Origin of the sequence: Paenibacillus glycinis (genome assembly GCF_009909185.1) — a bacterium.
GTDB lineage: Bacteria > Bacillota > Bacilli > Paenibacillales > Paenibacillaceae > Paenibacillus_Z > Paenibacillus_Z glycinis.
In genome coordinates this window covers 1-57,671 of sequence record NZ_JAAAMV010000036.1, presented here as the reverse complement: position 1 = coordinate 57,671, position 57,671 = coordinate 1, and the positions used below count along the sequence as shown (strand labels likewise).

At 59.2% G+C, this 57,671-nt stretch carries 45 protein-coding genes and 1 pseudogene; 41 read left to right on the top strand and 5 right to left on the bottom strand.

Annotated elements, in window-relative coordinates; all coding sequences use genetic code 11:
• Positions 1 to 19 precede the first annotated feature (19 nt).
• The 12 genes from GT019_RS30240 to GT019_RS30185 all read left to right on the top strand — a co-directional run bounded on the left by GT019_RS30240 (position 20) and on the right by GT019_RS30185 (position 14,719).
• Positions 20 to 1,336 carry a 6-phospho-beta-glucosidase gene (locus tag GT019_RS30240; RefSeq protein WP_161747181.1) on the top strand — a complete coding sequence of 439 codons (1,317 nt, stop codon included), beginning with the start codon at positions 20 to 22 and terminating at the stop codon, positions 1,334 to 1,336.
• Positions 1,337 to 1,769: 433 nt separating this feature from the next.
• A complete protein-coding gene (locus GT019_RS30235) occupies positions 1,770 to 2,645 on the top strand; it encodes a carbohydrate ABC transporter permease (protein ID WP_235949603.1) in 876 nt (291 codons plus the stop codon).
• A 2-nt stretch (positions 2,646 to 2,647) separates the two neighbouring features.
• The gene (locus GT019_RS30230) at positions 2,648 to 3,511 is read left to right on the top strand and encodes a carbohydrate ABC transporter permease (RefSeq protein WP_161747179.1); all 864 of its coding nucleotides are present in this window, start codon (positions 2,648 to 2,650) and stop codon (positions 3,509 to 3,511) included.
• Between the two features lie 94 nt (positions 3,512 to 3,605).
• Positions 3,606 to 5,012, top strand: coding sequence for an ABC transporter substrate-binding protein (locus tag GT019_RS30225; protein WP_161747178.1), 1,407 nt, complete (start codon positions 3,606 to 3,608; stop codon positions 5,010 to 5,012).
• Between the two features lie 119 nt (positions 5,013 to 5,131).
• Positions 5,132 to 5,932: a sugar phosphate isomerase/epimerase family protein gene (locus GT019_RS30220; RefSeq protein ID WP_161747177.1), complete on the top strand. Its 801-nt coding sequence runs from the start codon at positions 5,132 to 5,134 to the stop codon at positions 5,930 to 5,932.
• A gap of 12 nt (positions 5,933 to 5,944) precedes the next feature.
• The gene (locus GT019_RS30215) at positions 5,945 to 7,075 is read left to right on the top strand and encodes a Gfo/Idh/MocA family protein (protein ID WP_161747176.1); all 1,131 of its coding nucleotides are present in this window, start codon (positions 5,945 to 5,947) and stop codon (positions 7,073 to 7,075) included.
• A 3-nt stretch (positions 7,076 to 7,078) separates the two neighbouring features.
• Positions 7,079 to 8,686 (top strand): gamma-glutamyltransferase family protein, encoded by a 1,608-nt coding sequence (locus tag GT019_RS30210; RefSeq protein ID WP_201755653.1) that lies wholly within the window; start codon positions 7,079 to 7,081, stop codon positions 8,684 to 8,686.
• A 97-nt stretch (positions 8,687 to 8,783) separates the two neighbouring features.
• A complete protein-coding gene (locus tag GT019_RS30205) occupies positions 8,784 to 9,785 on the top strand; it encodes an N-acetylglucosamine kinase (protein WP_235949602.1) in 1,002 nt (333 codons plus the stop codon).
• Between the two features lie 272 nt (positions 9,786 to 10,057).
• A complete protein-coding gene (locus GT019_RS30200) occupies positions 10,058 to 11,290 on the top strand; it encodes an MFS transporter (RefSeq protein WP_161747175.1) in 1,233 nt (410 codons plus the stop codon).
• A gap of 317 nt (positions 11,291 to 11,607) precedes the next feature.
• The gene (locus GT019_RS30195) at positions 11,608 to 12,660 is read left to right on the top strand and encodes a hypothetical protein (RefSeq protein ID WP_161747174.1); all 1,053 of its coding nucleotides are present in this window, start codon (positions 11,608 to 11,610) and stop codon (positions 12,658 to 12,660) included.
• Positions 12,661 to 12,868: 208 nt separating this feature from the next.
• A complete protein-coding gene (locus GT019_RS30190) occupies positions 12,869 to 13,537 on the top strand; it encodes a Type 1 glutamine amidotransferase-like domain-containing protein (protein WP_161747173.1) in 669 nt (222 codons plus the stop codon).
• A 156-nt stretch (positions 13,538 to 13,693) separates the two neighbouring features.
• The gene (locus tag GT019_RS30185; RefSeq protein ID WP_328804075.1) at positions 13,694 to 14,719 is read left to right on the top strand and encodes a Gfo/Idh/MocA family protein; all 1,026 of its coding nucleotides are present in this window, start codon (positions 13,694 to 13,696) and stop codon (positions 14,717 to 14,719) included.
• A 112-nt stretch (positions 14,720 to 14,831) separates the two neighbouring features.
• On the opposite strand, the gene GT019_RS30180 is transcribed toward GT019_RS30185, so the two are convergent.
• Positions 14,832 to 15,389 carry a TetR/AcrR family transcriptional regulator gene (locus GT019_RS30180; RefSeq protein WP_161747172.1) on the bottom strand — a complete coding sequence of 186 codons (558 nt, stop codon included), beginning with the start codon at positions 15,387 to 15,389 and terminating at the stop codon, positions 14,832 to 14,834.
• Positions 15,390 to 15,628: 239 nt separating this feature from the next.
• On the opposite strand from GT019_RS30180, the gene GT019_RS30175 reads away from it, so the two are divergent.
• Positions 15,629 to 16,636 (top strand): oxidoreductase, encoded by a 1,008-nt coding sequence (locus tag GT019_RS30175; RefSeq protein WP_161747171.1) that lies wholly within the window; start codon positions 15,629 to 15,631, stop codon positions 16,634 to 16,636.
• An 83-nt stretch (positions 16,637 to 16,719) separates the two neighbouring features.
• Positions 16,720 to 17,193: a cupin domain-containing protein gene (locus tag GT019_RS30170; RefSeq protein WP_161747170.1), complete on the top strand. Its 474-nt coding sequence runs from the start codon at positions 16,720 to 16,722 to the stop codon at positions 17,191 to 17,193.
• Between the two features lie 151 nt (positions 17,194 to 17,344).
• On the opposite strand, the gene GT019_RS30165 is transcribed toward GT019_RS30170, so the two are convergent.
• Complete coding sequence (locus GT019_RS30165) at positions 17,345 to 17,905, bottom strand: GbsR/MarR family transcriptional regulator (protein ID WP_161747169.1); 561 nt, start codon at positions 17,903 to 17,905, stop codon at positions 17,345 to 17,347.
• Between the two features lie 184 nt (positions 17,906 to 18,089).
• On the opposite strand from GT019_RS30165, the gene GT019_RS30160 reads away from it, so the two are divergent.
• From GT019_RS30160 to GT019_RS30130, 7 genes are all read left to right on the top strand, one after another.
• Positions 18,090 to 18,968: a carbohydrate ABC transporter permease gene (locus GT019_RS30160; protein WP_161747168.1), complete on the top strand. Its 879-nt coding sequence runs from the start codon at positions 18,090 to 18,092 to the stop codon at positions 18,966 to 18,968.
• A 31-nt stretch (positions 18,969 to 18,999) separates the two neighbouring features.
• Positions 19,000 to 19,842, top strand: a complete 843-nt coding sequence (locus GT019_RS30155; protein WP_161747167.1) for a carbohydrate ABC transporter permease — start codon at positions 19,000 to 19,002, stop codon at positions 19,840 to 19,842.
• A gap of 39 nt (positions 19,843 to 19,881) precedes the next feature.
• Positions 19,882 to 21,264 (top strand): extracellular solute-binding protein, encoded by a 1,383-nt coding sequence (locus GT019_RS30150; RefSeq protein ID WP_161747166.1) that lies wholly within the window; start codon positions 19,882 to 19,884, stop codon positions 21,262 to 21,264.
• A gap of 15 nt (positions 21,265 to 21,279) precedes the next feature.
• A complete protein-coding gene (locus GT019_RS30145; protein WP_161747165.1) occupies positions 21,280 to 22,062 on the top strand; it encodes an HAD family hydrolase in 783 nt (260 codons plus the stop codon).
• A gap of 14 nt (positions 22,063 to 22,076) precedes the next feature.
• Entirely contained in the window at positions 22,077 to 22,400 is a 324-nt protein-coding gene (locus GT019_RS30140) for a DMT family transporter (protein WP_201755652.1), read from the top strand.
• A 19-nt stretch (positions 22,401 to 22,419) separates the two neighbouring features.
• A complete protein-coding gene (locus tag GT019_RS30135) occupies positions 22,420 to 23,316 on the top strand; it encodes a metallophosphoesterase family protein (RefSeq protein WP_161747163.1) in 897 nt (298 codons plus the stop codon).
• A 324-nt stretch (positions 23,317 to 23,640) separates the two neighbouring features.
• Positions 23,641 to 25,155 (top strand): malate:quinone oxidoreductase, encoded by a 1,515-nt coding sequence (locus GT019_RS30130; RefSeq protein ID WP_161747162.1) that lies wholly within the window; start codon positions 23,641 to 23,643, stop codon positions 25,153 to 25,155.
• An 82-nt stretch (positions 25,156 to 25,237) separates the two neighbouring features.
• On the opposite strand, the gene GT019_RS30125 is transcribed toward GT019_RS30130, so the two are convergent.
• Complete coding sequence (locus tag GT019_RS30125) at positions 25,238 to 26,143, bottom strand: AraC family transcriptional regulator (RefSeq protein ID WP_161747161.1); 906 nt, start codon at positions 26,141 to 26,143, stop codon at positions 25,238 to 25,240.
• 177 nt (positions 26,144 to 26,320) lie between these two features.
• Here GT019_RS30125 and GT019_RS30120 point away from each other — a divergent pair, with 177 nt between their 5' ends.
• Complete coding sequence (locus tag GT019_RS30120) at positions 26,321 to 27,286, top strand: quinone oxidoreductase family protein (RefSeq protein ID WP_161747160.1); 966 nt, start codon at positions 26,321 to 26,323, stop codon at positions 27,284 to 27,286.
• A 152-nt stretch (positions 27,287 to 27,438) separates the two neighbouring features.
• Here the strand turns inward: GT019_RS30120 and GT019_RS30115 are convergent.
• Positions 27,439 to 27,996, bottom strand: a pseudogene (locus tag GT019_RS30115) (nitroreductase family protein); the annotation flags it as partial.
• 129 nt (positions 27,997 to 28,125) lie between these two features.
• Between GT019_RS30115 and GT019_RS30110 the strand changes: the two are divergent.
• The 3 genes from GT019_RS30110 (at position 28,126) to GT019_RS30100 (ending at position 29,905) form a co-directional block, all read left to right on the top strand.
• Positions 28,126 to 28,455 (top strand): winged helix-turn-helix transcriptional regulator, encoded by a 330-nt coding sequence (locus tag GT019_RS30110; RefSeq protein ID WP_161747159.1) that lies wholly within the window; start codon positions 28,126 to 28,128, stop codon positions 28,453 to 28,455.
• Between the two features lie 228 nt (positions 28,456 to 28,683).
• Positions 28,684 to 29,223, top strand: coding sequence for a sigma-70 family RNA polymerase sigma factor (locus GT019_RS30105; protein ID WP_161747158.1), 540 nt, complete (start codon positions 28,684 to 28,686; stop codon positions 29,221 to 29,223).
• A gap of 4 nt (positions 29,224 to 29,227) precedes the next feature.
• Complete coding sequence (locus tag GT019_RS30100; protein WP_161747157.1) at positions 29,228 to 29,905, top strand: hypothetical protein; 678 nt, start codon at positions 29,228 to 29,230, stop codon at positions 29,903 to 29,905.
• Positions 29,906 to 29,971: 66 nt separating this feature from the next.
• Here the strand turns inward: GT019_RS30100 and GT019_RS30095 are convergent, their stop codons facing one another.
• Positions 29,972 to 30,850: a hypothetical protein gene (locus tag GT019_RS30095; protein WP_161747156.1), complete on the bottom strand. Its 879-nt coding sequence runs from the start codon at positions 30,848 to 30,850 to the stop codon at positions 29,972 to 29,974.
• Positions 30,851 to 30,987: 137 nt separating this feature from the next.
• On the opposite strand from GT019_RS30095, the gene GT019_RS30090 reads away from it, so the two are divergent.
• From GT019_RS30090 to GT019_RS30015, 16 genes are all read left to right on the top strand, one after another.
• Positions 30,988 to 31,926 carry an NADP-dependent oxidoreductase gene (locus GT019_RS30090; protein WP_161747155.1) on the top strand — a complete coding sequence of 313 codons (939 nt, stop codon included), beginning with the start codon at positions 30,988 to 30,990 and terminating at the stop codon, positions 31,924 to 31,926.
• 125 nt (positions 31,927 to 32,051) lie between these two features.
• Positions 32,052 to 33,005 carry a D-2-hydroxyacid dehydrogenase family protein gene (locus GT019_RS30085; protein ID WP_161747154.1) on the top strand — a complete coding sequence of 318 codons (954 nt, stop codon included), beginning with the start codon at positions 32,052 to 32,054 and terminating at the stop codon, positions 33,003 to 33,005.
• Positions 33,006 to 33,242: 237 nt separating this feature from the next.
• Positions 33,243 to 34,241 (top strand): phosphotransferase enzyme family protein, encoded by a 999-nt coding sequence (locus GT019_RS30080; RefSeq protein WP_161747153.1) that lies wholly within the window; start codon positions 33,243 to 33,245, stop codon positions 34,239 to 34,241.
• Between the two features lie 51 nt (positions 34,242 to 34,292).
• The gene (locus GT019_RS30075; RefSeq protein ID WP_328804073.1) at positions 34,293 to 35,753 is read left to right on the top strand and encodes an amidase family protein; all 1,461 of its coding nucleotides are present in this window, start codon (positions 34,293 to 34,295) and stop codon (positions 35,751 to 35,753) included.
• A gap of 360 nt (positions 35,754 to 36,113) precedes the next feature.
• Positions 36,114 to 36,782, top strand: a complete 669-nt coding sequence (locus tag GT019_RS30070) for a succinate dehydrogenase cytochrome b558 subunit (protein ID WP_161747151.1) — start codon at positions 36,114 to 36,116, stop codon at positions 36,780 to 36,782.
• A gap of 393 nt (positions 36,783 to 37,175) precedes the next feature.
• Positions 37,176 to 44,396: a sugar-binding protein gene (locus GT019_RS30065; RefSeq protein ID WP_161747150.1), complete on the top strand. Its 7,221-nt coding sequence runs from the start codon at positions 37,176 to 37,178 to the stop codon at positions 44,394 to 44,396.
• A gap of 210 nt (positions 44,397 to 44,606) precedes the next feature.
• The gene (locus tag GT019_RS30060) at positions 44,607 to 45,638 is read left to right on the top strand and encodes an S-layer homology domain-containing protein (protein WP_161747149.1); all 1,032 of its coding nucleotides are present in this window, start codon (positions 44,607 to 44,609) and stop codon (positions 45,636 to 45,638) included.
• Positions 45,639 to 45,917: 279 nt separating this feature from the next.
• Positions 45,918 to 46,664, top strand: coding sequence for a spermidine synthase (locus GT019_RS30055; protein WP_328804072.1), 747 nt, complete (start codon positions 45,918 to 45,920; stop codon positions 46,662 to 46,664).
• A 246-nt stretch (positions 46,665 to 46,910) separates the two neighbouring features.
• Positions 46,911 to 48,578 carry an extracellular solute-binding protein gene (locus GT019_RS30050; protein ID WP_161747147.1) on the top strand — a complete coding sequence of 556 codons (1,668 nt, stop codon included), beginning with the start codon at positions 46,911 to 46,913 and terminating at the stop codon, positions 48,576 to 48,578.
• A gap of 62 nt (positions 48,579 to 48,640) precedes the next feature.
• A complete protein-coding gene (locus tag GT019_RS30045; RefSeq protein WP_161747146.1) occupies positions 48,641 to 49,564 on the top strand; it encodes an ABC transporter permease in 924 nt (307 codons plus the stop codon).
• Between the two features lie 15 nt (positions 49,565 to 49,579).
• Positions 49,580 to 50,461 carry a carbohydrate ABC transporter permease gene (locus GT019_RS30040; protein WP_161747145.1) on the top strand — a complete coding sequence of 294 codons (882 nt, stop codon included), beginning with the start codon at positions 49,580 to 49,582 and terminating at the stop codon, positions 50,459 to 50,461.
• Between the two features lie 52 nt (positions 50,462 to 50,513).
• The gene (locus GT019_RS30035; RefSeq protein WP_161747144.1) at positions 50,514 to 51,641 is read left to right on the top strand and encodes a glycoside hydrolase family 88 protein; all 1,128 of its coding nucleotides are present in this window, start codon (positions 50,514 to 50,516) and stop codon (positions 51,639 to 51,641) included.
• Between the two features lie 411 nt (positions 51,642 to 52,052).
• Entirely contained in the window at positions 52,053 to 54,404 is a 2,352-nt protein-coding gene (locus tag GT019_RS30030) for a helix-turn-helix domain-containing protein (protein WP_235949601.1), read from the top strand.
• A gap of 14 nt (positions 54,405 to 54,418) precedes the next feature.
• Positions 54,419 to 56,059 (top strand): extracellular solute-binding protein, encoded by a 1,641-nt coding sequence (locus GT019_RS30025; protein ID WP_235949600.1) that lies wholly within the window; start codon positions 54,419 to 54,421, stop codon positions 56,057 to 56,059.
• Between the two features lie 94 nt (positions 56,060 to 56,153).
• Positions 56,154 to 56,570 (top strand): Rrf2 family transcriptional regulator, encoded by a 417-nt coding sequence (locus GT019_RS30020; protein ID WP_161747142.1) that lies wholly within the window; start codon positions 56,154 to 56,156, stop codon positions 56,568 to 56,570.
• A 90-nt stretch (positions 56,571 to 56,660) separates the two neighbouring features.
• Positions 56,661 to 57,518 (top strand): SDR family oxidoreductase, encoded by an 858-nt coding sequence (locus tag GT019_RS30015; RefSeq protein WP_161747141.1) that lies wholly within the window; start codon positions 56,661 to 56,663, stop codon positions 57,516 to 57,518.
• Positions 57,519 to 57,671 lie beyond the last annotated feature (153 nt).

The following is a 57,671-nucleotide window of genomic DNA, read 5'->3' as shown; positions in this document are numbered from 1 at the left end:
CGATGGAGGCTTCGAGTCGATGAGAAAAGATCGGTTGAAAGTGGCGGTGATGGGCGGAGGATCTTCGTATACGCCCGAATTGATCGAGGGCTTTATCAAGCATCATCGCGAATTTCCCGTTCGGGATATCTATCTGGTCGATATCGAGGAGGGAAGAAGCAAGCTGGAGACGGTAGGCGCGCTAGCCAATCGGATGATCGGGAAAGCCGGCGTTCCGATTCGCGTCCATACGACGTTCAACCGCCGCGAAGCGATCGAGGGCGCGGATTTCGTCACGACCCAGATGCGCATCGGCATGCTGGACGCCCGTTCGCGGGACGAGAAGATCCCTCTGAAGTACGGGTTGATCGGCCAGGAAACGACGGGGGCCGGCGGGTTCGCCAAGGCGCTTCGGACGATCCCGGTCATCCTGGATATCGCCAAAGAGATGGAGGAGCTGGCGCCGGACGCCTTCATGATCAACTTTACGAACCCGGCGGGAATCGTGACGGAAGCCGTATTGAAGTACGCGAACATTCGCACGATGGGACTGTGCAACCTCCCGATCGGCATCAAGATGCAAATCGCGAAGTTATGCGGCGTCGACGTGTCCGAAGTGACGATTGAAATGGCGGGCATCAATCATTTGACCTGGACGACCCGCATCGCGGTAAGCGGCATCGATATTACGGCGGACGTGCTGAACAAAGCAGCCGGCGCAAGCGGCTTGACCATGAAGAATATCCCCGATTTCGGTTGGGACGCGGAGTTCTTGCGATCGTTGGGCGCGCTGCCCTGCAGCTATCATCGTTACTACTATATGAAGGATCTCGTGTTCGAAGAGATGAACAAGGCGTTTCTGGAGAAAGGAACGACGCGCGCCGACGACGTAAGACGCGTGGAGACCGAGCTGTTCGAGCTGTACAAGGACCCGAACCTGGCCGTCAAGCCGCCTCAGCTGCAGCAGCGCGGCGGGGCCTACTACTCCGAAGCGGCCGTTAACCTCATGACGTCCATCTATAACGACAAGAAGGATATCCAGACGGTCAACGTCCGGAACAACGGGATCCTGCCCTTTTTGCCGGACGAGGTATCGGTAGAGGTAAACTGCGTCATCGACGCCCAAGGAGCGCATCCGGTTCAGATCGGCACGCCGATCGCGCCTCAGATCAGAGGGCTGATGCAGGTCGTGAAAGCCTATGAAGAGCTGACCGTCAAAGCGGCGGCGGAAGGCGATTATTCGGCGGGCTTGCAAGCCTTGACGCTGCATCCGCTCATCGGCAGCGCGAAGCTCGCCAAACAAGTGCTGGACGAGATCATCGACGCGAACATACGTTACCTGCCGCAATTTCGATAAGCGGACGCCGACCGGCTTCGCAGCGATCGGCCATTACCGACCGCGAGCGGGAGCCGTCGGCAATTTGTCGCAGGCAGCCAACGCAAAGCGCGGCGAATAGAGCAGAGATGAAGTAACAACTATTTATGAAATCGTTTACATAATAATGAATTTGCATATTTACACCAAAGATTATAACCTTTATAATGAAACACATGATGTTAGATAGTCGAACATGAACGTATCATGAGAGGGAGGTGCTGCTAGAATCGGCAGGAAGACTGCCGCCAGGCCGCGATTGGATGAACCGGCAGGCCCTGCCCCGCACGGCAACGATCGAGAAACGGACGATAGGATTCGCTGAAGCCGCAGAGTTTTGGAGCAAGCTACCATTGACGATGCAAAGGGGATGAGACCCGATATGGCGAGTATGCGCTTTAGGAAGAAGACCGAATTGCGCGAAACGAAATATTTCTACTTTTTCATTTCTCCTTGGATCCTCGGATTGATTCTGTTCACGGGCGGCCCGATTCTGTTATCCGGCTACTACAGCTTCACGCGCTACGACATCGCCCACGACCCCGTTTTCATCGGCTTCGCCAACTACATAAACCTGTTTCAAAACGATCTCTTCTGGAAATCTTCCGGCGTTACCTTATATTACACGCTGGTCGGCGTGCCCGTCGGCCTCGCGGCCTCGCTCGTTCTGGCCATGCTGCTCAACGTCCGCGTGCCGGGGCAGCGCATCTTCAGCACCATCTTCTATCTGCCCTCGGTCGTTTCCGGCGTCGTGCTTTCCTTGCTGTGGGTCTGGCTGCTGGATCCCGACTTCGGCGTCGTGAACGTGCTGTACTACAACATCACCGGCATGACCGGGCCGCAGTGGCTGTCGAACGAGCACTGGGTCATTCCTTCCCTGATCATGATGTCCTTATGGACGCTGGGCAATAACGTGGTCATCTACCTGGCCGGCTTGAAGAGCGTCCCGCAGAACCTGTACGAAGCGGCCCAGATCGACGGCGCCTCGCGCTTCCGGCAAATGATCAACATTACGATCCCGATGATCTCGCCCGTCACGCTGTTTCTGCTGATCACCGGCATCATCGGATCGTTCCAGGTGTTCGTCCAGGCGGACGTCATGACCAAAGGCGGCCCTAACTACGCGTCTTACTTCTACGTGTACTACCTCTATCAGCAGGCATTCCGGTCGTTTAATCTCGGCTATGCTTCCGCGATGGCGTGGGTGTTGTTCATCTTCGTGGGCGTTCTGACCTGGCTCATGATGAAAGTATCCAGACGGTGGGTTCATTACGAAGGAGGCGGCGATTAACGATGACGACGCGCAAGATTTCGAGGAGCGGCTCCATATCCGCGGGAGAACGCACGGTCAAGATTCTGGCTTTCAGCATGCTTGTCATTTTGTCGGCGCTGATGATCCTGCCGCTCTACATCATGGTGTCCACCGCGCTCAAAACCCAGCAGGACGTTTTCTTGTTCCCCCCTAAGTGGATCCCCAGCCCGGCCGTCTGGCATAACTTCATCGACGCGATGCAAGCCAGGTCGTTCGGCCGCTATTTCTACAATACGACCTTGTATTCCGTAGTCGGCACGTTCGGCGAAGTGTTTTCATCGGCATTCGTCGCCTACGGCTTCTCCCGCTATCGGGGCATCGGCCGCAACGCGATGTTTCTGATCCTGCTCGCGACCATGATGATCCCCTACCCCGTGACGATGATCCCGCAGTTCGTGCTGTTCAAAAATTTGGGCTGGATCGATACGTATCTCCCGCTGAACGTGCCTTCCTTTCTCGGATCGGCCTACATCATTTTCCTCATGAGACAGTTCTTCAACACGGTGCCGGTCGATTTGTTCGAGGCGTCCAGGCTCGACGGCTGCAGCGAGCTTCGCACCTTCTGGAATATCGCGGTGCCCCTGTGCAGTCCCGCTCTGGCCAGCGCCGCCATCTTCGGATTCATGTACAGGTGGAACGATTACCTCGGCCCGCTGATCTATTTGAACACCGACTCCAAATTCACCGTTTCGATCGCGTTGTCTTCCTTCACCAGCATGTTCAATATCGTGCCGTGGCATCTGCTGATGGCCGCCGGGATCGTGGCGATCCTGCCTCCGACGATCATTTTCTTCCTGGCGCAGAAATATTTCGTCCAAGGCATCGTCGTGTCCGGACTGAAGTAGCAGGTTGCTTCGAAAGGGGGTGTTGCCGGCTTTGGGCTGAAGCTGCGTCGCAGGCAAATCGGGTTCACGATCATAGGTTAGGGGAGGGCTATACATGGCCAAGAAGTGGATGAGCATGGCAATCGTATTGTGCATCGGGGCGGTACTGGCGTTAAGCGGCTGCAGCTCGAATACGGGCAACGGCGGCAATGCCGATACGGGCAATGCGGGAGGCGCCAACGAGCCGGCGGGCGGCAACGGCAAGGACGACGGCAAGAAAGTCACGATCACCCTGCTGAACGCGCAGGACAACGGCATTCGCGACAAGTTTCTGCCGGACGTCGTGAAGAAGAAATTCGAAGCGGCCAATCCCAACATCAAACTCGAAATCATCAGCGTGCCGTACGATCAGTTCGACTCCAAGATGAACACGATGGTCGCGGGGGGAACGCCGCCGGATGTCTGGAGCCATTGGGGGCAGAGCGGGTTCGTCGACTACAACGTCCGCGATATGGTGCTGGATCTGACGCCCTACATGGCGACCTTCGACAATCCGAATATCTCGCAGTCCACGCTCGACATCTATAAGATCGACGGCAAACAAAAGGGCATCCCGCTCAATATCTACTCCAGCATGATCTTCTACAATAAAGAGCTGTTCGACAAAGCCGGCGTGACCGTACCGAACTACAAGCCGGGAGATCCCGCATGGACATGGGACAAATTCGTCGAGCTCGCGAAGTCGGTCAGCAAGGATTACGGCAAGCCGAGCGCCGTCTACGGCTTCACGTACGGCATGGGCGAGCATCTGCTGACGTACAGCTGGGATTGGGGCCTCGATGTCTTCGATCCGGCATATGCCACCGGTTTCCTGGACAAGGCGGATCTGACGGATCCCAAGCTCGTGGACGCGACGGCGTTTTTCCAGAACCTGATCTTCAAAGACAAGATCATGCCGACCAAAGCCGTCGAGGAATCGATCGGCAAGATCGGCGATCCGCTCCTGACGGGCAAGGTCGCGATGTCGCTCGTCGGCAGCTGGGTCATGGGCGGATTCAAAGACACGAACCTGAAGTTCGGGGTGCTTCCGCTCCCGACCGGGCCGGCCGGTACCTCCACGCCGTTCATCTATGCCGACCCGCTCATGATCTCGTCCAAATCCAAAAATCCGGACGCCGCCTGGAAGCTGGTGCAATTCATGACCAGTCCGGAGATGCAGCTGGAGATGACCAAGACGACCGGCTATCCGCCTTCGGACAGCGTCGCTTACGAGGAATGGTTCAAGCAGTACGCCGACCTGACGGATACCGCGTACCTGGAAGAGGTCAATACGGCCGCGATCGAGAAAGGCAAGGAATCGCCGAACCATCTCATCGCCGGCTACGGGGACATCACTTCGTTCATGCTGAACGAGCAGCAGGCGATCTTCAATAAAGAACAGGATCCCGCGGCCGTGCTGAAAGAGATGAATCCCAAGTTCCAAAAGCTGCTCGACGAGATCAAGCAGAAATCCGGCAAGTAACGCGAATCGCAATCATAAATTCGGGTAAGGTTTCGCGTGCGCGGAGGGCGGACCGGACTTTCCGGCCTTCCCGGCGCGCATTCGCGAACGCAACGCACGTAAGAGGAGCGTGAGCATAGATGAAGCTGTCCATCGGAGGGTATTCGTTCCATAACTCCAGGCAGGCGGGCATCATGGATATATTCGGGTATCTCGAGTCGGCGAAGTTCCGTTACCGGCTGGATGCCGTCGATCTGTGGAACGGTTTTTTCGCCAGCGGGAACGACGACGGACTCGTGATCCTGCCGGACGAGGATTATATTCGCAAGATTCGGAAGGCCGTCGACGACCGGGGGCTGACCGTCGCGAACATCGCGCTCGACGGCGTGCATCTCGTCGACCCGGACCCGGCGCGGCGCGAACGGCTGTACCGGAACGCGCTGCTTCATTTGCGCGCCTCCGAGATGCTTGGGGCCAAGACCGTTCGGATCGACATCTGCACGAACCAGACGGAGGAGATCGACGAGCGGGATTTCGACTATATCGTCAAGCGTTACCGGGAATATTGCGACAGGGGCGCGGAATTCGGCTATACGGTCGGTCCCGAGAATCACATGGGCGCGGCGCTGAATCCGCATCTGCTCAAGCGGATCGCCGAAGCGGTGGATCGCCCCAACTTCGGCATCCTGCTGCATTTGAAGCGCTGGAAGCCCGAGCATGCCGGCGGGGACGAGATCGTGGCGCCATGGACGGTGCATGCGCACGTCGACGCGAAGACCGTGATCGGCGGGGAAGCCGGCGTCTCGGTCCGGGCTTTGGAGCAGGCGGGCTACCGCGGTTATTGGGCGATCGAATACAATGCCGAGGCGAATCAGTACGAGGAAATCGAATGGATGCTGGCGGCTGTGAGAAGGCTGTTCTATCACAGGGCCGAATCCTGAGGGGGAGCGACTATGGAGACGGTCAAAATCGGGATCATCGGCGTCGGCCTGATCGGCAAGCATCATATCGAGCAATACGCGTCCATCGAAGGCGTCGAAATCGCGGCCGTATGCGATATCAATGAACAGGAAGCGCGCCGGGTGGCGGAGCAATACGGCATTCCGGGCGTATACGCCGATTACAGGGAGATGCTGCGCCGCGACGATGTGGCCGCCGTGGACGTGTGCTTGCACAACAACCTTCATGCGGTGGCGACGATCGCCGCGCTGCAGGCAGGGAAGCACGTCTATTGCGAGAAGCCCATCGCCGGCACTTACCGCGACGGCGAAGCCATGGCTAGCATGGCGAAGGCATGCGGCAAAATGCTGCACGTCCAGCTCGGCACGCTGTACCGCGACGAGACCAAGGCAGCCAAAACGCTGATCGACGCCGGTCGGCTCGGCCGGCTCTATCATGCCCGGTCTACCGGCTTCCGGCGGCGCGGGCGGCCGTTCGTCGACGGGTACGGCACCCGCTTCTTTACCCGGAAGGACACGGCGAGCGGCGGGGCTCTCCTCGACATGGGCGTGTATCATATCGCGCAGATGCTCTATCTGCTCGATATGCCGGAGGTGAAGCGAATATCCGGGTGCCTCTACCAGGAGATGGACATGGACCGCAAGCGCAGGGAAGAAAGCGCTTTCGACGTGGAGGAGTCCGCCATGGGCTTCGTCCGGTTCGAAGGCGGCGTCTCCATGGATATCATCGAAGCGTGGTCGCTGCATATGGGCGGCCTCGAAGGCAGCAGCATCGTCGGATCGCAGGGCGGCATCCGCCTGCCGGCGTATTCGGACATTCATTCCAAGTCGGGGTTCGGTTTCCACTCGACGATCGACGACATGGATTTCGACAGCACGCTCGACCTGGCCGCCATGCGCGAGCGCCGGCGCCGCCTGAACCCGGACGAGGACGCCTACGAGTCCTCCGCCAAGCATTGGGCAGCCGCGCTGCAGGGCAGAGTCAAACTGCTGCCTACCGCGGAGATCGCGCTCAAGACCATGCTCATCAGCGAGGGCATGTATCTATCCGCTCGACTGGACCGTGAAGTAACCGCCGAGGAAGTGGCGGAGCAATCGCCGACCACGATTCGGAGGGAGAGTTGAATCATGCCATTCGAACCGTTATATAACCCCTATCCGTCGCAGCGCATGACGACATACGGACGCAAAGGCATGGTCGCCACGTCCCAGCCGCTTGCCGCACAGGCCGGGCTCGACATGCTCAAGAAGGGCGGGAACGCCATCGACGCGGCGATCGCGGCGGCGGCCTGCCTGACGGTCGTCGAACCGAACTCGAACAGCATCGGGGGCGATACGTTCGCCATCGTGTGGGCCGAAGGGAAGCTGCACGGATTGAATGCGAGCGGACCGTCCCCCGCGGCGATCTCGCTCGAGCAAGTCAAAGCGCAGGGACTGGAGCGAATGCCGGCCTATGGCATGGTTCCGGTAACGGTGCCGGGCACGCCGGCTGCCTGGGCCGCGCTGTCCGAGCGGTTCGGCCGGCTTCCCTTGACGGACGTGCTGCAGCCGGCGATCGATTATGCGGAGCAGGGATTTCCGGTTTCTCCGACGATCGCGAGATATTGGGCCGACGGGTTCCGGAACATCGGCGATCTGCAGGACGACTTGTTCGAACCGTGGTTCGACACGTTCGCGCCCGAAGGCAGAGCGCCAGCCGCCGGGGAAATATGGCGCTCCGGGGCGCATGCGCGTACGCTTCGTTCGATCGCGGAGACGAAGGCGGAATCCTTCTACCGAGGCGAGCTGGCGGACCGGATCGATCTGCACTTCCGGGAGCGGGGCGGGTATCTCCGGAAATCGGACCTGGCGGCATACGAGCCCGAATGGGTAGAGCCGATTCACGTCGATTACAAGGGGTACGAGGTGTGGGAAATTCCGCCGAACGGCCAAGGACTGGTGGCGCTGATCGCGCTGAACATATTGAAGGGCTTCGATTTCGCGGCGAAGGATACGGTCGAGACGTACCACAAGCAGATCGAAGCGGTGAAGCTGGCCTTCGCGGACGGGCTAAAGTACATCACGGATCCGCGAGCGATGCGCGTCTCCGTAGAAGCGCTGCTATCGGACGCCTACGCCGACGAGCGAAGAGCCTTGATCGGGGAGCGGGCGCTTGTTCCCGAGCCGGGCGAACCGCCGAAGGGCGGGACGGTTTACTTGGCCGCGGCGGACGGCGAGGGCAACATGGTGTCGTTCATTCAAAGCCACGCGGGCGATTTCGGGGCCGGCGTCGTCATTCCCGGCACCGGGATTTGCATGCAGAATCGCGGCTCGGGCTTCTCCTTGGACCCGGAGCATCCGAATGTCCTGGCGCCGGGCAAGAAGACGTTCCACACGATCATTCCCGGCTTTCTGACCAAGAACGGCGTCCCCGTCGGTCCCTTCGGCGTCATGTGCGGTTCGATTCAGCCGCAAGCGCATGTGCAGATTCTGCTCAACACGATCGAATTCGGCTTGAACCCGCAGGCGGCCTTGGACGCGCCGAGATGGCGGTGGCTCCGGGAGAAGATCATCGAGGTCGAGCCCCAATTCCCGGATTATTTGGCCCAAGCGCTGGCCAGAAGGGGGCATACCGTGCAGCGGGCAGTCGATTCCGGGATGTTCGGCAGAGGACAGATCATCTGGCGGGATCCGGTCAGCGGCGTGCTGGCGGGGGGAACGGAACCGCGGGCGGACGGCGAAGTCGCCGCCTGGTAGCTCGCCGCAAGGGGAGCCATCCGCCTGCGGCCTCGGATCCTTGCCCGGAGAAGCAGGGCCGCGCCGGCAGCGCGACGCTGGCAAGAGGATGAAGTCTATGAAGAAGGAGACGGAGCATATGGCTTATATCATGGGCGTGGACGGAGGCAACAGCAAGACGTTCGCGGTGATCGCGGACGAAGAGGGCCGGCTGCTCGGGCGCGGGCTGGCGGGCTGCGGGAATCATCAGGTTCCGGGCATCGACGAAGCGATCGCGAATATACGGAAGTCCGCCATGATGGCGCTCGAGCAGGCCGGATTGAACGAAGCGGATATCGATTATGTGCAGTACGGATTGGCGGGTGCCGACCGGGAGAAGGATTTTCGGATTCTCCGCCCGGGCTTGGCGGGGCTGCCTTTTCCGAACTGGGACGTCGTATGCGATACGTACGAGGGATTGCGCGCGGGAACGCCGGATAACGTCGGCGTCGTGCTGATCTGCGGAAGCGGCACGAACGCGGCGGGGCGGAACCGGGAAGGGTTGACGGTCCAGACCGGCGGCTTCGGGCATTTGTTCGGCGACCGGACCGGCGGCGGCGATATGGCCAAGGAAACCTTCAGCCATGCGGTCCGCTCCTGGGATCTGCGGGAAGCTCCGTCGATCCTCCCGGATAAAGTGGCGAAGCATCTCGGTTTTGCCGACATGGGGCAGGTATTCGACCATTTCCTCGATCAGGATATCGAGCAGGTTCCCGGGAGCTTGACGATCGTGCTCCACGAAGCGGCGGACGAGGGCGACGAGCTGGCCATCCGGCTGCTTCGGCGGGCGGGCGAGGAGCTGGGCCGCGGCGCGAATTCGGTGATACGCCGACTGGGCGGCTTCCCCGGCGACGCGATTCGGATCGTAACGGTCGGCAGCGTCGTGCAGGAAGGCCGCAATCCGCATCTGCTGGCGGCCATGCGCGAGAAGATCGCGGAAGAGAACGAGCGCTTCGAATTCATCATCCCGAAAATGGCGCCCGTCTACGGGGCCGTCTTATTGGCCATGGACCGGCTGGGGATCCCGGCGACGGATACGATGCTCCGACGCTTCGAAGCGTACGGCGGATATCAAGCCTAACGGCGGATTCGGAACGCCGGACCCGAACATGCGGATACTATGAGCCTCCCGGAGCTGCGGATTTCATCTGCGGCTTCTTTTTTTGATCTCGCGGCCATGAAGGAAACAGAACGCTCGACAGAGAAAGAGTGGGGAATGCCGGGCAGCGGAATAAGCCGCGCCGCCACGGTCGATCGGCTGCGCGGTTCCGAACCGGCACGAGACCGCCATCCGGCGGCGGCGAAAGCCGGCCATAACAAGTTCGTCAGCAGGAAAGGATGGAGCAAACGTTCATGTCATCTTCTTCGTTGTCCGCCAAACACTCGCTGGGCTTCATTAAAACGTTCAACTTCTTCATCTACGGGGCGATCGCGATTTACAGCACGTTCTTCCCGCTGTATCTGAAGGAAACCGGCATGTCCAGCTTTACGATCGGCCTGCTGCTCGCCGGCGGTCCGTTCATCTCGCTGCTGGCCAACCCCTTCTGGGGCTATTGGAGCGACCGGCTCGAGAATGCCAGGCGGGTGCTGCTGATCCTGCTGATCGGCAATGCGGCGGTCATGCAAATCGTTTTCTCGGTCCAGGCGGGTTATCTGATTTTCGCGTTCATGCTGCTTTATTTCTTCTTCCAAACTCCGTTGTTCTCGCAAAGCAACAGCCTCATCTTGGACGTGGCCGAGCAGACGGGGAAGAAATTCGGCGCGTTCCGGTTGTGGGGGTCGCTCGGTTGGGCGGTCATGGCGGTAGCCACGGGGCCGGTGATCGAGCATCTGGCCATTCGAAGGCTGTGGATCGTGTACGGCTTGATGATGCTCGTCTCCATTGTTCTGGCCTTGCGGCTGCCCCGCGGAGGCGCGGCGAATAACCGGAAGGGCGCTCCGACCGGCTATGGTCAGATCTGGGCGAACAAGCCGTTCATGCTGTTCCTTGTCATCGGCGTTCTTATCTCGATTCCGAACTCGATGAACAATACGTTCGTTTCCATCTATATCTCCGATCTGGGAGGCAAAAACGCGCTCATCGGCTGGTCCGCTTTTCTCTCTTCGATTTTCGAGATCCCGGTCTACCTGCTGTTCGACCGTTATCTTCGGAAAAGCCAGCGCGCGATGATCCTATGTCTGGCGGTCGTAAGCCTGCTGTACGCGCTGCGCTGGTTTCTCATGTCGGTCGCGGCAACCCCGTATCAGATCATCTTCATTCAAGCGATGCACTGCCTGACGTTCGCGGGCTATTATTACGTCGGGACGCAGCTGACCGTCCTGCTCGTTCCGAAGGAATTTCGCGCTTCGGGTCAAGCGGTGTACGCGCTGAGCTGGGGAGGGGTATCCGGGATCGCGGCAGGCGTTACCGGCGGTTGGATCTTCCAGCATCTCGGCGCGCATGCGATGTACCGGATCAGCGCCGCGACGTCGCTGCTCGGCGTGGCGGGCTTCGCGCTCCTGTTCCTCTCGATTTGGCGAAGCGCCCGCAAGCATTCGAATGAACTGGAGTATGGAGGCCATAAGCGCGAAGAAGCGCAGCTGTGAAGCCGGATGCCGTTACCCCCGGATCCGATTTGAATTAATTCTATACTGGTCGAAGTAAAATATCCGGCGAGGGACAGACCTCTTGCCTAACCGGGTACGTTAGTTTTATAGCGACATGCGGAGGCAGCCGGTCACAAGATCGGTTGCTTTCTCTCAATTTAATAGCAGTTGCGGGTAGTCATCCAATCCGGGGCGATAAGGACCTCTATCGATTAAGGACGGTTTTTAATTGGCCGGTTTGCTTCGGTTACCAATTGCTAGTTGAAGTGCTATGATAGTTGTAAAATGTGTTACCCAACAAAAAAAGGGGATTCCTCATGAAGGTAAGTATTCTAGGGTTTGTTATTTCGTTGGTTTTGCTTGGTATTCTAGCCGCATGTTCGAGTGATAAAGCAGGGGTAATGTCTACGAAACACAACGATAGTCATCCCACTAGCAGCGAAATACAAGCGACAGTTGGACCTGCAACGGAAGTTGTCGATCCAGGCGTCCAACCGGAAGCGGAGAAAGTAACCGGTACTGTGCCTGATGCCAATAGTTCTGCTTCTGAACAGAAGACATTGGATGTATCTGACAGTACTAATACGATTGACTCGAAAGTGGCACCAGAAGGAATTCCCGAAAAGCCAATTCATACGGATGTTTTCGATTTAGATGGTCAAAAATACTCCGTTCTATATTGGAACGAGGGCGAGTTTGACTACACCCGTTTTGCCATTATGAAGCAGGACATGATTGTTTTTGACAGTCAGGAGCAGGGGGTCACGTTCGAAGGCGGCGCCGGCGGGCAAACCGATGGAGAGTCCTGGTCGACAGGTTTAGTTTACAATGGCCACGCTGTATTTCTTTTTGACCTCGTAGACAATCGCCCCGATCCATATTCGATTCTTATCGAAGAGGTCGATGACGAGATCAAACTAACGATTCGAGACAATATCGAACTCGATTTTGCTCTAACCAAAGGAGTTCCCGAGTTGTTCGGCTTCCCTTCTTATGGTCAAATGCCGTTATCCCCCGCGCTCGACGCCGTGTACGTATGGCAATCCGACCATTATGAAGTTAGTGCGTCATTGACGCAACAGTACTGGGAAAAAGAGCTGCATAACAGGCAACTTGCCTTCAAGCAGGAGCCGAATGAGATGCGTCTGGATTCGCTTCTTTCTGCTTATCTGCTATTGAACCGCATAGAGGATGGCAGGCAATGGCTGGAGGAATATAGCCAGAACGATACTTCATCCGATAAGGAGTACTTACAGACCTACAAGGACTATTTAAATGACAAGGACATGGTAAATGTAGCCCAATATGAGCACTGGATGGACAAACTTCCTCCGCTTGCGAATGGCGACAAGCTTTCTTACGGCAACTGACATGGTTGGAATGGAGAAATTGGCTTATTTTATCGTCCACGGTGTCGTGAGAAAAAAGAATTAGACCGAGGTAACGAGCAGGATAGTTCAATCCTGTTATCGAACACCTAGGCAACGGGCGAAATGATGAAGTTGACAAACGCAACTTACATTGGAAAGCCTACCGGAATAAACGACAAGACGCACACAACGATAAGGAGTGAGGGTTATGAAATTATTGCTCACCTCTGCAGGCGTGAATAACAAAAGCATGCACGACGCGCTAGTCGACATGCTGGGCAAGCCGATCGCCGACTGCAATGCCTTGTGCATCCCTACCGCGATGTACGGACATCCATGGGTCGGACCCGGCGTCAAAGCCTGGCAGTTCATCAGCGGGAATTCCGAGAATCCCATGGTCGACCTGGGCTGGAAGTCCGTCGGCGTGCTGGAGCTCACGGCGCTGCCAAGCATCGCCAAAGAACGCTGGGTGCCGGCGGTGCGGGAGACGGAAGTCCTGCTGGTGTCGGGCGGGGACGCCCTCTACCTAAGCTACTGGATGCGGCAGTCCGGACTGGCAGAGCTCTTGCCGTCGCTGCAGGCCGTTTATGTGGGAATGAGCGCCGGGAGTATGGTGATGGCGCCCAATATCGGGGAACTCTTCGTGGGCTGGACTCCGCCCAACGGCGGCGATGAAACGCTGGGTCTGGTAGATTTTGCGATATTCCCGCATCTGGATCACGAGCTGCTGCCCGGAAACACCATGGCTGCCGCGGAGAGATGGGCCGCCGGGATGCAAGGGCCGACATATGCGATTGACGATCAGACCGCCATCAAAGTGATCGACGGAGCAGCCGAAGTCGTTTCCGAAGGGAAATGGAAATATTTTCCGCGCTGATATCCCTTGCCGTGGAGCCGGCGGATACGATTGCTCGATAAGATTGTTCGGCTGCTGGTTACATCGATCAGCTGCTCTTGAATTGAAGTAGGACATCCGGAAGAGAATCCGCATGCGCCGATCGAACATTTTGATCATCCAATTGGAGGCGAGCTGGTGAGGAAGCTGCGTTGGGGCATCATGGGGTGCGCTCAAATTGCCGCGAAGGCGTTTATTCCGTCCGTCCGGTCCTCGGACACTCATGAGATCGCCGCTGTTGCAAGTCGCGATGTAACAAGAGCGCGGACGTTTGCAGACAAGCATGGCATACCGGACGCTTACGGCAGCTACATGGAGCTGCTTGCCGATCCAAACATCGATGCGGTATACGTACCTTTGCCGAATCACATGCACCGGGAATGGACGATTCATGCCGCCCGGGCAGGCAAGCATGTGCTGGTCGAGAAGCCGATGGCGGTGTCGGAGCGGGATGCGGTCCAGATGGTTGAGGCTTGCGAGCAGTTCGGCGTTCATTTTCAGGAGAACGTCATGTATCGCTATCACCCGCGCTACGACCGGATCAAGGAAATCGTCCATTCCGGCGAGATCGGTTCGGTGAGGGCCATTCACGGCGTCTTTACATCGGACCGTTCCGCCATGGAGGGCGATATCCGATTCCGTCAGGAGATGGGCGGCGGCGGCATGTACGACATCGGCTGCTACTTGCTGAGCGCCGCCCGTTACGTGTTGGAGAAGGAACCGGCGGCTGCGACGATGCAGGCGTTATTTTCACCGGAACATGGCGGCGTCGATATGATGGCTTCCGGTCTCGTCGAATTTCCTGGCGACGCGGCTTTTACGTTTCAGTGCGGCTTGTGGGCGGACTTCGCCAATACGCTGGAAATCAGGGGCACGCATGGGACAATCCGGCTGCCTTCGGCATTCTCGCTTCGCAGCGATTTGAGCCCTGACATTCAGGTTACCGTGCGCGGCGAGATGCGGATCGAACCGTTCGAGCGCGGCAACCAGCAGCTGCTGCTGTTGAACAGGTTCGCGAGAGCGGCGCTTTACGGCGAGCCGGAACCGGTCAGTCCTTGGGACGGCGTGCGAACGATACGGGTCATCGAGGCATGCCTTGCTTCCGCGCGCGACAAGCGACGGGTGGTCATCGAGCCTTTCCAAGGTCGCGTCGGAGCGGATTGAACGCCCGCGGTACGATTTCGTTTTCTTGCAGTCAAAATCCAAATAAGGCTTCCAGCTATCTGGAAGCCTTATTTGCGTTTCAATAGATGCCTTCGATTCAGTGGATTCCTCGCTAAGAGGCAAAAATAATTCGGAGCATGTCTTCAATCATTTGGCGAAGCTGCGTCGAGTTTTTGGCGACGATTTTGAATCCTCGCGACGCGCTTGTCAGAAGGCGTGCCAACTTCTCCGGCGAGAGACGGTTGGGGTTGTCGGCGAATTGCGATTCCGATTTTAAAATCGAGGTCAGTACGACTTCAAGTTTATTGTAGCTCGCATCGAGTGCCTCTTGAGCAAACGATAAAGAGCTGTCGGTCATTTCTTTCACTTCGGGCGAACGCAACGATTGATCGAAATTGTGGATCGACCACACTTCGAACGCATATAAAATCTTGTCTTCAGGCGTGTTTTTGGAAGAAAGTCCTTCCTTTATTTCAGCGATGAGCGTGTCGCCATAGTGAAGAATCGTTGCGTTAAACACTTCCTCCTTGTTCTTGAAGTATAGATAGAGACCCGCGCGCGAAATACCGGCGGCTTCTGCTATTTCATTCATCGATACGCGCTTATAGCCATATTTGAAGTACACGTCTAATGCAACGGTTAGGATATGAAGCTTTTTTTTGTCGTCCATGGATACATTATTATACACTTTACAAACTTTGTCCAGTCGTATAATATGCACATATAGACATTATACGTTTATTGTCTAAATAAATATTCAGGGAGACTTGTCATGAAGACAACAAGTTAAGACGTCGCGGTTATTGTTCCTGTGGATAAAAAAACTTATGCATATGACTGACATACGCGAATGGGCCATCTACTTTCAAGACCTATCTTTCATTCGAACATTTAAAGGAGATCTATAAAATGACAACTAAGCAATCATCTATCGGCTCCGGCTTCGGAGCATCCTCAACGGCCGAAGAGGTCATCCAAGGTATCGACTTGAACGGCAAAATTGCCATTGTCACCGGCGGGTATTCCGGACTTGGTCTTGAGACCGTGCGCGTGCTGCGTGCTGCCGGAGCACAAGTCATCGTTCCGACGCGCGATCTCGACAAGGCCGCGACGGCGCTTGCGGGCATCGACGGCATCGAAATCGAAGCGATGGACTTGCTGGACCCTGCCTCGATCGACGCCTTCGCGGAGAAGTTTCTGGCCTCCGGCAGACCGCTTCACATCCTGGTAAACAGCGCAGGGATCATGGCTTCTCCGCTGAGACGCGATCCGCGCGGATACGAGTCTCAATTCGCGACGAACCATCTGGGCCATTTCCAGCTTGTAGCGCGGCTTTGGCCCGCGCTGCGCTTGGCGCACGGCGCACGGGTCGTCTCCGTTTCGTCCTGGGGGCATCACTTTTCTCCAGTCGTGTTCGATGATCCGAATTTCAATCATAGGGAGTATGACCGCTGGGCGGCCTACGGTCAGTCGAAGACGGCCAACGTTCTGTTTGCCGTCGCACTCGACAAACGCGGCCAGGCCGACGGCGTGCGCGCCTTTTCCCTTCATCCGGGCAGCATCGTAGGAACCGGTCTCGAGAAGCATCTTTCGAACGAGGAACTGCTCGCGGCAGGCGTCATCGACGAGAACGGACAGCCGGTCCTCGATCCGGCGAAAAATCTCAAGACGGTGGGGCAAGGTGCTGCTACCAGCGTATGGTGCGCAACGAGCGCGCAGCTTGACAATATGGGCGGCGTATACTGCGAGAATTGCGATATCGCGCCTCTAGGCCGGGACGCCGAGTCCGAATTCGAGTTGGACAACAATTCGACGTTAACGGACTCCGGCGTAATGCCATACGCGGTCGATCCCGAAGCGGCCGAGCGGCTTTGGAGCCTCAGCGAACAGCTGATCGGGTTAACGTTTGCCATCTAATAGAACGAAATGATCGGCCGAGGTCTGCATTCCGAAATGGGATCTCATTCTATATAGAACAGATAGAGCAAGGAGAATGAAAAATGGAAGAGACAAAAAAAGCCCTGACCAAAGCAGCCGTTACTTTCGCCAAGGATCTCGAATGGTTCGACACGATGCCGGGCGAACAAATGGCCATTCGCATCCACAGCAATCGAGTCGGAGGGGCGATCACCGTCATCGAAGCGCGCGTACCGGCTTTGATCGGTCCCCCGAAGCATATTCATAAGGAACGGGAAGAGGTATTCGAGATTCTTGAAGGAACATTCCGTTTCCAATGCGGGGAGGAAGAATTCGAAGCTGCTCCCGGAACGAGCGTCGTGGTTCCTCGCGGCGTGCCTCACGCGTGGGCTAACGTCGGAACCGAGACTGGACGTATCCTTTTCACTTTCGCGCCTGGCGGCATCGACGACTTCTTTCCTGAAATCGGCCGGCATTCGCTCGAGGATATCGGTCGACTGGCCGAGCGGAACGACACGCTAATTATCGGGCCTCCGTTGCTTCAGCAATCCAGGTAACACTGAAGACGGACAACTTCCAAAAAGAGAACACGATCCCATAGAAACGGCCCCCGTCTTGTTAACAAGACGGGGGCCGTTTTGGCGCGCGACGAATCCTCGCTCGCGCGTTCTTCATTTACCGCAACGTTCAAGACCAGGCTCGCAGCCCTTAGCGGGGCTCTTGGGATCCGTCGAAGTATGCGCCCGACTCCAGATCGTTCACGAATCGCTGGAGCCACTCGTAATAGCTGAGCGCATGCTTCAGCTTGTGCAGATCCTCGAGACACAGCTTGCGTTCTTCCTCCGAGGTATGGAGCGCCAGAATCGTCTCCGACAACGGGGGGATGACATCCTCGATCGCCTGCCGCATGACGTCGATCTCCCGCTGCAGCTTCGTCGTGAAGAAGGATTGGAACGCTTTGAAGAAGTTCGTCTCCGCGACGTAAAGATCCTTGCGCGCGTCTTTTTCCTTCAGCTTGGTTACCATTTTCGATTCGGTAAGCGAGCGGACGGCATAGCTCATGTTGCTCTTGCTCATGTTCATGTCCGTCTGCATCTCGTCCAAGGTCATGGGCCGATCTTCGAAAAACATAATGCCGTACAGCTGCCCGAAGCTGTAGTTAACCCCGTACAGGTCCATCGTCTGGGCGATCGCGTCGATTACTTTGGCTCGGAGCTGCTCGCGGTGCGAGGAAGGCTCTTTCATTCTACCGGATGTTTCTTTCTTCATCGTAACGCCTCCAGCTATGGCTCTCTATCGACAATTTTACACAAATTACAAGTAATTTTCACGTAGGCATAACCTTTCTCTCTCTTTCCTATCGTACAATAATTTTTGAATCGATACAAATAAAGAGATTAATAACCCGTAAAACCAGTATTGTTAAAATTTTATTGAACGTTGGGAGGTTAACATGAGAAAAAATAATTTTGCCGAAGAAGGAAAGGCGTTGTTGTTCACGCTGCCCGCCATGATACCGCTCGCCTTGTTCTGGTTCTTCCCGCTCGCTTACGTCATCTATTTAAGCTTCATGGAGTGGGACTTCATGAGCCCGGACAAGTTGTTCGTGGGGCTGGACAATTACCGCGAGATGTTCGCGGATCCGGCTTTCTTCCAATCGCTCCGCGTATCCGTGTTGTTCTGTCTCGGAAGCGTGCTGCCGATTATCGCGATCGGGCTCGGGCTCGCCTTGCTGCTGACGAGCAAGATCAAGGGCGGCGCCGTCTATCGGACGCTGATCTTCTCGCCCTGGGTCACGCCGACGGTCGCGGTATCGATCGTCTGGTCCTGGATCTATGAACCGGAGGTCGGGCTCGCCAACAGCGTGTTGAAAATGTTCGGGAGCGACGGCATCCGGTGGCTGGAGGATCCGAATTGGGCGCTCGTCGGCATCTTGCTCGTGACGATCTGGAAATCGGCCGGCTGGGCGATGATCTTCTACCTCGTCGCGATCCGCAACGTGCCGAACGATCTCAAGGAGGCGGCGGAGCTGGACGGCGCGGGCGTCTGGCGCAAGTTTCTGAACGTGACGCTGCCGCTCATCTCGCCTACGACGTTCTTCTTGATCATCGTGCAGATGGTGCAGGCGCTGCAGGCTTACGACCAGATCAACGTCCTGACGCAAGGCGGACCGGCAGGCTCCACGCGCACGCTGCTTTATCTCTATTATCAGTCGGCGTTCACGTCCTTCCAGATCGGTCAAGCCTCTGCCGTCGCGATCACGCTGGTCGTGGGCTGCGTGCTGCTCTCGCTCGCTTCCGGCCTTGTCGGAAGAAGAGCCGTTCACTATTAATCCGGCGCCTCGCAGGAAAGGAGCTACTCGTATGACGGTTTGGAGAAAACTAGGCGGATCCGCGCATTACGCGATTGTCGCCGCGCTCGCCGTGCTCATGGCGTTCCCGTTCTACTGGATGGTCACGAGCGCATTGAAAACGAACGACGAAATTTGGCAATTTCCGCCGACGTTATGGCCGCATGATCCGCTGTGGCATAACTTCGCGGATGCATGGGTCGCCGCGCCGTTCGCGCGTTATATGCTGAACAGCATCTTCGTCGCCGCCGCGATCGTCGTGATTCAGGTGATCAACTCCGGGATGATGGCCTACGCGCTCACGCATATGAAATTCCGCTTGAAGGGCGTATTCACTTCTTTGATTCTGATCGGGTACATGATTCCGGCGACCGCGGTGTATTTGCCCGGTTACATCATTCTGGGGAAGCTGCATCTGCTCGATACGTACGGCGGTTTGATTCTCTCGAACTGCGTCAGCATCTTCTCGATCTTCCTGATCAGGCAGGCGTTCCTGCAGGTGTCGCACGAGATGATCGAGGCCGGCCAGATCGACGGCGCTTCGCACTTTCGGATTCTGTGGACGATCCTGATCCCGCTGACCCGCGCTTCCTTCGCCGTACTGGCGTTGATCACCTTCATCGAGCAGTACAACAACTATTTCTGGCCGATGCTCATCACCAAGGATCCGAACCTTCAGCTCGTCTCGGCCGGGCTCCGCAGCTTCTTCGTGGAAGGAGGTGCATACGGATTGAAATGGCCGCTGATCATGGCCGCCAGCGCGTTCACGATTGCGCCATTGCTCGTGATTTTCGTCTTGACGCAGAAAACGATCATTCAAAGCGTCAATCTATCTGCGGGAGCCAGCAAAGGGTAAGGGTAGTGCAAACAGACAAAATAGTGGAGGGAACTAAACATGTCTACGATGAAAATGACTACGGCAGGGCTATTATTAACGTCTTTCTTGGTACTGACGGCTTGCGGCGCGACCAGCAATAACAACTCCGGCGCTTCCGGATCCGATTCCAACGCGCCGGCCAATACGGCCAATGCAAATGCCGACGCGGCGCCTGCCGAGACCGAGACGGAGACGCCGAAGGAGCCCGTGACGATCGAGTTCTGGTACGGACTCGGCGGCAAGCTGGGCGAGAACATGCAGACGTTGATCGATAAATTCAATGCGTCCCAATCGGACGTCATCGTGAAGCCGGTCGTGCAGGCCGACTACAGCGAGACCGAGAAGAAGCTGCAAGCCGCGATCGCGACGGGCCAGGTGCCTGCAGCCGTATTGTCCTCGAACGTCGACTGGGCGAGAAAAGGCTACTACGCGCCGATGGACGATCTGATCGCCGCGCAGCCGGATTTCAACAAAGACGATGTCGTCCCGACCTTCCTGGAGCAGGGCCAAGTCGACGGCAAGCAGTACTTCCTGCCGATGTACGGCACGACGCAGGTCATGTACTATAGCAAGGCAGCGTTCGAGAAGAGCGGCATCAAAGCCGAAGATATGACCACGTGGGAAGCGCTGGCGGCGGCGGCCGAGAAGATGACGGTCAAGAGCGGCGGCAAAACGACGTTCTACGGCTGGGAGCCGATGTGGAACCAAGATAATCTGATCGACGCCGCGTACAGCAAAGGCGGCAAAATCATCAGCGACGACGGCAAAACGATCATGATCGATTCGCCGGAATGGATCTCCACGTGGGAATTTTTCCGCAAAGCGATCTTCGACGACCAAACGATGCGCATTCACTCCGGCGGCCAAGGCTGGGAGTACTGGTACAAGACGATCGACGACGTCATGAAGGGCATGGCCGCAGGCTACACCGGTTCGAGCGGCGATCAAGGCGATCTGGACTTCACGAAGCTGGCCGCCATGGAACAACCGGGCTGGGAAGGCGTAGGCGCCGGCAAACCGGTCGCGCAAGCGATTCTCGCCGGCATCCCGGCAAAGGCAAGCCCGGAGCAGCAGCAAGCGGCGCTGCAATGGTTCGCGTTCTTCATGAAAGCCGAAAACACGGCCTTCTGGTCGATGAACACGGGCTATATCGCGGTTCGCCAATCGGCGCTGGACGATCCGGCTTTCGTCGAGTACAGCAAAGCGAATCCGCAAAGCACGATTCCGCTCAAACAAGCGGCGCATGCTTCCAAGCCGTTCCAGGATCCGACCGGCGGCAAAATCACCGACGCGCTCAAGATCGCCGCGGACAAGCTGGAGATCAGCAACGAACCGGCCGAGAAAGTGTTGAAGGAAGCGAAGGAAACCGCGCAGCGCGAGCTGGATAAATTGAACAAATAAAAGGAGGACGCGCGCATGCCGCGATTACGTGCAGCGGGCGCAGACGTTCCGATTCAAGCGATTCTGTTCGATAAAGACGGCACCTTGCTCGACTTTATCCACACGTGGGGGAACTGGAGCGAGCAGCTGCTCGCCCGGTTCTCCCGTCAGCTTGAGGCGAGGAAGCTGCCGCCGGTGACGGTCGATTTGCAAGGCTTGTGGGGAACCCGCCGCGCGGAAGACGGCGAGATCGTCGGTTATGACCGCAACGGTCCGCTCGCGATGGGAACGATCGAGGATTTGCTGACGGTGCTGGCTTGGCAGGGCTACCGGTCGGGATTGTCCTGGGCCGATGCGAAAGTGCTTGCCGGTGAATGCAGGGCTTACGCGGACGAACAACTGGCCGTTACCCGAACGGTCAAGCCGATCGCCGGGGTCGTACCGTTCTTGGAGCGGTGCCGGGCGAGCGGACTGACGCTTGGCGTCGTGACGGCGGACGAGACGGAGACGGCGCTTCGTCATCTGGACTGGCTTGGCATCGGGCATTATTTTGCCGCGTGCGTCGGGGCCGATCAAGTGGCGCGCAGCAAGCCGTACCCGGATCTGGTCGAGCTGGCCTGCCGGAGGCTGTCGCTGCCGAGCGCGCAAGTCGCGGTCATCGGGGATACGAACGGAGACATGCTCATGGCAAGGGCGGCGGGAACGGCGCTGGCCGTGGGAATCGCGGATCCGGAGCATTCCGGCAGGTCTATATTGCCAGACGCGGACGCGATCATCTCGAACTATGGCGAGCTTGAACTTAGGGAAGGCGAGTTATGAAAGGTGAGAACAGCATGGGTTGGCTATTGCTGAGCTGCGCGATCGTGCTGGAGCTGTCCGGCACCGTATCCATGAAGCTCTCGGAAAGCTTTACCCGCGGCGTGCCTTCCGTCCTGATGTTCCTTTTCTACGGAGCCAGCTTCACCTTGCTGAATTACGCGCTCGGATACTTGGGCGTCAGCACGGTATATGCGGTATGGTCGGGCGTGGGGATCGTCTTGATTACGATAGCCGGTTATTTCTTTTTCGGAGAAAAGCTGTCGATGTCCTCCTTGCTCTGGATCGGCGTCATCATCGTCGGGGTCATCGGCTTGAATATAAGCAATGAAGGACATTAGCGAGGAGGCGAATGAAGGGATGGGCAGTTCAGGCAGAGCGGAGCAAGCGGAAGCCGCGTCCATGACGCTGCCGCTTATGCGGTTTCAGGTCATCACGGACACGCACGTCAGATCGGAAGAGGAGCATCCCTATAATCGCCGCTTGGCGCGCGCGCTTCAGGATATCGCCGAGACGGCGCCGGACAGCCGCGGCATCATGCATGCCGGGGATATGACCGATCACGGATTCCCGGACGAATACGCTCGGTTCCGAAGCATCTGGGAGGCGCATCGGGACCGTCTCCCCGAGCTGCTGCTGACGATGGGCAACCATGACGTCGGCCTGGGCGAGCGGGAATCCCGATTCGCGAACTTCTTGGCGGCCTCGGGAATGTCCGCGCCGTATCACGATCATTGGATCGAGGGGGTCCACTTTATCTTCCTCGGCACCGAGGAGAATCTGGAACTCCATTGCTCGCTGTCCGCCGAGCAGCTGGCTTGGCTGGACGCGAGACTGGAAGAAGGCCGCGATTCCGCGATTCCGGCGTTCGTGTTCCTGCATCAACCGCTGCTGGATACGGTGGCCGGTTCCTACGCCGAGCAGCAATGGCACGGCGTCGTGCAGGACCAAGAGCTGAAGGCGGTACTCGCCAAGCATCGGAACGGCGCGATCTTGTTCACCGGGCATACCCATTGGGAAATGGAAGCCGCGCATAACCGCTTCGATGGCGGTCCGGCACTGCCGCCGATGTTCAATGCGGCTTCGGTCGCGTATCTATGGACGGACGAGAACGAACGCAAGGAAGGCAGCCAGGGCTACTACGTCGAGGTGTACCGGGATCGCGTCGTCGTAAGAGGCAGGGACTTCGAGCGAAACGCTTGGATCGACGAAGCCCGCTATGAATTGAAATACCCGTTGGAGTTTCCAATGGCATAAACGATAAGTGCAGGGCTCCCGCATTCGGGAGCCTTTTTTATTTCCAGCAAGCGGCCCATCCGTGCGGCCCAAGCCGGCAAAACCCAACCCCGTTGCGCGTTTCCAGCCTATTGTGGATGGAGTTATCACTTTTCACGAGCTTCTAAATAGCATATAATTATTAGAGATTAGTAAATCTTTTCACGAACTTTTGTCATTCATCGCGACGATCGGGTTAGGGTTGAAACGGAAAAGATGCGGCCGGGCCGTTCTTAGGCCTGGCAGGGTGCCAGAGCCGGGCGCCGGCATTCTTTCTGCAAATTTCAAGGTATAAGGACGGTAAACATGAGCAACATACAATCTAAAACTGACGTGATCTTAATTGGTGCCGGCATCATGAGCGCGACGCTCGGGACGCTGCTGAAGGAATTGGTGCCGGAATGGAAAATCTCCGTGTTCGAGAAGCTGGAGAATGCCGGGGAAGAAAGCTCCAACGAATGGAACAACGCGGGTACGGGGCATGCGGCCCTGTGCGAGCTCAATTACACGACCGAGAAATCGGACGGATCCATAGATATCAGCAAAGCGATCAAAATCAACGAGCAGTTCCAGCTGTCCATGCAATTCTGGTCTTATCTCGTGAACAGCAAGCTGATTCGCGACCCGCAGGATTTCATCATGCCGCTGCCGCATATGAGCATGGTGCTGGGGGACAAGAACGTGGCGTTTCTGAAGAAGCGGTTCGAAGCGATGACGGCGAATCCGCTGTTTCATGGGATGGAATTTTCCGATGATCCGAAGAAACTGATGGAATGGATCCCGTTGATCCTCCAGGATCGCCCGGCGAGCGAACCGATCGCGGCCACGAAGATCGACACCGGCACGGACGTCAACTTCGGGGCTTTGACGCGCATTCTATTCGACCACTTGAAGCGCAAAGGGGTCGAAATCAACTATAAACACAGCGTCGACAACATGAAACGCGCCGCCGACGGCTCGTGGGAGTTGAAGATCCGCAACGACAAGGGCATCGTCGAGCGCCACGCGGCCAAGTTCGTCTTCATCGGCGGCGGAGGCGGCAGCCTGCATTTATTGCAAAAATCCGGCATCCCCGAAGGCAAGCATATCGGCGGCTTCCCGGTCAGCGGCATCTTCATGGTGTGCAACAATCCCGAGGTCGTCGCGCAGCATCACGCGAAGGTCTACGGCAAAGCCAAGGTCGGCGCGCCGCCGATGTCCGTGCCGCATCTGGACACGCGCTTCATCGACAATAAAAAATCGCTGCTCTTCGGACCGTTTGCCGGCTTCTCGCCGAAATTTTTGAAGACCGGCTCCGTGTTCGACCTGGTCACCTCCGTCAAACCGAACAACCTCGTCACGATGCTGTCGGCAGGCGCGAAGAACATGGCCTTGACCAAATACCTGATCGAGCAAGTGATGCTGTCGAAAGAAAAACGGATGGAAGAGCTGCGGGAGTTTATCCCGAACGCCAAGACCGCGGATTGGGATCTGGTCGTAGCCGGCCAGCGCGTGCAGGTGATCAAGGATACCGCGGACGGCAAAGGCACGCTGCAATTCGGCACGGAAGTCATCACGGCCGCAGACGGTTCCATCGCGGCGCTGCTCGGCGCTTCGCCGGGCGCATCCACCGCCGTTCACGTCATGCTGGAAGTCATGCAGAAATGCTTCCCGCAGCGGATGAAGGCATGGGAACCGAAAATCAAAGAAATGATTCCGTCCTACGGCGTCTCCTTGAAGGACAACGAAACCCTCCTGCACGAAATTCATGCCTCGACGGCAAGCGCGCTCGGCCTGAGCGACAGCGCGCCGCATGCGTCGCGCCGATCCGTATCGGTGTAAGCCCAACGTACGCGTTCATCGACGGCATCCGAATGTTACAGCCATGATACAAGCAAGGATTCGCAATTTGCGAATCCTTTTTTTATTTCGCGATGCCGGCGCGGACGTCCCGTAACGGAGAAAGCCCGAAGAGGCGCTTGTATTCGCGAATGAACTGCGTCGCGCTTTCGTAGCCGACTTGCGATGCCGTTCGGGTCACATCGGAGTTGCCGCCCATCAGCAGCCGTTTCGCCTCTTGGAGCCGGATCCGTTTCTGGTATTGAAGCGGCGTCATCGCCGTGACGGCTTTGAACTTGTGATGCAGGTTGGATACGCTCATGTTGCCCAAGTCGGCTAGCTGACGGATCGTAAACGCGCTGTCGTAATGGGCGGTGATCCACTGGATCACGTGCTGGATCCCGGCCGCTTCCTGATGAAGCAGCATCCTGTTGTAGAAAACGTCGCCGCCCGCGCCGGTCAATAAACGAAAGAGCAGCTCGCGCTTCAGGGCGGGGGCAAGGAAAGCGATCGCGCGGGAATCGGCGGAGATCCGCAGCAGCCGCTCGATCACCTCGAGCGCTTCGACGTTCATCTCCCCGACGAATGCGCCCGCGCCCAAGGATTTGTCCGCATGGACGCCGACCTTCGCCTCCAAGGCGACCGACGTGACTTCTTCGGCGGTCAGGCTGATCTGCAGGGCCACGTACGGTTGTTCCGGCGACGCCTGCAGCACCGTGCCTTTGAGCGGCATGTGAATGCTCGAGGCCAGGTAGTTCCCCGCGCCGTACTCGATGCTATCCTGCCCAACCTGCAGCAATTTCTTCCCTTGAATGACCGCGCAGAACGAAGGGCCGAGCACGCCCTGCGCGACGGGAATGGGTTTGATTTCCTTCAGCACCGTCAGATACGGAATTTCCGTCCGGCTGGTACCGTCAATGAACGAATAACGAGACGCAAGCTCCAACAAGCGGCTCAAATCATGCGGCGCATCCGTGGCGCGGTTCTCCACCTTGGCACCTTCCTTTCGGTTCGGCAGTCCCACGTTCGTAGTCTTAGGCTATATTTAAGCACAATCGGACTATTTTTGCACCCGCATATACGTGAAAATAAAGATGCAAGCAAGACGGCAAACGCCAAACAAACCGAAGTCGTACCCCATCCATATCCACTACAAGGAGGCAACAATATGAAAGCCATGGTTGTGACGCAATACGGAAGCCCTGACGTCTTCAACGAAAACGAACTCCCGGATCCGCATCCGGGTCCTGGGCAGGTCAGCATCGACGTAACCCATTCCGCCGTCGGATTGATCGACGTCTTCGTGCGCCGCGGCACGATTCCCGTCTTCGCGCCGCCGTTCGTACCGGGCTTGGAGGTGGCCGGCACGATTCGCGAGATCGGCGAAGGCGTGACCGGCTTTCGGGTCGGCGAGCCCGTCGTGACGCTGTCCTTGATGAGCGTGGGCGGATACGCCTCCATAACGGTTGCCGATGCGGCGCTCACGATCTCTCTGGCCGGATTCCAGATCGACCCGGCGCTTGCCGTATCGGCGCTTCCGAATGCCGTGACCGCCTATCTGTCCCTTACGCGGGTGGCGCGCATGCAGCAAGGCGAGCGCATATTGATTCATGGCGCGATCGGAGGGCTCGCGGCCGCATATCCCGCCGTCGCGCGTTCGCTCGGCGCGTCCCGCATCGTCGGAACGGTCAGAACGGCTTCCAAGCTGGAGGCGGCACGGCGGTTGGATTATGACGAGGTCGTGCTGGCCGAAGAACTCGCCGCCTCGCTCGGAGACGAACGCTTCTCGCTCGTCGTCGATCCGGTCGGGGGAGACCTGCTTGCCGCGAGCTTGGAGCTGATGGAGCCGCTCGGCCGCGCTTTGCTTGTCGGCAACGCAAGCGAGCAAGCGTTGAACATCGCGAGCACTACGCTATGGTTGAACAATATCGGGGTCCAGGGCTTCAACGTGGGCGGTTACCTAAGCGCCAACCCGTCCGCCGGCCGGCCGGCGGCGGAAGCCGTGCTCCGGTTGGTGGAGGCAGGCTTGATCGACATTCCGTTGACCCGCCTTCCGCTGGGGCAAGCAGCCGAGGCGCATCGCCGGCTCGAGGCCAAGGACATCGTCGGCCGGATCGTCCTCCAGCAAGCATAAGCCGCCTCCGGGCGCAGCTTCGCATGTTTAGCATAAACAGAAGATTGAACCTGGAAACCGAGACAGCGATAGCCAAGGACGAGAAATAAGTCCTGGACTATCGCTGTTGTTTTTGTTAATACTGATTCACCCTCGCCGGAGACTGCGCTCTATTAGAGCTTCCCGTTCCAATAAGTCACTTTGTCTACTTCCAACCTCACCGAGGCGTGTCCCCGTTTCTTTGCTTTGCCGATCGCAATCATCAGCACGTTCACGAGATTGTCCGGAATATCGAATTCTTTGCGAAACGCTTCGACATCATAGCCGATCATAGGTAAGGTATCGTAACCTCTTGCTTTTGCGGCCAGCATAAACTGCATGGCTGCCAGACCGCTGTCGATCATGAGCCATTCCCGTTTCGCTTGTTCATCGGCATGTCCCGAAAAATCGTCCATGCTGTCATTGATTTTCTCCTTGACTTCTTCTGTCATGTAACCTCCGTCGACGGCATTTTGATTGAGGCGATCCGAATTTTCGACGGAGTACGCGTTCAGATCGCCTAGCAAAGCAACGACGGCAGACGCCTCGAGCACTTGTCGTTGTCCTAAAGCGATTTTGTGCAGCCTTTCTTTAAGGACGGGATCCGTGAATACCATAAATCGCCAGGTATTTAGATTGTGCGCGTTCGGAGCAAGGATAGCTTCGCCGATAAGTTCTTTGATTTCCCCTGCCTCCGTCTTCGTGTTGTTATTAGGTTCCTATAGTTCACTGCCGCTTGGCTAAACTAAATGGCTAACAGGGATTAGTATGGTATAGTACAACTACATTGAAAAGTAACACTTCATGGCAAGGAGATCAACGTGAAGAAAATATATAACAATCAAGTGGAAGTCGTGTTGGACCTGATCGGGGGCAAGTGGAAGTCGCATATTATTTTTCATCTGGGAAGCGGTCCCGTCAGAACCGGCGAATTAATACGCTTGGTCGCGGGAATAACGCAGAAGATGCTGATCGAGCAATTAAAAGAGCTTGAACGAGACGGTTTGATTTCCAGGAAATCGTACAATCAAGTACCGCCGAGGGTCGAATATTCCCTTACGAATTACGGTTCTTCATTGAAAGATATTTTAAAAGTCGTTTGCGATTGGGGAGATGACTACGTGAAGGACAGATACCCGACCGCGAAGTGACAATTAGGGCCAACGAGCAGGATACGCGCCATTAATCAAACGGCAACGGTTCTTGCATCGGTTGACGTCCTTCTATACAACGATAAAGCGGCGGCTGATCCTGATCGGCTGCCGCTACGCGTATTCAGCCGCATCCGTATCCTTGCATAAGGATTCGGCCGATTTTTCTTCGCGACATGCAGCGGACCGCGCGCGAAGGGCGTCTAATAGGGTGGAGGTGGTGATCCTGTGAAGCCGGCCGGCTCGAATACAAAAGCGCATTTCCCGCAAGACCCCGCGCAAGCGCTCGAACAGCTGATGGACAGCTTCGGCGCGATCGTCATGCGCACCGCTTATTTCTATACCGGCGATCGGCATCTTGCCGAGGATATCAGCCAGGACGTTTTTCTGCGCGTTTATCGAAAATGGACCTCGTTCCGGGGGGACAGCTCCGTGAAGACGTGGCTGACGACGATCACGGTCAACGTCTGCCGGGACAAGATGGGCGTCCGGATGTTCGCCGAGCAGCCGACCGACCCTGGCCGAATGGAGCAAGGCCGAACGATCGGCGTCGAGGAGGAGGCGCTTCGGCGGCTGGAGAAGAGCGAAGTGCTGCAGCATGTGCTGCGCCTGCCCTTGCCGTACCAAGAAGCGTTGTATCTGTATTATTATCTGGAATTGAGCACGCGGGAGATCGCGGAAGCGGTATCGTCGCCCGAGGGAACCGTGCGCAACAGACTGCACCGGGCGCGCGAGGCGCTGGCCCGGGAGATGAAGAAGGAGGAATAGACCGATGTCGGACATGGATGCGATATTGCGTCAACAGCTTCGGGAAGAGGCGGATGAACTGTTGTTTTCCGATATGGGATTAAGCGACCGGGTCAAGCGGAATATAAGGCAGCATGTAGGCGTGGAGAAGGTAGGCCGCCGGTTCGTTATGCCGAGAATGCGGGTCCTGGGAACGGCGGCGCTGGCCGTCGCGGTCATGATCGTCGCCGGATTTTTGCTGCTTCAACGGCCTGACGGCCCGGGTCCCGCTAATGGAGGGCTGCCCCCGGCAAACGGAGGCGTCGCCGGTTCGGAGCTGTCGCAGTTGATCTCGACCACGCTGAGCTCCGTGGAAGAAGCGAAAGCAGCCTTCGGAGCGGGCTTGAACGTGCCGAAGGTGCTGCCGGAAGGCTACGCGCTCTCGGAGATCGTATCGGCGGGGATAAAGAACGAGCCGGTAAGGGACGTCGTCTTCACGTACGTATCGGGCGAGCGGACGATGACGTTCCTGGTCAGCCGCGCGCCGGCCGCTTTCCCGAAGGAGATGTTCACGCCGACGAAGGTAGGCGGAGACGAGGGATTCGTGTTCGCGCAGCCTACGCTCACGGAGTTGTATTGGACGGCGGGCGGCGTCCAATACGGCATTACGGCTCCGATCACGGCCGACGAAGCGATGAAGGTCGCCGAATCGGTGAATCCGTAGGCATGCTTGCCTATATTGTCAGGGACCGATACAGGCAGCCGACGTGAGTCGGCTGCCTGTTCCGCGTTACGGGCCGCTGCATCCGGCAGGAGAACCCGCGTATTCGAACGCGCGCCGCGCCGGTTCGTCAACCGGCAAGAAAACCGCGACTCTGGGGTACATGCCGCTGCCGGCGGAGAGGAAGATTTGCTTGGTGCGGATCGGCACGAATTCGCCGGCGCTTGAAGTCCGGGCCAATACGATTTTGGCGGGAGGACCGCCCGTTTCCGGTTGCTTCGCCTCCATATTCCAATATTTGGAAGCGTCGTCGTAACCTTGAAATTTCCGAACCAGCTCCAGGTACCAGGCGTCATGCCGGGATAGCATGTGGTTTCGCTTGAACGCCCGTATACCGGCTATCGCATGCGATTCCCATTGCGCGAAGGATGCCGCGTCGAAGGTGGAGCGCGGGCGGACGGGCAGTTCGGCGTCGAAGTGAAAGTCGAAGAGGGTAAAGCGGTTGTCTTGAACGTAATCGCGGGAGATCCCGAACAATCGGCTGAAAGGCCCATTAACCGTCTGGATATCCAGGGTTTGGGTTATGAGCATGGCCGGATGGGTTACGTTTTCCATCAGCCGATGCGCATGCTCCAGCGCAAGTTCGAGGCTGCGCCCGGTCGTCAAGGAAAGTATCGGGAGGTATCCGGCGGCGGCGAGCAGATCGTTTCGCTCATCGGAGTTGCATTCGAGGTAGTCGGCGATCCGAAGCATCGTTTGGCGGTCCGGCAGTCTTAGCGAACGTCCGACAAGCAAATTTTTATAAGTCGGGCAGGCCTCGTCGTTCAACTCCTGCTGCGTGAACCGTTTTAACGACGGATGGGAGCGGTCGGCATATTGACGTTGACGCTTCATTCGGAGCGTCTCGATTTCTCCCAATGCGGTTCTCAGCGATTGCTCTCTATGCACGGCATTCTCCTCCTCTTGCTGGAATAGGTGTAGTTTTACGCTTGGGCCAAATGTTTTGTTCGAGTATACTCCTCTAGAAAACCGCGGTCAATTTAGATTCGCTTGAAGCCGCGGACAATCGGACAGGAGGAAACAACATGAGAGCAGTTGTGATGGACGAGTATGGGACGCCCGAGGTGCTGCGGGAACGGGAGCTGGCCGTACCGGCGTTGAAGGAAACCGAAGCGCTTGTGGAAATTCACGTCGCCTCGGTCAATTCGGGAGACCGCCTTATCCTCTCGGGAGCGTTCCGGGACGCATTGCCCCTGCGGCTTCCGCATGTGCTCGGTATCGAGATCGCGGGCGTCGTGAGCGAGGTAGGAGAGAACGTCACGCGCGTGAAGCGAGGCGACCGCGTCATCGGGCTGGCAGCAGCCGGCGGAGGCTATGCGGATTATGCGGCTTTGGACGAGAACCGTCTTGCCGTCATTCCGCCTGAGCTTTCTTTCCGTGAAACCGCCGCGTTGCCGGCAGTCGGATTGACCGCATGGCAGTCGTTGTTGCGGTATGGCCGGCTGCAGTCCGGCCAGCGCGTGCTTATTCATGCGGGAGCGGGAGCCGTAGGGCATATCGCCGTTCAGCTGGCCAAACTGCTCGGCGCTTACGTGATTGCCACGGCAAGTGCCCGTAATCTTGCATTCGTCCGGCAGCAAGGGGCGGATGAGGTGATCGATTATGCCGCGACCGAATTTTGGGATGGGATTCAGCCGGTAGATCTCGTGCTCGATATGGTGAGAGACGGCGGCGCGACGGAAAGGAACAGTTACGCGGCATTGAAGGACGGAGGCAAGCTGCTGTCCCTCGTATCTCCGGCGATCTCGCGCAATCCGGCGATTCGCGGCATCGAGGCGCAATTTGTCCGCCCGGAGCCGAACGGAAGCGATTGGTCGTCGTTGGTCCGCCTTGTCCAAGAACGCAGATTGAAGATTCATATTGACGGCATCTTTCCGTTCGGCGCCAAAGGCATCGCGGAAGCGTACCGCGTGCATGACGCCGGCGGCAAGAAAGGGCAGCTGCTCATTACTTGGGCACGTTAGCCGAGGGCGCGGTGCCGCGGTGCGGGGGCGCGTTCGAGCAGGTAAGGCAGAGGAAGGGAGACTTGGCAAACGCCCGTCCGTATGCGATCATGGGAGCATATTGGGTCTGGGGAGGATAAGCGAAGATGAAATGCGCCGTATTGGACGATTACCAGCAGGTTGCTTTGTCGATGGCGGACTGGTCGGCTGTCGCGGATCGCGTCGAGGTGAAGGTCTTCCATGATCATTTCGGGAACGAGGACGAATTGGCCGCCGCGATCGGAGATTGCGAGATCGTCGTCATCATGCGGGAACGGACGCCGTTCCGCGGGACGCTGTTCGAGCGGCTTCCCCGGTTGAAGCTGCTGGTCACGACGGGCATGCGCAACGCATCCGTCGATCTGGCCGCCGCGGCGGAACGCGGAATCGTCGTATGCGGAACGCGCGGGGGCGGCGAAGGCACGACCGAGCTGACGTGGGCGCTGATCTTGGGCTTGGCGAGAAGGCTCGTGCAGGAGAACGAGGCGCTGCGCGGCGGCGGACAATGGCAGAGCACGATCGGCGTCGACCTGATCGGCAAGCGGCTCGGCCTGCTCGGACTAGGCCATATCGGAAGCAACGTCGCGCGGATCGGCCAAGCGTTCGGCATGGAGGTTGCCGCGTGGAGTCCGAATCTGACCGCGGACAAAGCCGAAGCCGCCGGGGTGCGGTTGGCCGCGTCGAAGGAAGAGCTGCTGGAGAGCAGCGATTTCGTCTCGATTCATCTCGTGCTCGGCGATCGCTCGAGAGGCTTGATCGGCGCCCGCGAGCTCGGGCTTATGAAGCCGACCGCCTACCTTATCAACACTTCGCGCGCGCCGATCGTCGACAGGGAAGCGCTCGTTGCGGCGCTGCGCGGCGGCACGATCGCCGGAGCCGGGCTGGACGTATTCGAGACGGAGCCGCTGCCGGCGGACGATCCGCTGCGCTCGCTGCCGAACGTGCTGGCGACGCCTCACGTCGGTTACGTCACCGAAGCGGCCTATCGCGGCTTCTTCCGCGGCGTCGTCGCGGATATCGAGGCGTTCCTGAACGGATCGCCCGTGAACGTGCTGGGCTGATCGGTCGGATGCCGCGGCGCCGGATTGACGAAGCCGCAGCAAAATCGAAAGGCAGCCGACCTCGCGTCGGTTGCCTTTTTGCGATAGGAAAGAACGGCTTCTCCTCGCAAAGGAAAAGCGCCCGATTGCAGGGAATACTAAATGGGTAAGGAAAATGCGGCTTTGCATCCGATACGCGCTTGCCGTATCGGATTGAGCCAACGACGCCATACGACGAAAGGACGGGAAGATCGCCGGATGACCGACAACGCGAGAGAACGCGCCGCGCAGGATATCGCCGCTCAGCTCGAAAGCCGTTTCGGGCTGTCCGTGACGGGCGCGATGCCGATCGAGAAGGGCTGGCTCAACGTCAAATGGAAGCTGGAGACGGACCGCGGGCCGTTATTCGTCAAGCACTATCACCCCGACCGGTACAAGCTGCATGCCAGTCCGGACAGACGGAGCGAATTGGAACGGAATCTCGGGCTGCAGCACCGGATGAGCGAAGCCGGCATACCGTGTCCGGGCGTCTACGGCTACGCGGGAACATACATACAGGAAACGCCGTCGGGCCTGTACTATACGGTGCTCGATTGGGTGGAAGGACAAACGGCGGAAGCCGGGTACTTGAATGCCGCGCAAATGTTCGCGTTAGGCGACGCGACGGGGCGGATGCACGAATGGCTGCGGACCCACGTTCCGACCGGCAAGCTTGCCTGGAAACCGGACAAGCCAGCGTATTGGCGCGAATGGGAACGGAATCGGAAGAACGCCGAAGACGCGGAAGACCGGACGGTGACGGCGTGGCTGGAACGGTCGAAGGCCATCGTGACGTCATTGGATTTCGGCATCTTCGATTCATGTCCGACCGGCTGGCTGCACTGGGACCTGTGGGTCGATAACCTCGTGCTGCGCGAGCATGGCGTGGCCGGGATCGTGGACTTCGACCGGATGGCCGTGGCCTATCCCGAGATCGACATCGCCCGCGTCGTGCTGTCGGGCACCTTGCGCGACGGGCGGATCCGATCCAACGAGGCGCGGGCTTATTTCGAAGGGCTTCGCAGGCGGACGGAAGCGCCGAAGGGCATCCTCGGCAGATCGCTGCGTTTGCTTTATGTGATCGAATCCCTATGGTGGCTGCGCGCGGAGGTGCGGCGCGATAGCGAGCTGCGTGGGATGCTTGCCCGATTCGTCGAAGAAATGCATTGGATCGAAGCGCAGTGGGACTCGCTTTCCGAACAAATGGACGGCTACTGATCGATGCGCGTCAAGCAAGGTTATAACGATGGAACGGGAAGGGTGATAGGCGTGGCATTCGAAATCGAAGAAACGACGATCGCGGACATTCAAGCGGCATTCGCTTCCGGCGAGCTGACGTCCAAGCAATTGGTGCTGAAATACATGCAGCGAATCGCGGATCATGACAAAAGCGGCCTGCTGGTCAATTCCGTGCTCGCGGTCAATCCCGATGCGCTGTTCATCGCGGAGGCGATGGACCGGGAACGGGAAACGACGGGCGCGCGAGGTCCGCTGCACGGCATCCCCGTCCTGCTTAAGGATAACGTCGACACCGGCGACAAAATGCCGACGAGCGCCGGCTCCCTCGCGCTGGCCGACAGCTACGCGCCGGAGGATGCGTTCATCGTGCGGAAGCTGCGGGAGGCCGGCGCCGTCATTCTCGGCAAAGCGAACATGACCGAGTTCGCCAACATGATGACCGAAGGCATGCCGTCCGGGTACAGCTCCCGCGGCGGGCAGGTGATGAACCCGTACAACATCTCGACGCCGACCGGCGGATCGAGCGCGGGTTCGGGCGTCGCGGTCGCGGCGAACTTCTGCGCGGCGGCGGTCGGCACGGAGACGTCGGGATCGATTCTGAACCCGAGCAACCTTTGCTCGGTCGTCGGCATCAAGCCGACGGTCGGCCTGCTGAGCCGCACGGGCATTCTCCCGTTGTCCAACTCGCAGGACACCGCCGGGCCGATGGCCAGAACGGTCACGGACGCGGTGCTGCTGTTGCAAGCGATGACGGGTTACGACGAGCGCGACGCGGCGATGGGCGGCGGCATCGGCAAGCAGCCGGAGGACTACCGGGCGTTCCTCGATCCGGCAGGGCTGCAAGGCGCGAGAATCGGCATACCGCGGGATTATTATTTCGAAGAACTGACCGAGGAGCAGCTGGCGATATTCGACCGGGCGGTCGGGATCATGCGAGATATGGGCGCGACCATCGTCGAGTCCGCGAACATCGTCACGGCCCGCAGCATCGTCTACTCCACCGTGCTGCTGAACGAATTCAAGGCTTCCCTGAACGCCTACCTCTCGAAGCTCGGTCCGGGCGCCCCGATGCGCACGCTGAAGGAAATCATCGCCTTCAACCACGAGCACCCCGTCGAAACGTTGAAATACGGGCAAAAAACGCTGATCAACGCGGAATACCATTCATCGGGCACGTTGACCGACGTGCGTTACTTGAACGACCGAGCGACGGATATCCGTTTGTGCAAGGAAGAAGGCATCGACGCGACGATGAAGGAGCACCGCCTGGACGCGCTGCTGTTCCCCGCGGACTTCGGCTCGCGGCTCGCGGCGCGGGCGGGTTACCCGTCGATCGCCGTGCCGGCCGGTTATACGGAAGCCGGGCCTGCGTTCGGGGTCGCGTTCACGGCGAGAGCCTACGAGGAGCCGACCTTGATCCGTCTCGCCTATGCGTTCGAGCAGGGCACGAAATTCCGGCGTCCGCCGTCCTTGAAGAGCTTCATCGGTTAACGCGAGTCCCCGCCCGCGGCGCCCTGCCGCTGGCGGGGATTTTTTTGGCGAACAGGCATAGTAAGCAAGCAGGGCGGTACGACAGCCGATCCGTCAAGGATTGTCGCGTCCCGTTCCGCGGGGATTGTCGCATCCCGCTTCCGTTTCGAAGGGACTATCGCGTTCCGTTCCGCAGGGACTATCACAACCCGCTCCGCAGGTGCTGCCACATCCAATGAACTATCGCAACCCGCTCCGCAGGTGCTATCACGTCCCGCTTCGCAGGTGCTGTCACATCCCGCTCCGCTGTCTCGTTTTATAGATGCGGACATCGTCATGTCGGTTCCGCCAAACTCGATGTGCATAAAGGAGCTCTTCAGCATGAATCGAAACTCGTACTACTGGCGCAAGCTGCACTCACTGCTCGGGGTAATCCCCCTCGGGGGCTTCATTGTCGTTCACGCGTTGGCCAACTATCAGGCGTTCGAGCGCGGGCCGGAGGGATTCACGGGGGCCGTGCATTTCATCAACGGCCTGCCGCTCGTGCCCTTGCTCGAGATTTTCGGCATCTATCTTCCGATTTTGTTCCACGGCGTTTACGGGTTGTATATGGCTTACCAGTCGAACGTGAATCCCGGACAGTACTCGTACGGCCGCAATTGGGCATTCATGCTGCAGCGGCTAACCGGCGTGCTCACGTTCATCTTCGTATTCTGGCATGTCTACAATACACGCGTTCAGGTTTATCTGGGCAACGTCACGCATGAGGAGCTGGGCGCCACGATGCATGGCATCGCCACGCATCCCGCATACTTCGCGCTCTACGTCATCGCCGTCTTGTCGGCGGTCTTTCATTTCAGCAACGGCCTGTGGGCGTTCATGATCAGCTGGGGCATCACGGTTTCCCCGCGCGCCCAGAAAATATCCTCTTACTTCTGCATGATCCTCTTCGCGGCGATCTCCGCGCTGTTGATTCTGTCCCTGGTCGCGTTTACCGGCGAGGAATTCACGGCTTCGACCGGTGCCACGCAATCGCAGCTGCTGCACTGACAACGCGAATCCCCGTTTGCGGCACTGCGCCGCGAACGGGGATTTTTTGCTGCGTTTGTCGGATTTTCTCCGACTAAGAGGGCTCGTCCGAAGCCGAAGCCTTGTTTACGCGGAAGCGATACCTTCGGCCGTCGTCGAATCGGAGTCCGGCTAAGGGGACGGACTTCGTACGTTTACCATAGAAATTGGATTATTACCTTATGTAAGTGCTTACATCATTTCTTTATAATGATGATGGACAAAGCATGGCTGTCATTTCCAGCCGAGAAAGAAGGGGGTAACCGGTTCGAAGGCAGTACGTTCAAGGACGGGCAAATGGGCGATCGCTGCAGAAAAGGAATGAAAAGTGTCTGTCGCAAGTCAAGACTACGATCTATTCAGGGAGGTAGCCAAATGGGAATCAAGCGCGAATGGGGACGGCTTCATCGTGCCATGGCGTTTTTGCTGACGTTTTCCATGCTTATTTCGACCTTTATCGGCTTCGGCTTTCCAAGAACGGTCCGGGCTGCCGGCGATGACGGCGACCGCTTCACCACGGTCACGTCTCCGGCATATCGCTCGGACATTACGAGCAACGTCATTACGATTACGTTCCATAACGCGCTCGGCACGACCGCGAAGGTCTATTCGCAGAAGCAGCCGGGCGATTTGAACAATACCACGAACGGCACGAAGGATCTCGTCGGCGACGTCACGCTCGCGAACGGCGACGGAAGCGTCCAATTCCCCGCTTCCGAGTATCCGTACGGTCCGATTGCCGTGCGTATCCAGGTGTTCCAGAACGGCACCGAAATCGACAATGCCTACCTGCAGCTGAACAATAAGGTCGGCGTGCACTGGCGGGCCGGGCTCGACAACGCGCCGGTCAACCCGGTGACGAGCGGCATGGACGCCGTCTTCACGGACGATTTCAAGACGATGCCGACGATCAACAAGACCGGCATCGGCGCGACGTACGCGTCGGCCAAGGTGGACGAGGCGCGCGGCGGCATGTTCGGCTGGGCGGCGTTCGAGGATGCCGACGGCCCGAACAATCCGTTCTCGATCGACGACGACGAATACATGAAGCTGTCGACGGTCTATCACCCGACGGGCTACGTCCGCGACGACTATTGGAAGCAGAAAGTCAGCACCGGCTACCTGTCCTCCATGGACCAGGCGGGCGGCGGCTTCCATACGGAGGGCGGACGCAATCAATACTTCGAAGCGCGGATGTTCTTCGGGCCGAATCCGGGCATGTGGCCGGCGTTCTGGACGTTGACGGCGAACGGCTACGTTCAGAATCCGAATCTCGCGAATCAGCCGAGCGACGAATTGGATATTATCGAAGGTTACTTGGGCACGCCTTCCGGCTATCAAATCGCCTGGCATCCATGGGGGTACGACAAGCCGGCGGCCGCGGGCTACGACGCCAGCAAGCTGGGCGGCGGCTACAGCGCCAACCTCGACACGTCCGCGTTCAACAATATCAATTTGGCGATGGGCTTCCATACGCTGGCGGTCTACATCACGAAGGATTGGACGTACTATTACTGCGACAACGTGGAAGTGACGCGTCACAAGACGCTGCCATTCAGCTGGGAATACGGCAATTATTTCATTATTAACGCCGCCGTGTCCGATCATTACGGCATCAACGGCAACGCCGCGGATCCGTTCGAGCATTTCGACGTGCCGGGCGGGTTCACGCGCTATGGCAACGAGGCCGACACGTACGTCGACTGGGTACGCGTCTATCAAGACGCGCCGGGCACGGTTCGCTTCGAAAGCGATTCTTCCGTCAAGGCGCTCTCCGGCGACGTCGTGCGCGTCAACGTGAGTCGCAACGATGCAGCGAAGGCGCTCTCCGGCAATTACCGTGTCGATGCGCCCGCAGGCTGGAAGATCATGAACGGCGAGCAATTCGTCGACATGAGCGGTACGTATAACGCGCCCTTCGCGGCAGGCGCGAGCAGCGACACGCTGACCTTCCTTGTCCCGAACGATTACGACGAGACGGCGAATATTACGATTACGCCGGTAACGGGCGGAGGAACGTCCTACTCGCCGATCGTCGTCAGCGCGACGGCAACGGGCGCGACGGGCGAGTTGATCCGCGTCGACTCCAGCACTTATCCATATCGCAATACGGGCGGCGGCGATCAAGGATCGTGGGCGACGTACGACCCGAGCACGAACCTCGAGACGTACTTCAATTTCATCGAAGGCGGCTGGTGGCGGGACGGCTGGAGCTGGATGTACGTCAACGAGAACGCTTCGACGGCCATGGAGTTCAAATTCAACGGGACGACGATCTCGCTCGATATGACGAAGTGCAGCGAATGCGGCGAAGGCGATATCTACTTGGACGGCCAGCTGCAGCAGCATATCGATACGAACGCCACATCCGACCAGACGGTTCGGATCTTCGAGAAGAGCGGGCTGGCCGACGGCGACCATACGCTCAAAATCATGGGCGCGAACAGCACGGTCACGCGTTACCTGCGCATCGCGGGCTTTGAATTCCGCCATTTCGAAGACCCGAACACGCCGAAATTCTGGACGGAGGATACGTTCTTCAAGGCAGCTCCGGGGGATGAAATCGCCGTCGACATTAACCGCAACGGCGCGGCCGGCACGCGCTTCGGCACGTACGGCCTGACGTTCCCGACGAGCGGATGGCAGGTGAAGGTTGGCGACAATTGGCAGGCGGCAACGAGCCAGTCGTTCTCGACCAACCATTACGAGGATACGATTCAATTGAAGGTTCCTTCGAACTACGCGAGCAAGAACGGTCAGGTCGTCATCACGCCGACGAGCAGCGACGGTACCTATGATCCGATGAAGGTAACCGTGCAGGCACCGGACGCACCGGAAGCCCCGGCGATCACGGGGGTCGGCGAGAAGCGCACGGTCGACTCGACCACCTACCCGTACGTGAACGCGACCGGAGGGACGGACGGCGCGTGGACGTCGTTCAACCATAGCTCGCAGCCGATCGATTACTTCGCGTTCCATGGCAACTGGTGGAAAGACAGCTGGGCGTGGATGTATATCACGGCAGGTACCGATCAGGACGTGACGTTCAACTTCGAGGGCGATGCCGTAGGGCTGTACGCCCGCTATATCGACGGCGGCAGCGCGTTCGACGTGTATATCGACGGCGTCAAGCAAGGCTCGGTCGATACGAACGGCAGCAGCGGCAAGAAACGGGTATTCAGCAAGAGCGGTCTCCCTGTCGGAAACCACGCGCTCAAGCTGGTCGTCACGAGACCGGGCGGCTCCATCGTGCTGGAAGGCTTCGAGTACGATTACGTGAAGTCGAACGAGATTCAAACGATCCGCGTCGATTCGACGACGTATCCGTACAAGAGCACCTCGGGCGGAGACGGCGGCAATTGGGGACAATTCGATATAACGACGCAAGCCAAAGATTATTTCACGACGACCGGCGGCTGGTGGCATGACAGCTGGGGCTACATGTACGACAACGCCAACAACAACGGCGACGTGAACGCCTTCACGTTCGACGGCACGGCGGTATCCGTGTTCATGCGCACGTACGACAAAGGCGGATTGCTCGACGTCTATCTGGACGGCGTGTTCCAGACGACGATCGATTCCAAAACGGCAGCCACGGTATCGAATGCCAAAGTATTCGAGAAGACGGGCTTGCGCGGCGGTCAGCATAAACTGGAGTTAAAGGTCAAGACCGATGCCAACGGCGGCCGCGAGACCGCCATCGTGGACGGCTTCGAGTACGTATACGACCCGAACGCGGCCGTTCCCGGGTTCGCGGCGCCGGCTTCGCTGAACGTCGTGCAAGGCGAGAACGCGAGCATCGCGATTACGCGCGATGAAGCGGCGCAAGGGATGGCCGGCACGTACGAAGTGACGTTCCCGGACAGCAATTGGTCCGTCGTGTCCGGAGGCAGTTTCTCGGCCGGAAGCGCGAGCGACACGATCGTCGTCAGCGTGCCGGCGAGTTACGCGCTGCCGAACGGCACGATCAAGATCGCGCCGATCGTGGACGGCATCAAGTACGCGGAGCAGACGGTATCCGTCGTGGCGCCAAAGATTCCGCTGCCGGATCTGGTCACGCTGCAATCGCCGGCTTATCGGGCAGAGCTTGACGGCGAGTCGACGCTGAATTTCACGGCGAAGGGCGGCTATGCCGCCGCGGCAGGCTATATGCTGCATCAGCCGGACGCCGGCCATTCGGATTCGTCCGGCTACATCGTCAAGCTGGCCGACGTCACGCTGGACGGCGACGGCAAAGGCTCGATCACCTTCGACGCCGATCAATACCCGCACGGCCCTGTCGCGGTGAAGGTGACGGCGACGAAGGCGGACGGCTCGAAGACGATCGAGGATTACTTCCAGTTCTACAATACGGGCGGCGTAGATTGGAACATGGGCCTCGAGAACGCGCCGATGCCGTCGCAATTGAACGGTCTCGATATGCAGGTGACGTTCGAGGACGACTACAAGACGATGCCGACGATCTCGAAGACGGGCATCGACGGACAAGGCCAACGCACGACGTACGCGTCGCACAAGCCGGATTACAAGGATTACGGCAACGCCTTGTTCGCCGACCGCGGCAGCGCGTACGATCCGTTCGAGCAAGTCGAGGATTACTTGAAGATCAAGACGAAGTACTACGAAGAGAAGCTGCCTGCCAGCGTCGACGGCTACCAGCGCAACTATACGACGGGCTTCCTCAGCTCCGTCGGCGATGACGGCACGGGCTTCCGCACGAAAGGCTACACGGAACAATACCTGGAGGCCCGCTTCTTCGTCGGCGCCAACCCGGGCCAATGGCCGGCGTTCTGGACGCTGACCGGCGTGAACGACGAAGCGACCGACGAGCTCGATATTATCGAGGCGTACCCGCCGAACGTGTCGGGTTACTCCATCGCCACGCATCCATGGGGCTACGATAACCTGGACGGCGGCGGCAAGGCGGTCAACACGGTCGACCTGATCGGCAGCGACGCCGGCAACATCTCGATGGGCTTCCACACGTACGGCGTGCTCGTCGCGGAAGATTACACGACGTACTACTTCGACAACAAGGAAGTCTACAAGCAGAAGACGCTGCCGTTGTCGTGGCGCAAGGGAAGCTATTTCCTGATCAACAACGCCATGACGCAAAGCGACGCGTTCCCGCCAGGCTACGGATTCGACCGTTACGGCGATCAATCCGACATGTATATCGACTGGGTCCGCGTGTACGAGCAGCCGGCGGATCCGGCGGACGCGATCTTCGACACGGCCGTATTCAGTCCGGTTAACGTAACGCCGGGTCAGGACATCAGCCTGGACATCAACCGCGTGAGCGACGGCGCGAAAGCGCTAAGCGGCACGTATCAGGTCGAGATGCCGCAAGGCTGGACGATCGTCTCCGGCGCAGCGTTCGGCGCGGGCGCATCGAAAGACACGCTCGTGCTGCACGTACCGGATAATTACGCCAAATACACGTACGACCTGAAGATCACGCCGGTAGCGAACGGCACGAACTACAAGACGCTGACCGTGCAGACCAAGAACACGGACGATTCGATCGGCGTCGAGATTTATCCGGCGCAGAACGCGGCGAAAGACGGCTATGACGTCAAAGTCGCGCTGACGAACAAGCACGACTCGGGCAGCGTCGCCGGCGGCACCGTGCAAGTCGCGGCGCCGGCAGCGGCGGCGGGCAGCTACGGCTTCGTCGACATCGCAGGCGGCACGACGCAGTACGTCACGATTCCGGCCGCGATGCTGTCGGCGGACGGCCGCACGCATTTCACGTTCCACATTACGAACGCGGACGGTTACGACCGTACCTTCGACAAGGACATCAGCGATCTGACGGCAACGCGCGTCGATCCGGAGCATCCGATCCTCGTCGGCGGCGCGCTAGACGGCACGATCGAAGCGGACGCATGGTCCGGCTCGCAGGTCATCCACATGGACGGCGCCCAATCCGGCGACCGTTCGGGCGATCAATACGTCAAGTGGGACGACGACTACCTCTACCTGGCCGTGCAAGTGACGGACGACGTGCACAGCATGTCCGCGGCCAACGTCTACGATTCCTGGGGCGCCGACAGCCTGCAGGTGTCGTTCGATCCGGAACGTCCGGGCAGAACGGCCACGAGCGATAACCATCCGCGCTTCATCGCGTCGCTGAACGCGGCGACGGGCGAATCCGCGCTCGGCAACGAAACATGGGGACCGGTCACGACCGGCAACCTGAACGACATCAAGTACAAATTCACCCGCGACGAAGCGAATCACATGACCAATTACGTGGTCGCGTTCCCGTGGAACAGCATTCTCACCGACGCTCGCAAGCCGGCGACGGCGGACCTGACCGACCTCGGCATCTCCGTCATCGTCAACGACAACGACGGCGGCGGCCGCGAAGGCTGGATCTCCTACATGGACGGCATCTCGACCGGCAAGGATCCGCTGAAATTCGGCGATTTGATTCTGTCTTCGAGCACTTCGCTGCAGCCGGAGGAACCTGCGGATACGCTGCACGCGACGATTGCCGCGCCGGCATCGGCGCACGTCGGCGGGCCGGTCGATCTGAACGTCGGCATCGCCGGCGTGACGGACCGGTTCTCGATTGCCGATCTGACCGTGAATTACGATCCGAACAAAATCGCATTCGAGACGATCGCGGACGAGAACGGCAAGCGCAGCCTGGCCGAGAACGCCATCGCTTCGCTGAAGGACCATTTCGTCGTGCTCGGCACGGCGGTCAAACCGGAGCTTGGCCAAATCCGCATCCTGATGGCCGGCGAAGGCGCGAGCAACGGCGTGCAGACGGACGGCGACCTGCTGACGCTGCACGGCTCGATCAAAGGCGACGCGGCCATCGGCACGACCGCGGTGACGCTGTCGAACTTCACGATCGGCGACGAGGGCGCGACCGCGAGCGTCGATACGACCGGCGCGTCGGCCGGCATCGAGATCGGAAACGTCGACAAGAACGAGCTGAGCGCAGCGATTGACGCGGCGCAAAGCAAGCATGACGCCGCTGTCGAAGGCTCGCAGTCCGGCATGTATCAGCCGGGCGCGAAGGCCGAGCTGCAAACGGCGATCGACGCCGCTGCCGCCGTCCGGGACAACGCTTCGGCAACGCAGCAGCAGGTGAACGAAGCGGCTGCCGCGCTCGCGAGCGCGGTGACCGCGTTCAATGGCAAAGCGGTTGTCGTCAACGCCGACAAAACCGCGCTGATCGCGGCGATCAACGGCGCGCAAAGCAAGCACGATGCCGCCTCGGAAGGCACGAAGCTCGGCAAGTACGCGGCCGGGTCGAAGGCCGCCCTGCAGACGGCGATCAACAGCGCGATCGCGGTCAGGGACAGCTCCGCGACCCAAAGTCAGGTAAACCAAGCCGTGACGGATCTGAACGCCGCGGTGCAGACGTTCCTGACCAAGCTGAATACGCTCGTGCCGGGTCAGACCAGCATTACGATCAAGGACCTGTCGCTCATCGTGAAATACTTCGGCAAAAAATCGACGGACGAGGGCTGGGAGGCCATCGCCGCGGCCGACATCTTCGACAGCGGCGAAATTACGATTCAATCGCTTGCCGCCGTCGCCCGCATGATTCTCGATGACTGGCTTGCGGAATAACAGTTTCTTCCATCTAGCGGAGGAGGGCTTCCGAGCCTTCCTCTACGTCGAAATCTCGATTTGCTAAAGGTTCGCTAGCCGTTTCATACATGACTTCGCTTCATTGCCTAGCTTAGCGTTTCCCGCAATGAAACGAGCTCCGCCGTTTATTCCCGACGGCGAGCCGTTTCATTTTGGGTTAACGGATACAGAAAGGAAGTGCCGCCGCATATGCCGCGCAAACTAATTATCGGATTTCTCGCCTGCCTGCTGCTCTGTGCCCAAAGCCTTGCGCCTGCCCGGGCAGCGGCGGTTCCGGTCTTCGCGTTGACCGATGCTCCGGCCGCGCCGGCAGTCGGCCGGGAAGTAAAGCTCGCGCTGCAAGGGAAGCAGCTCGCCGATGTCTATGCCTTTGACGTTACGCTCAGCTACGATGCCGGCAGGCTGCGGTTTAAAGAGGCCTCCAGCGCGATCGCGGGAATGTCGACCGACCCGATCCTGACCGATGGCCAGGTTCGTTTCGCGCATACGAAGATCGGCAAGACGGCCGGCGTCGGCGGAAGCGCGACTTTGGCTACGCTCACGTTCGTGGCGATCGGGAAAGGAGAGGCCCAAGTCTCCGTCAAGGAGCTGAAGACGGTCGATTCGGAGTTGAACATGACAACCTTGCATCCGGTTGCGAAGACGACCGTTCATATCGGCGCGGCGGGCGCTTTCAGCGATCTCGGAGCAAAGTGGTCTTGGGCTGCGGACGCAATCAATTATTTGTCTTCCAAAGGTATCGTAGGCGGTACGGGCAACGGCAAATACGAACCCGCCCTGCCGGTGAAGCGCGGCGATCTCATGCTCATGCTCGTGCGGGCGTTCGGATTGAAGGCGCAGGCGGACAAGGGCGGATTTGCCGATGTCCCGCAGGGCAAATATTACGCGGAAGCGATCGCCGCGGCCAAGGCGCTCGGCATCGCCACGGGCGACGGCGCGGGCTTCAAGCCGGAAGCGGCGGTGTCGCGGCAGGATCTGATGGCGCTGATCGACCGCACGCTGCAGGCGATCGGCAAACCGCTGCCGAAGCCCGCGGGGACGGAGCTGGACGGCTTCGCCGATAAAGCCGAAGTCGCGGATTATGCCAAGCTGTCCGTGGCCGCGCTGGTGAAGGCAGGCATCGTGAAGGGCGGCACCGGCGGCATCGAACCGTCCAAAAGCACGAATCGCGCGGAAACGGCGGTCATCCTGTACCGGATCCTCATGCAGCAGCAAGCTTAGCTCCGCCTATCGACAGGGCCGCTTCTGTCCATCCGGGACAGGGGCGGCCCTGTTCGCGCTGCGTCGGAGCTCCGGCTCGTTGCCGGCTGCGGTCCGTCCGAAGCCGAGGCGCGTACGCGCCCGTTCAGGATTCGGCTATACCCTCGTGCCCGCGGCGTCCGCCATGCACCGAATTGCGGGCAAGCTGTCTTGAAATCGAACCGCGCCGACAAGTACAATCGGAAGAGGATACGCGGTTGCCCGGTCATGCGGCAATCGGACAAAGGAGAGGACGGCAGTGTGATTCAACTTGCCAGCGTCATCAGCGGCCATCAGGCGATCACGGTGTACGAGGCCAACCAGCTCTACGGGCAGACCGGAAGATTCCGGGTACTGCAGTTCGCGGACGATGCGGTCCAAGGGGCTCTCGATCTGAAGAACCCGCGGCGAATCGTGCTCGAGTACCCGCGGGCGCTTATCCATCTAATGGAGCATAACGAGCCGTTCTTCAGGCGGCTCTTCGTGATCGGCCATGGCATCGGCACGATCGCGGCGCATTATCCGGACAAGCAGGTCACCGTCGCGGAGATCGACGAGCAGGTCGTGGCGTTATCCCGGACCTACTTTCAATACGCGCCGGACAACGTCTTGATCGGCGACGGCCGGCAGCTGCTCGCGGAACAAGCGGACGGACGGTTCGATTATATCGTGCTGGACGCCTTTACGAAGGAGGGCACGCCGCGGCACCTGAGCACCCTGGAGTTTTTCCGGCTGGCCAAGGATAAGCTCGACGGTCGCGGCATGCTGCTGCTGAACGTGATGGGAAAGGAAAACGGCGACAAGGGCGTGGCGTCCGTTTTTGCCACGCTGCAGCAAGCGTTCGTCCATGCGAAGGCGTTCGTGCTGCCGGGCGAGGGGCAGTCGGGGCTGCGGAATATGGTGCTGGCCGCAAGCGGACGGCCGATCGGGTACGAGCGGCAGGCGATGGCCGGGTTTGCGGAGTTCGTGCCGGAGGACGGCTACGTCATCGCGGACCGACGCCGGTGATCGGCGCGCGGAGAGCAAGAATGAACGGATAATCAAGCCTGATGCGGGGGAGGGACCAATCGGTCTCTCCTTTTTTTATGGGCGGATTCGCGTTTCGTCGATCGATTTGGCGATATGGTCAACGGCCGGCGAAGAAATCGGCACGCGATTGGCGATTTTGCGCATATCGGACTGGTATGCCATCCGCTAGTCTGTGGGAGAGAGCGATGTCTCTCGTCACACATTCGATCATCGGAGGTTGAAGAAATGAGAAGAGGGTTGACTTCCGGCCTAATCGTCGTACTTTTAGGCACGCTGCTTGCCGCTTGCACGTCCGGAGAGGATAAAGCGGGCACGGGAAACGGGAATGGAGATGGGAACGAGAATGGGAAAGGAGCCGCGGCGGAACCGGCGAACGCGGCGGAGGGGACGGCCGAGACGGGCGCCTATCCGATCAAGACCGACAAGACGCTGTCGTATTGGGGCGAGATCACCGGCAATCTGGTCGGCGTCAAACCGTCGCATAACGAGATTCCGTTCTTCCAGGATTGGCAGAAGAAGACGGGAGTCAAGCTGGAATTCACGGCGCCGCCGTCCGGCCAGACGAAGGAAGCGCTCAACGTGATGCTCGCTTCCGGCGACCTGCCCGACATGCTGGAGTACAACTTCCTGGCGTTCCCCGGCGGGCCGGAGAAGGCGATCGGCGACGGCTACATCTTGAAGCTCAACGACCTGATCGACAAGTACGCGCCGAACCTGAAGAAGTTTCTGCAGGACAATCCCGACATCGACAAAATGGTCAAGACCGACAGCGGCAGTTATTATGCGTTCCCGTTCATCCGCGGGGACGAATACCTGCGCGTCTTCCAAGGGCCGATCATCCGCAAGGACTGGCTGGACGAGCTGGGCCTGCCGATGCCCGAGACGATCGACGATTGGACGACGACGCTGCGCGCGTTCAAGGAGAAGAAAGGCGCGGCGGCCCCGCTGTCGTTCGTCAGCAAGCCGAGGTTCTTCAACGAATCCGGCAACGGCGCGTTCATCGGCGCGTTCGGCGTAAGCCGCGGCTTCTACCAGGAGGAAGGCAAGATCAAGTTCGGTCCGGCCGAGCCGGGGTTCAAGGATTATCTCCGTCAGTTCCACGACTGGTACGCGGAAGGCTTGATCGACAAGAACGCCGCGACGGCGGATTCGAAGGCGCTCGACGGGAACATCGCGTCGGACGCGACCGGCGCCACGGTCGCCAACGCGGGCGGCGGCATCGGCAAATGGCAGCCGCTCGTCGAAGCGAAGGACCCGAAGGCCGTTCTGGCCGCCGCGCCGTATCCGGTGCTGAAGCGAGGCGATACGCCGAAGTTCGGCCAGCGCCAGCAGGCGTATTCGTCCGAGGGCACCGTGGCGGTCACGACCTCGGCCAAGGATCCGGAGCTGGCGGTTCGCATGCTGGACTACGGCTACGGCGAGGAAGGACGGTTGTTTTTCAATTTCGGCACCGAGGGCGTCAGCTATAACATGGTAAACGGGTATCCGACGTATACCGACCTGCTGATGAAGAATCCGGATAAGCTCGCGCCGGCTCAGGCGATCTCGATGTACGCCCGCGGCAGCTATAACGGCCCGTTCATCCAAGACAAACGCTACGCGGAGCAGTTCTTCGCGCTTCAGACGCAGCGCGACGCGATCGGCATCTGGGCGAAGACCGACGCGGCCAAGTACAGCCTGCCGCCGCTTACGCCGACGCCGGAGGAAAGCTCGGAATACGCCGCGATCATGACCGATATCGACACGCTCGTGGACGAGATGACGCTCAAGATCATTCTGGGCACCGAGCCGGTCGACAAGTACGACGACTACCTCGCCAAGATGAAGTCGCTGAAGCTGGACCGCGCGATCGAGATCCAGACCGCCGCATTGGAGCGGTATAACAGCCGCTGAGGATACAGAGGGGAGGGCGCAGCCGCCCTCTCCGAACGAAACGAGGTGAACGTTACCAAGCCATGGCCAATCCGCAAACGCTCAAAAACCGCTTCGTCCGGGATTTCATGCTGAACAAATACCTGTATCTGATGATGCTGCCGGTCATCGCGTATTACGTCGTGTTTCACTACGCTCCCATGTACGGGGCGCTGATCGCCTTCAAGGACTATTCCCCGATGAAAGGCATATTGGGCAGCGACTGGGTCGGCCTGAAGCATTTCGAGGATTTCTTCCGCAGCTATTATTTCCTGCGCATCCTGAAGAACACGCTGCTGATCAGCCTGTACTCGCTGCTCTTCGAGTTCCCCGCGCCCATCGTGCTGGCGCTGCTCATCAACGAAGTGCGGCACCGCGCGTTCAAGCGCACGGTGCAGACGATCACGTACATGCCGTATTTCATCTCGCTGGTCGTCATCTGCGGCATCATCACCGACTTTACCAATGCCGACGGCTTGATCAACCGCGTGTTCACCTGGCTCGGCTACGACGGCCAGGCGATGCTGCAGAAGCCCGATCTGTTCCGACCGATCTATATCCTGTCGGAAATCTGGCAGCGAATCGGCTGGGAGTCGATCATCTATATCGCGGCCCTGATGAGCATCGACCAGGAGCAGTACGAGGCGGCGCGGATGGACGGCGCGAGCCGGTTCAAGCAGATCTTCTACATCACGCTGCCGGGGATCATGCCGACCATCGCGATCATGCTCATCCTGCGGATGGGCAACCTGCTCAACGTCGGCTTCGAGAAGATCATTCTGCTTTACAATCCGGTCACCTACGAGAAGGCCGACGTCATCTCGTCCTTCGTGTACCGCAAGGGCCTGCTCGAGTTCGGTTGGAGCTACAGCTCCGCCGTCGGCCTGTTCAATTCGGCGATCAATCTTGTCCTGCTCGTGCTCGCGAATTACGTTAGCCGCAGAGTGAGCAAGAACAGCTTATGGTGAGGGAGGTGAGATAGGATGAAAACGCAAGCTGGCGTGCTGGACAGAGCCTTCGATATCGCGGTCTACGCCGTCCTGATTCTGCTCGTCGCCGTCACGCTGTACCCGCTGCTGTACGTGCTGTTCGCCTCGCTCAGCGACGCCGGGCAGCTGATCGCCTACAAGGGCATCCTGTGGAAGCCGCTCGGCTTCAGCTTGGACGCCTACAAGAGCGTCATGGCGAACCCGGGCATCGCGATCGGCTACCGCAACACGCTCTTCATCGTCGTGGCCGGGGTCATCGTCAACCTGTTCGTGACGGCGCTTGGCGCATACGTGCTGTCCCGCAAGAACGTGCTGTGGAACAACGCGTTCATGTTCATCATCGTGTTCACGATGTTTTTCGGCGGCGGCCTGATCCCGCTTTATCTCGTCGTGAAGGGCGTCGGCCTGCTGGACTCGCTCTGGTCGACGATCATTCCGTTCTCGGTCAGCACCTTCAACCTGATCATCATGCGCACGGCGTTCATGGGCATCCCCGACAGCCTCGAGGAGTCGGCCAAGATCGACGGAGCGAACCATTTCACGATCCTGTTCCGCATCATTATCCCGCTGTCGATGCCGGTCATCGCCGTCATGATCCTATACTACGCGGTCGACAAATGGAACGGCTGGTTCTACGCCTCGGTCTTCATCAAGAGCAGGGAGCTCTTCCCGCTGCAGCTCGTGCTCCGGGAAATTCTGATCGCGAACTCCACCGACAGCATGTCGGCCGGCGCTTCGGCCGGCGACCGGTTCCAGCTCGGCGAGACGATCAAATACGCGACGATCATGGTCGCGACCGTTCCGATTCTATGCGTCTATCCGTTCGTGCAGCGGTTCTTCGTCAAGGGCGTCATGGTCGGTTCGTTGAAAGGCTAGCCGACCCGCGCGGGGCGTTCCGCGCGGCGGGCATACGAAAGGGGAGGCGGGCATGAACGCGAAATGGAACGAAACCGGCGCGCGGGCCGCATGGGAGCGGATCCGCGGCAAGGCGGACATGATGTTGGCGGCCATGGGAGACCGCTCGCCGCATGTCGCCGGGGAAGACGGCATATACGACGATGCGAGGATCGACTGGTGGACGTCCGGCTTCTGGCCGGGCATCCTGTGGCTCGTCTACGACATGACCGGCGACGCGCGGTACAAGGATGCCGCGTGGAGCCGGGACGAGCGGCTCGAACGGCTGTTCCTGCAGCCGAACCGGTTCTCCCACGACGTGGGCTTCCAATTCCTGCCGACGGCGGTATTCAAGTATCTGCTGACGGGCGACGAGGACGCGAAGCGAAGAGCGCTGTTCGCGGCGAACTTCCTGGCGGGCCGCTACAACCCGCGAGGCCGCTTCATCCGCGCTTGGAACGGGGACAGGATCGGCTGGGCGATCGCGGATACGGCGATGAACCTGTCGCTGCTGTTCTGGGCGGCGAAGGAAAGCGGCGATCCCCGCTTCGCGCATATCGCGACGGCGCATGCCGACACGGTCGTCAGGGAGTTTATCCGCGAGGACGGCTCGGTGCATCATATCGTCCGCTTCGATCCGGACACCGGCGCGCGCGCGGAGGCGATCGGCGGTCAAGGCGCTTCGCCGGATTCCGCCTGGAGCCGAGGCGCCGCGTGGGTGATCTACGGCATGGCGAACGCGTACAGGCATACGGGCGATGCGGCGTATCTCCTCGCGGCGCGGCGGGCGGCGAATTTCTTTCTCGCGCATTTGCCGGAGGACGACGTCCCGCATTGGGACTTCCGCTCGGGAGAGGACCCGGACGGCGAGCCGCCGCGCGACAGCTCGGCCTGCGCGATAGCGGCGTCGGGTCTGCTCGAGCTCGCGGACCTGCTTCCGGCGGACGAAGGAACGGACTACCGCGCGGCGGCGGAGCGGATGCTGTCTTCGCTGGACGAACATTATGCGACGTGGCATCTCGCGGATCACGAAGCGATCCTGCTGCACGGCACCGGCAACAAGCCGGCGGGGCAGAACGTGGACGTCTCGCTCATCTACGGCGACTATTTCTTCGTCGAGGCGGTCGCGAAGCTGAACGGCTGGAACCGCCGCATCTTCTGACCGGATGCCGGGTCCCGGCATCCGGGACGGCCGGAGCGACATGTCGGCCCGGTGCTCGGCAGAACCGTCGGCGCCAGGCGTCCGGACGAACAAGATCACGAACCTGCGCTCGGGAGAACCGTCGACGCCAGGCGGCCGGAGAAGGCCGGAGCGACATGCCGGCCCCGCGCTCGTCAGGTCCGCCGACTCCAGGCGGACATGCTCGCTATGCGCTAAACGCACCCGAACGGACGCCGGACGGTCCCTTCGGGCCGTTTGCGTGTCTCGATTTTGGCGTGCCGATCGGCGCTCTTGAAGCTTTTGTAAATCGCTTTGTCATTTTTCCCCATTCCGAAAGGCCGGATCGAATCGTTATAATAGAGCTCTGAGCATGCTCGGTAAGTTCGAATTGACGGTGAGGGGAGCTTGTCGATGATTCGTGGCATCTGGCACAAACGGAAAAGCATCGTCTTTACGTGGTTGTTGTCCTACAGCGCGGTCCTCTTCGTCCCGATCGTGATCAGCCTGGTCATTTATTCGCAGGCCAGCCATGCGCTGAAGAGCGAGATCCACCGCGCCAACGATTCCCTGCTCAAGCAGATGCGCTATACGATCGACAACCAGGTCGACCTGATGAAACGGCTCGACACGGAGATCACCTGGAACGACAAGCTGCAAAATCTGATGTATTCCAACAAGCCGGCCAAGGAGGCGCCGTTTACCGCTTACCAGCTGGCGAAGGAGTTCCGGCTGTATAAAACGTCCTATGCCTCGATCGACGAATTTTACGTCGTGTGGGATCAAGGCGGGTCCATCCTGCGGCCGGGCAACATCCGGGATATGCGCACGGCCTTCCGCACGATCCACGATACCGGGGCCATGACGTACGACGCGTGGTCGGAGACGATCGGGGAGGCGGGCCCGAACCGTTTCGCGGTGCTCCCGCATGTGGGCGCGGCAACATCGAAATCGTCCATCGCCTACGTTACGCAGCTGCCGAGCGACCTGAACGGGAGGGAGACGGGGACGGTCGTCGTGATGGCGGACGCGGCCAGGTTCCAGCAGGCGATCGAAAGCGTGTCGGGCTTCACCGGGGGACTGCTGCTCATCCTGAACAAGGACAACGAGATTCTGCTCTCGAGCCGACCGGACGCGCCGGAGCTGCAGCCCTTCATGGAAGGCGGGCAGGTCCGCCTCTCCTCCCCGCGGATCGGCGATTCGGAGCTGTTCTACATTCCGTCCGCCGTCTCGGATCTGAAATACGCGCTTATCTTCCCGAGCGCCCTCTATTGGGAGAAGGCGGAATACGTCCGCAGCTTCACGTTCGCGAGCATCTTGATCAGCCTGATCGGGGCGGGGATCCTGACCTGGTTCTTCACGCGGCGTAATTACTCTCCCATTCAGGCACTTGTGCAATCGCTTACAGACCGGGACGAGACGGCGACGCGGGAAGACGCCAACGAGCTCCGCTTCATCCAGCGCGCGATCCTGAACGCCCGAAGCGAGAAGGACCGGATCGCGCTGCAGCTGCAGAAGCATCAACAGACGCTGCGCTCCAACATGATCCATCGCCTGCTGAAAGGAAAGCTCGATACGCTCGTCCCGTACGAGGAAGCCTTCCGGTCGTTCCGCATGAAGCAGCCGTCGAACGAGTTCGCGGTCATCTTGTTCGTGCTGGAAAACGAGGAGAGCCTGTACGCGAAGCTGCCGGGCATCGATCTGAACGAAAGGAGCCGGCTCATTCCGTTCATCATCGGCAACGTCGTCGAGGAGCTGGCCATGCAGCGGCAGCATGCGGGGTATGTCGCCGAAGCGGACGACATGATGGTCTGCCTCGTCAATTTGGCGCCGGACGTCGCGCATGTCCGGGAGGACCTGCGGGCGATCGCCTTGGAAGCGCAGCAATTCCTGCGACGGTACGAGATGGAGCTGACGATCGCCATCAGCGGCAGCCATTCCTCGTGGACGGGGATCGCGGCGGCCTACCAGGAGGCGGTCGACGCGATGGAATACAAGATGGTGCTCGGGAAGAAAGGGATCATCGCCTACGAGGATATTCGCCCCGACCCGGCCGATTCGGCCCGCTCCGGCTACTACTACCCGCTTCAGGTCGAGCAGCAGCTGATCAATTTCATCAAGGCGGGCGATCTGGAGCAGGCTTCCGCGTATATGAACGAAATCACGGATCGCAATTTCGGCAAGCCGGTCATGCCGCTCACGCTGGCGCGCTGCCTGATCTTCAACATGGTCGGCACGATGGTGAAGGCGATCAACGAGCTGGGGGACGGGGACGGCGGCAGCGGCAGCGGCATCTGGGAGAACCATCCGCTCTGGATGGACAAGATCATCGCCTGCGACACGATCCAGGAAATGCGCGAGGAGCTGCATTCGCTGCTTGCGGACGTATGCGAGTTCGCCGCGGCGAAGCGGACGAGCGGCGTGTCGATGGAACGGGAAGGCTCGCTGCGCGAACTGATCGCCGGGGTGATGCGGTTCATCGAGGACCGATACACGGACGCGAACCTGAACGTGAACGCGATCGGCGAGCAATTCGATCTGAAGGGAAGCTACCTGTCGCGGCTGTTCAAAAATCAGACCGGCGAAGGGCTGCTCGACTGCATCCATAAAACGCGCATCCGGCAGGCCAAGGAAATGATCCGGACGAAGCAGGAATCCATCAACGAAATCTCGAAGCTCGTCGGCTACAACGACGCGGCGACGTTCATCAGGGTATTCAAGAAGTACGAGGGCATCACGCCGGGCAAGTACAAGGAAGTTTGTTAGAGGGGGCCATCGGGATGAAGAGGAAGTTCGCTTGGCTCGCCGCCGTCGCGGCGATAACGGCGGCGCTGCTGCCGCTAGCCGGCTGCATGAACGAAGCGGCCGTACCGACGGCGGCGATGAACGAGGCGGCCGACGGGCAGACGATCGCCGCCGCGTTCGGCGGAGGGGACGGGACGGCCCTGACGTACTGGGCCGAGCTGAACGGCAACGCGGCGAGCGCCAAGCAGCGTTTCCGGGACGTGCCTTTCTTTCAGGAATGGCAGCGCGAGACGGGCGTGAACTTGACCTTCATCCAGCCTCCGGCGAATCAAGCGAAGGAGGCGATCAACGTGCTGCTCGCGTCGGGCGAGCTGCCGGACATGATCGAGTACGATTGGAGCAATTTTCCCGGCGGCCCGGAGAAAGCGATCAAGGACGGCTATATCCTGCGCCTGAACGACGCGATCGATCGCTATGCGCCGAATCTGAAAGCATACCTGGACGCGCATCCCGACATCGACAAGCAGATCCGCACGGCGGACGGCAGCTATTACGCGTTCCCTTTCGTGCAGGAAGACGACCGGCTGCGGACCTATCAGGGACCGATCCTGCGAAAGGATTGGCTGGACGAGCTCGGCTTGGACGTGCCGGAGACGATCGCGGACTGGCATGCCGTGCTGCAGGCGTTCAAGGAGCGGAAGGGCGTCGAAGCGCCGCTGACGTTCCTCGGCGTGCCCAATCCGCTGTTCGGCATCGAGGGCGGCGCCTTCATCGGCGCTTACGGCATCAAGAAAGGCTTTTACCTGGAGAACGGCCAGGTGAAGTTCGGCCCGCAGGAGCCCGGATACAAGTCCTTTCTGGCATTGCTGCGCGATTGGTACGCCGAAGGCCTCATCGATCCGAATTTCGCCGCGGTCGATTCGGAGACGCAGGACGTCAGCATGCTGACGGGACGCAGCGGCGCGAGCATCTGGAACGCCGGCGCGGGGATCGGCACCTGGCTGCCGCTGCTGCGGCAGCGCGATCCGGCGGCCGAGCTGACCGCCGCGCCGTATCCCGTGCTGCATCGGGGAGAACGGCCGAAGTTCGGGCAGAAGGCGCCGTCCATCGGGTCGAGCGGCGGGGTGGCGATCGCCAAGACGAGCGCGAACGTCGAGGAAGCGGTCCGGCTGCTCGATTACGGCTACGGTCCCGAGGGCCACATGCTGTTCAATTTCGGCATCGAAGGGCTCAGCTACGAGATGAAGGACGGTTACCCGAAGTATACGGATCTCATCATGAGCAATCCGGACAAGCTGGCTCCTTCCCAGGCTTTGGCGATGTATACCCGGGCCAGCTACAACGGGCCGTTCGTCCAGGATGTCCGTTACATGGAGCAGTATTACGCGATGCCAGAGCAGAAGGAAGCGATTCGCCTCTGGAGCGACACGGACACGGACAGCCATATGCTGCCCGCTACGCCGAAGACCGAGAAGGAGAGCGCGGAGCTGTCCGTCATCATGCAGGACGCGTCGACGCTGGTGGACGAGATGTCGCTGAAATTCATCCTCGGCATCGAGCCGCTGGAGGGCTTCGACGCCTATGTCGGCACGCTGAAGTCGCTTGGCATCGACCGGGCGGTCGCGATCCAGCAGACGGCGTTCGACCGGTTCAAGCATCCGGTCGCGGACGAATAGCGGGCGGGATGCCGGTTCGCGGGAGGGTTCCAGCCAACGTTTATTGACGTCGACGACCGTTGTAACTATAATGGTTATATCGGTGGTGACAATCATGAAGCAAATAAGCACCCGTTTTTCCATGGCCGTCCATATCCTGAGCCTGATCGCGGTAAACGCGAACGAGATAACCGGAGAATACATCGCGGGCAGCGTGAATACCAATCCGGTGGTCATCCGGCGAATCATGGGCCTGTTGAAAAAAGCGGGGCTGGTGGACGTGCGTCCCGGGGTAGGCGGCGCTTTCTTGCTCCGAACGCCCGACCGGATCACGCTGCTCGATATTTATCGGGCGGTGAACCTGCTCGACGATAACCGGCTGTTCGGCATTCACGAGGACTCGAATATTCGGTGCCAGGTCGGACGCGGCATCGAGTCCGTGCTTCAGTCCGAATTGAGCGAAGCCCAGTCCGCCATGGAACGGCGGCTCGCGCAGACGACACTGAGCCAGCTAACCGCAAAATTCAGCTGAATGAGAGCTCGTAAAGAGCTTTTATTTATACAATCGTTGTAACCATAATGGTTATATCGAAAAAACACGATGAATTCGGGAGGAAAAAACATGAAGATGCTAGTGACGGGCGCGACGGGCAAATTGGGCAGTTTAGTCGTGGAAGCATTATTGAAGACGGTGCCGGCGAGCCGATTGGCCGTCAGCGTACGCAATCCGGAGAAGGCGGAAGCATTGAAGGCTCGCGGGGTAGAGGTTCGCGAGGGCGATTTCGACCGCCCGGACACCTTGGATGCCGCATTCGCGGGCATCGACCGGCTGCTGATCATCTCGGCGGACGGGGACAACGAGACCAGAATCCGGCAGCATGCGCACGCGGTAGAAGCGGCCAAACGAAACAACGTCGGCTTCATCGCCTATACCAGCGCGCCTAACGCGAGAAACAGCTCGTTATTCCTTGCCGCCGTTCACCGTGCCACGGAAGAAGCCATTATGAATACCGGCATCCCGTACTCGTTCCTGCGCAACAATTGGTACCTGGAAAACGAATCCGCGAATATCCAAGGCGCGCTGGCGGGGCATCCGTGGGTAACCTCCGCCGGATCCGGCAAGACCGGCTGGGCGTTGAGGCAGGAATACGCGGAAGCGGCCGCGGCGGTACTGTCGGGACAAGGGCACGAAAATACGGTCTACGAGCTCTCGGGCAAGCTGCTGACGCAAGACGAGTTCGCCTCGGCCGTCGGCGCGGCGATCGGCAAGGAAGTGCCCGTCGTGCAGGTCGACGATGCCAAATACGCGGAGATCATGGCGGGCGCAGGCGTTCCGGACTTCGTCGTGCCGATTCTTGTCGGCATCCAGCAGGGCATTCGCGAAGGCACGCTGGAGATCGAAAGCAATGATCTGGAGAAGCTGCTCGGCCGTCCGGCGACGCCGGTCGCAGAGGCGCTTGCTCTAATGCTTCATTCGTAAAACGCCGCGTAACAAGGGAGCCATGCTAGAAACCGAAAGTCGCGCATAGGATCCTTTCCTTTGTAAAACCAAGCCGCTGTGGTCATACCCCCGTCAAGTAGACAAATGAAAAAAGCTAAGCAGCCAACGCGCATCGATACTCAATCGGTGCGC

Excerpts from the sequence above, each read along its gene's own strand:
- GT019_RS30015 (WP_161747141.1), top strand. The coding sequence starts at position 56,661 with ATGAAGATGCTAGTGACGGGCGCGACGGGCAAATTGGGCAGTTTAGTC.
- GT019_RS30050 (WP_161747147.1), top strand. The coding sequence starts at position 46,911 with ATGAGAAGAGGGTTGACTTCCGGCCTAATCGTCGTACTTTTAGGCACG.
- GT019_RS30180 (WP_161747172.1), bottom strand. The coding sequence starts at position 15,389 with ATGGACGACAAAAAAAAGCTTCATATCCTAACCGTTGCATTAGACGTG.
- GT019_RS30155 (WP_161747167.1), top strand. The coding sequence starts at position 19,000 with ATGACGGTTTGGAGAAAACTAGGCGGATCCGCGCATTACGCGATTGTC.
- GT019_RS30240 (WP_161747181.1), top strand. The coding sequence starts at position 20 with ATGAGAAAAGATCGGTTGAAAGTGGCGGTGATGGGCGGAGGATCTTCG.
- GT019_RS30120 (WP_161747160.1), top strand. The coding sequence starts at position 26,321 with ATGAAAGCCATGGTTGTGACGCAATACGGAAGCCCTGACGTCTTCAAC.
- GT019_RS30195 (WP_161747174.1), top strand. The coding sequence starts at position 11,608 with ATGAAGGTAAGTATTCTAGGGTTTGTTATTTCGTTGGTTTTGCTTGGT.
- GT019_RS30200 (WP_161747175.1), top strand. The coding sequence starts at position 10,058 with ATGTCATCTTCTTCGTTGTCCGCCAAACACTCGCTGGGCTTCATTAAA.
- GT019_RS30035 (WP_161747144.1), top strand. The coding sequence starts at position 50,514 with ATGAACGCGAAATGGAACGAAACCGGCGCGCGGGCCGCATGGGAGCGG.
- GT019_RS30175 (WP_161747171.1), top strand. The coding sequence starts at position 15,629 with ATGACAACTAAGCAATCATCTATCGGCTCCGGCTTCGGAGCATCCTCA.
- GT019_RS30160 (WP_161747168.1), top strand. The coding sequence starts at position 18,090 with ATGAGAAAAAATAATTTTGCCGAAGAAGGAAAGGCGTTGTTGTTCACG.
- GT019_RS30135 (WP_161747163.1), top strand. The coding sequence starts at position 22,420 with ATGGGCAGTTCAGGCAGAGCGGAGCAAGCGGAAGCCGCGTCCATGACG.
- GT019_RS30090 (WP_161747155.1), top strand. The coding sequence starts at position 30,988 with ATGAGAGCAGTTGTGATGGACGAGTATGGGACGCCCGAGGTGCTGCGG.
- GT019_RS30215 (WP_161747176.1), top strand. The coding sequence starts at position 5,945 with ATGGAGACGGTCAAAATCGGGATCATCGGCGTCGGCCTGATCGGCAAG.
- GT019_RS30230 (WP_161747179.1), top strand. The coding sequence starts at position 2,648 with ATGACGACGCGCAAGATTTCGAGGAGCGGCTCCATATCCGCGGGAGAA.
- GT019_RS30145 (WP_161747165.1), top strand. The coding sequence starts at position 21,280 with ATGCCGCGATTACGTGCAGCGGGCGCAGACGTTCCGATTCAAGCGATT.
- GT019_RS30065 (WP_161747150.1), top strand. The coding sequence starts at position 37,176 with ATGGGAATCAAGCGCGAATGGGGACGGCTTCATCGTGCCATGGCGTTT.
- GT019_RS30210 (WP_201755653.1), top strand. The coding sequence starts at position 7,079 with ATGCCATTCGAACCGTTATATAACCCCTATCCGTCGCAGCGCATGACG.
- GT019_RS30085 (WP_161747154.1), top strand. The coding sequence starts at position 32,052 with ATGAAATGCGCCGTATTGGACGATTACCAGCAGGTTGCTTTGTCGATG.
- GT019_RS30190 (WP_161747173.1), top strand. The coding sequence starts at position 12,869 with ATGAAATTATTGCTCACCTCTGCAGGCGTGAATAACAAAAGCATGCAC.
- GT019_RS30170 (WP_161747170.1), top strand. The coding sequence starts at position 16,720 with ATGGAAGAGACAAAAAAAGCCCTGACCAAAGCAGCCGTTACTTTCGCC.
- GT019_RS30025 (WP_235949600.1), top strand. The coding sequence starts at position 54,419 with ATGAAGAGGAAGTTCGCTTGGCTCGCCGCCGTCGCGGCGATAACGGCG.
- GT019_RS30045 (WP_161747146.1), top strand. The coding sequence starts at position 48,641 with ATGGCCAATCCGCAAACGCTCAAAAACCGCTTCGTCCGGGATTTCATG.
- GT019_RS30130 (WP_161747162.1), top strand. The coding sequence starts at position 23,641 with ATGAGCAACATACAATCTAAAACTGACGTGATCTTAATTGGTGCCGGC.
- GT019_RS30150 (WP_161747166.1), top strand. The coding sequence starts at position 19,882 with ATGTCTACGATGAAAATGACTACGGCAGGGCTATTATTAACGTCTTTC.
- GT019_RS30030 (WP_235949601.1), top strand. The coding sequence starts at position 52,053 with ATGATTCGTGGCATCTGGCACAAACGGAAAAGCATCGTCTTTACGTGG.
- GT019_RS30080 (WP_161747153.1), top strand. The coding sequence starts at position 33,243 with ATGACCGACAACGCGAGAGAACGCGCCGCGCAGGATATCGCCGCTCAG.
- GT019_RS30225 (WP_161747178.1), top strand. The coding sequence starts at position 3,606 with ATGGCCAAGAAGTGGATGAGCATGGCAATCGTATTGTGCATCGGGGCG.
- GT019_RS30020 (WP_161747142.1), top strand. The coding sequence starts at position 56,154 with ATGAAGCAAATAAGCACCCGTTTTTCCATGGCCGTCCATATCCTGAGC.
- GT019_RS30070 (WP_161747151.1), top strand. The coding sequence starts at position 36,114 with ATGAATCGAAACTCGTACTACTGGCGCAAGCTGCACTCACTGCTCGGG.
- GT019_RS30220 (WP_161747177.1), top strand. The coding sequence starts at position 5,132 with ATGAAGCTGTCCATCGGAGGGTATTCGTTCCATAACTCCAGGCAGGCG.
- GT019_RS30060 (WP_161747149.1), top strand. The coding sequence starts at position 44,607 with ATGCCGCGCAAACTAATTATCGGATTTCTCGCCTGCCTGCTGCTCTGT.
- GT019_RS30205 (WP_235949602.1), top strand. The coding sequence starts at position 8,784 with ATGAAGAAGGAGACGGAGCATATGGCTTATATCATGGGCGTGGACGGA.
- GT019_RS30040 (WP_161747145.1), top strand. The coding sequence starts at position 49,580 with ATGAAAACGCAAGCTGGCGTGCTGGACAGAGCCTTCGATATCGCGGTC.
- GT019_RS30165 (WP_161747169.1), bottom strand. The coding sequence starts at position 17,905 with ATGAAGAAAGAAACATCCGGTAGAATGAAAGAGCCTTCCTCGCACCGC.
- GT019_RS30100 (WP_161747157.1), top strand. The coding sequence starts at position 29,228 with ATGTCGGACATGGATGCGATATTGCGTCAACAGCTTCGGGAAGAGGCG.
- GT019_RS30140 (WP_201755652.1), top strand. The coding sequence starts at position 22,077 with ATGGGTTGGCTATTGCTGAGCTGCGCGATCGTGCTGGAGCTGTCCGGC.